This is a genomic window from Sphingopyxis macrogoltabida, from assembly GCF_001314325.1.
Lineage (GTDB): Bacteria > Pseudomonadota > Alphaproteobacteria > Sphingomonadales > Sphingomonadaceae > Sphingopyxis > Sphingopyxis macrogoltabida.
In genome coordinates, this window is record NZ_CP009429.1 from 4,514,304 (window position 1) to 4,571,974 (window position 57,671).

Sequence of the window (57,671 nt, forward strand, 5' to 3'; positions counted from 1 at the left end):
GCCGACCACCGTGTCGCTGAAGGAATATGTGCTGGTGAACCTCAACGCGAACTACAAGCTGACCGACGCCATCTCGGTCTTCGCCCGCGTCGAAAATCTCGCGAACGAGGATTATGAGGAGGTCTTCAGCTATCGTACGCAAGGCCGCGCGGCCTATGGCGGCGTGCGCGTCAGCTTCTGATGCGATCGGCGGCGGCTCTCGCAATGTTGGCGGTCCTGACAGGCTGCCAGCAGCGCGCGCCGCTGCCCGAACGCCGCGGCGTCGTCAGCATCGATTTCTGCGCCGACCAGATGGTGCTGGGATTGCTGCCGCGCGAGCGGGTGCGCGCCGTGTCGTTCGAGGCGGAAAGCGACGCGAGCTTCGCGGCGCCCCGCGCTCGCGGTCTCCCGCGGCTGCGCCCGCAAATCGAGGATATCGCCGCACTTCGCCCCGCAATCGTCGTTCGTTCCTTTCGCGGCGACGCCCGGCTCGACCGACAGCTACGCTCGATGGGAATCCGCGTCGTCCAGCTCGGCTATGCCGGAACGCTCGGCGACGTCGCGGGCGACATGCGGCGCGTCGCCGCCGAACTGGACGCGGAGACAAAGGCGACGGCGTTGCTTGCCGGCTATGATGCAGAGCTGGCGGCGGCGCGCGGCACGGCGGCGCCGGCACAGAGCGCACTCTATGTGACGCCCGGCGATGTCACCACCGGCCCGGGTTCGTTCGTCGCAGATGTCATCGCCGCCGCGGGACTGAAGCCCTATCGCGAACAGCCCGGGTGGGGCACGCTGCCGCTCGAGGAGATGGTTCGCCGTCCGCCCGATGTGGTCTTCCGCGCCTTCTACGACAGCGCCCGTTACCGGCAGGATCGCTGGTCATCGTCCCTCCATCCCGTCGTCGCCCAAGCGTCGCGTCGGGCAAAAGAGGTCGAAGTGCCGGGAAGCTGGCTCGCCTGCGGCAACTGGCTTGCGGGCCATGCCGTCGCAAGGCTTTCCGAAGCGCGAAAGGAAGGCTGATGCGGCGCACCAACATCCTGCTCGCGGTTCTGCTCGTCTTCATCGCCGTGGCGGCGCTGATGACCGGCGCCGATGGCGTTGCGCCGCGTCTGCTGTTCGACTGGGCGACGGGAAGCGACCCGGCAGCAGCAACCATCGTCGCCGACATCCGCCTGCCCCGCGTGCTGAGCGCGGCGATCGTCGGAGCGGCCCTGGCGGTTTGCGGCGCGGCTCTCCAAGCACTGACGCGCAATCCGCTCGCCGAACCCGGCATCCTCGGCGTATCGTCGGGCGCGACGCTCGGCGCGACGCTGACGCTCTATTTCGGCCTGTCGGCGCTCTGGTCATGGGCGCTGCCGGTTGGCGCGATCGTCGGCGCCGGGCTGGTTACCGCGCTACTCGCTTCGGCGGCGGTGCGGACGCGCGGCATGGCGACACTGATCCTGATCGGCGTCGGCCTGTCGAGCCTGACCGGGGCACTGATGGCGCTGATCCTCAATTTCGCGCCCAACCCCTTTTCGCTGTCCGACCTCGTCACCTGGACGCTCGGGTCAGTCGCCAACCGCTCGCTGTCCGATCTCGGGCTCACGGTGCCGTTCATGGCGGCCGGGATGGCGCTGCTCCTGACCCAGCGCCGGCAACTCTCGCTGCTTTCGATCGGCGAGGAAGCCGCGATCGCACACGGTCTCGACTTTCGCCGCACGCAGCTCATCGTCGTCATCGCCACCGGCCTCGCGACGGGAGCGTCGGTCGCGCTTGCCGGGTCGGTCGGCTTCGTCGGGATCGTCGCTCCGCATCTCGTGCGGCCATGGGCCGGACACGATCCCGGCCGGACGCTCGTCCCGGCGGCGCTGGCCGGCGCAATCATGCTGATCGCCGCCGATATGCTGGTCCGGCTGCTCCCGACCGACACCGAATTGCGGCTCGGCGTGGTTGCCGCGCTGGCCGGCGCGCCGATCTTCCTGCTCATCGTGCTGCGACGGGGGAATGTGCGCCATGACTGAACTTGCCGCGCGGAACGTCGCGATCGCCGACCGGCTCGGCAACACCGACTTTACCCTGTCACCGGGGGAACTGGTCGCCATCGTCGGCCCCAACGGTTCGGGGAAGAGCAGCCTGCTTCGCATTCTCGCGGGCCTGCTGCGTCCCGACAGCGGGACGGTTTCGCTCGATAATCTGGCCCTCGACAGCCTCGATCCACTGACGCGCGCACGCGCGCTCGCCTATCTGCCCCAGCGCGCCGAGGTGGCGTGGCCGATCCTCGTCGCCGATATGGTCGCACTCGGACGTTATGTCTTCGGCGCGGAAGACATGAAGCGGAATATTCCGGCGGGGCGCTGGCTGGAGGAGGTCGGCTGCGAGGCCTTGGAAGGCCGCTCTACCGCGACGCTTTCGGGGGGCGAGCTGGCGCTGGTCGCGCTCGCCCGTACATTCGCTGCCGAAACGCCGCTGCTGCTGCTGGACGAGCCGACCGCCGCACTCGACCCCAAACGCCAGATCGACACGATGGCGCGACTTGCGAAGCGGAGCCGCGAGGGCCGCGGAATCGCCGTTGTGCTCCACGATCTCAACCTCGCCGCGCAGTTCGCCGATCGGATCGTCTGGATGATGGGCGGCCGCATCGAGGCCGAAACGCCCCCCGAGCCCGCGGCGCTGACGGCCAATGCGGCAGCTATATTCGGCGTCGAAGTGCACGTCGAAGTCGACGACGACGAACGCGTCCGCTCTGTCGCGATCTGCGGCGGCCCCCGGAACGACTGAGCTTATAGCCCCTTCAAATAAACCGGCCGGCTGTGCACGAGATCACAGCAGCGAAGCATTCACCGTCTCATGACGATTCGACGAAACGAGGATCGGGCAGGAATTATTTCGCGACAACACCGCGGGAACGGGATCGTTTTCCCCCGTCACGAGTTGTACGTGCCGCAGAAGGCGATTGAGATGCGGGGGCAAGGTTTACCCTTATTGAGTTATGTTACCGTGCCGTTTATGGCACGGGCATTGTTCGTCGTGAACTTGTCTCGATTTAACGCAGGGTCGCCGCAGGGAAATATGCCTGCAATCTGCTGTACTCTATCTCGCGCCTTCCGGCAGGGATCCATAGAAAGCGGTTGGCGATAGATGATTTCGGCAAAAGACGATCGGTGGCGCGACTGGCGCGCGAAGATGCTGGCCTTCGTTGTCGACCGGCCGCGTATCCAGCGCCAGATGGCCGCCGTCGCCATCGACGGATCGCTTTGCATCGCGGCAGTATGGATCGCCTTTTCGCTCCGGCTCGGCGTCTGGGAGCTGTTTTCCCAACCGATCCTGTCCTTCGCAGCGATCGCATTGCTGTTCTGGTATCCCATTGCCTGGAAAACAGGCGTCTACCGCTCGCTGATCCGTTTTTCCGGCGCGCGAACGATCACCGACCTGGCGATCGCCTGCGCGGCGCTGGCGGTGCCGCTGTTCATCGTCTGCGTCGTCTTCCGCCTTCCCTTCGTGCCGCGCACGCTCTCGATGCTGCACCCGATCATTTTCCTGCTTCTGCTGGGTGCCAGCCGCATCGCCATACGTTTCGTGCTTCTCGACCTGTTCAAGGTTGTGTCGGTCAATGCCCGCCGCGTGCTCGTTTACGGAGCGGGCCGCGCCGGACAGCAATTGGCGCTTTCGCTTCGCCATGAATCGCAGGTCCATCTCGTCGGCTTCGTCGACGACGACCTGCGGCTCGACGGCCAGCGCCTCGACGGCGTGCCGGTATTTGGCGCCAACCGTCTGAAAGAACTGCTCGAAGATACCGATATCGACGAGGTGCTGCTCGCCATCCCCAGCGCTTCGCGCGCACGCCGCCGCGAGATCATCGACACGCTGAAGAATGAAGAGGTCTATGTCCGCTCGCTGCCCAATCTGACCGGCGTCATCGAGGGGTCGGTGACGGTCAATGATTTGCGCGAAATCCAGATCGAGGAGCTTCTCGGCCGAGAAACCGTCGCAGCGAACCAGTTGCTCATGAGCCGCACGACGGCCGGAAAGATCGTTCTCGTGTCGGGTGCCGGGGGCTCGATCGGCAGCGAGCTATGCCGCCAGATCCTGCGGTGCCGGCCGGCGCGCCTCGTGCTGCTCGAACAATCCGAATATGCCCTGTATGCGATCGAGCAGGAATTGACCGAACTGATGCGCGAACTGGCGATCGACGTACCGCTCGTGCTCGAACTCGCAAACGCCTCCGAACGCTCGTCGATGTCCCGCATCTACAACTATCATAAGCCCGAAACCGTGTTTCACGCCGCCGCCTACAAGCATGTCCCGCTGGTCGAGGCGAACCCGATCTCGGGGCTGCGCAACAATATCATGGGGACGTTGCACAGCGTGGCTGCGGCCGAGGCGGTCGGTGTCGCCAACTTCATCCTGATCAGCACCGACAAGGCGGTGCGGCCGACCAACATCATGGGTGCCTCGAAGCGCGTCTGCGAACTGATCCTGCAGGCCCGTGCCGAGCGGCCCGACGTCAAGACGGTGTTCAGCATGGTCCGATTCGGCAATGTGCTGGGATCGAGCGGTTCGGTCGTCCCGCGCTTCAAGGCCCAGATCGAGGCCGGCGGCCCCGTCACGCTGACGCACAGGGAAATCACGCGCTATTTCATGACTATTCCGGAAGCCGCGCAACTCGTCTTGCAGGCGAGCGCCATGGCCAAGGGCGGCGAGGTGTTCGTGCTGGACATGGGTCAGCCGGTGAAGATTTTCGACCTCGCGACCAGCATGATCCACCTGTCGGGGCTGAGCGTGCGCTCGGCCGACAATCCCGATGGTGACATCCAGATCGTCGAAACGGGACTTCGGCCCGGCGAGAAACTCTATGAAGAGCTGTTGATCGGCGACAATCCTGAAAAGACCAAGCATCCGCGCATCATGCGCGCCCGCGAAAGGTTATGGCATTGGGACGATTTAGAGCGCGAATTGCAGAAGCTCGACCAGGTGATCCGTGCTAGGCCGTAAACTCATAAACTGACTTGCGCGGCGCGGGCGCGGTTGATTCAAGGCTTCGGGAAGGAGCTTTGGATGACGCGTCGTAGATTTGAACTGACCGATGATGAGTGGCTGGTGATCGAGCCGTTGTTGCCGAACAAGCCTCGCGGGGTTCCGCGTGTGGATGACCGGCGGGTCATCGACGGGATATTGTGGCGCTTTCGCACGGGCAGTCCTTGGGCTGATATTCCCGAGCGCTATGGCCCACATACCACCTGCTACAACCGTTTCGTGCGCTGGCGCAAAGCCGGTGTGTGGGACCGCCTTCTCGAAGCGGTGAGCCAAGCCTTCGACGGCGAGTTGGTCATGATCGACAGTTCTTCCATCCGGGTCCACCAGCACGGTGCGACCCTAAAAAGGGGGACCCAAATCGCTGCATGGGACGTTCCCGGGGCGGTTTGACAACCAAGATCCATGCCCTGGTTGATGGTCGCGGCCTGCCGATCCAACTGCATCTGTCCGAAGGCCAGGCGAGCGATTGCCGTGAGGCCGAGAGGCTGCTGGCCGCCGTGCCGAACGCCACCACCTTTCTCGCCGATAAGGCTTATGACAGCGATGCCATTCGCAGTCAGATCACCGCGCAGGGTGGCTTCGCCAACATCCCAGCCAAGCGCAATCGTCGCAAAGGCTTCGCGTTCAGCAGCTTCCTGTATCGCTACCGTAATCTGGTCGAGCGTTTCTTCGGGAAACTCAAAAACGCCAGAGGCTTGGCCACCAGATACGACAAACGAAGCGATAACTTCCTCGCTGCCATCAAGCTCTTCTGCACACGCCTATGGATCGCCGCTAATGAGTCTACGCCCTAGCGGCCACAGCGCTGCCGCGGTGCAGATCGTCAGCCACTTGGTTCCCGAGTTCATCCCCGACGCAGCGTGGGTCGAGCGACTGAACGCGAATGTCGGCTGACACATGGGTGTAAGATACAGAAAATACGTTGACAGCATCACCATGGGCTGGTTGCCCCACCGCGATCCGAACCATTCATCCCACGGCACGCTTGAAAAGCTTTCATGATCCCGGAAACACTTAATCGCTACGATTTCATCATCACTGGCGCGTCGGGCAACATTGGCCGTCATTTGCTTCCCATTCTCGCGGAGCGCGGCAGCCGGATCTTGGCGGTGGGTCGCAACGCTGCCGCTCTGCGTACGCTCTATGACAGCTTCGAACTCATCGATGCCACCGACTATGATGGCCTCGCCGATCAGCAGGAATGCGACACGCTGATCCACCTTGCCGTGCGGAACAATAACCAAACGGGGTCGCTCGACGATTTCACTCGCGTCAATGTCGATTTTTCAGTGAGGGTGTGCGAGCATTTCAACCGGATGGAGGGCCGGCGCTTGGTCAATATAGCGTCGGTACAATCACTCGATGACGACAATATATCGCCCTATGCTGTCAGCAAAGATTTGGCACGTAAGCGTATGGTCGGGGTCATAGGGAATCGCCTCGACAATGTGTATATCGGCTATTTCCATGATAGCCAGTATTTCGGAGAGAAGTTGAGTTTCCTCGCCCGGGCGGGCAGCTTAGGCGGCCTGCTGTTCGGACTGTTCAAGACACTTAAGCCAGTGACGTCGGCGCAGAGCCTCGCCGATTATGTCTGCGGCCCTGCAATGGAACTTGCAGTCCCGACAATCCTGACGGACGATCAGTCGCGGTCGTGGATCTATCGTACCGTGACCCGCATGCTCGATCTCCTCGTCGCGGTCGGCATTCTTTTGGTATTGCTTCCTATATTCGCCGTGCTGTGGGCGCTGATCCGTTTTGACAGCCCAGGACCCGCGATCTTTGCGCAAACGCGTGTCGGGCGAGGACAGGCGCCATTCACGCTGTACAAATTCCGCACCATGAAGAGCGGCACCGCGGCCGCTGGCACGCATGAAGTCAGCGTGAGCGCGGTCACGAAAATTGGCAAATTCCTGCGCGGTACCAAACTCGATGAACTACCGCAGGCGATCAACCTCCTGCTGGGCCAGATGACGCTTGTCGGTCCGCGTCCCTGCCTGCCGGTACAGGAAGAGTTAGTTAACGCACGACAAGCATTGGGCGTTTACCGGATAAAGCCGGGCATCACCGGCTTTGCCCAGATTCGCGAAATCGACATGAGCCGCCCGCACGAACTAGCCGAAGCCGATCATGTCTATATGAAACTTCAATCGGTGCTGCTCAATTTCAAGATCATCCTGCTGACAGCATTCGGCCGTGGTGGCGGCGACCGGGTCGCTTCGGCGTAAAAATCATAAAGGACAGCGGCGCGCCATGCAGGTCAGCGACAAAAGCATCCTCTTTTTCGTCGGCGATGCACCGTTTTTTGTATCGCACCGGCTGAATCTGGTGAGCGGCGCGGTGGCCCATGGCTATCGCGTTACTGTTGCTTGTCCAAACCATCCCGCCGCCATCGAAACAATCCGCGCGAACGGCGCGGACTGGGCCGAGTGGCAGGTCAACCGCGGCGGAACCTCCATCTTCGGCGAAGCGGTATCTCTTCTCCGCGCCTTCTACATCATCCGTCGCATCCGTCCGACACTGATCCATGCAATCGCGATCAAATGCATCCTTCACGCCGGCATCGCATCAAAGTTCCTCGACGTTCCCATCGTCGGCGCAGTGTCGGGGCTTGGATATGTCTACACGGGCAGCGGTGGCGGGGTGAAGGGGGTATTGCGGCGCGCGATCAATAAGTTCATGAATTTCGGCCTCAACCGCCGCAACGCCAGCTTCATTTTTCAGAATGGCGATGATGCGCGAATGGTGGAATACGCGGGTCTCGATCGCGTGTCGGTTTACCGGATCGGCGGCTCGGGCGTCGATCTTGGCAAAATTACAATGCGACCTCATCCCACAGGTGCCGCAACAATTGTTGGCCTGCCTGCACGGCTGCTCCGCGACAAGGGCGTTTATGAGTACATCGAAGCAGCGCGCATCTTGCATCGCCGAGGCCGCGATGCGCGCTTCCTGTTAATCGGCGATCCCGACAGGACCAATCCCACGTCGGTCAAACCGATCGAGCTCGACGCGTGGGTTGCGGAAGGCGTCGTCGAATGGATACCGTACACCGCCGACATTGCCTCGGCATTGGCCGCGCTGCACGTCGTGGCCCTACCTTCGTATCGCGAGGGATTCCCAAAGACATTGATCGATGCCGCTGCCGCAGGCCGTGCATCCGTAACGAGCGATGTTCCCGGCTGCCGCGACGCCATAATCGAAGACGTGACTGGTCTGCTCTGCCCAGCGAAAAACAGCGATGCGCTTGCTGATGCGATCGACCAATTGATCCGCGATCGCGCATTGTGCATAAGCATGGGCATCGCAGCGCGCGCGCACGCAGAGAATAATTTCGACCTCGACAGAGTAACGCGCCGTCACCTGGAAATCTACCAAGAACGCATCAAGGCTTACTGAAGGCCTCGCGCAACCCCCAGCAGGCGATCAGGCATTCTAGCTTAGAAAATCCTTTCCCGGCCAATAAAAAACGAGATATTCATGCGGCATATTGACGGTGGCCGGGTCTATAAGATTTGGCTGTACGACGCAATTGGCAGGGACGATCGACTTGCGCGCATTCTGTCGGACGGTCTCCGCGCAAATGAGTCGGAATGGGACCACCCCGCCCGTATCGTCCGGCGCGATCCAGTCCACAAAACCCCGTTTCACCTTCACTAATGTTTCCAATGGCCACCGAGTTGCGCTATTGGCCGCCTCGCGATTCTGAGAAAGGTATATCAACCGAATAATCCGATCCGATATCTCGCGCAGCATGACACTGACCGCCCGCCGGGCGGCGACACACAATCTCCCGCTTCAGCAATGGATTCACATATGACCACGGAGCAAGTCAGCCCTAGGCCTACGAACAGGCGCGTGCTCGTCACGGGCACTGCAGGCTTTATCGGATTTCACTTGGCATCGCTTCTGCTGGCCGAAGGCTTTGAAGTTCATGGCTATGATGGATTGAGCGATTATTATGACGTCAACCTGAAACGCCGACGCCATCAGACGCTGCTCCAGAATCCTCGCTTCACCGCTACCGAAGCGCAGCTTGAAGACGAAGAAACCCTGTCGCGCGTTGCCGAGGAATTCTCGCCCGACGTCATCGTCCATCTCGCGGCGCAGGCGGGTGTCCGCTATAGCCTTGAAAATCCGCGCGCTTATATCGACAGCAATGTCGTCGGCACGCTCAATGTCCTTGAGATCGCCCGCACGCTCAAGGTGGAGCATCTACTGATGGCGTCGACGTCGTCGGTATATGGCGCGAATGAGGAGATGCCTTTTACCGAGACGGAAAAGGCGGACACTCAGCTTACGATCTACGCCGCCACCAAGAAGGCGAATGAGAGCATGGGGCATTCCTATGCCCATCTCTGGGATCTGCCGATCACCATGTTTCGTTTCTTCACCGTCTACGGACCATGGGGCCGGCCCGATCTGGCGCTCTATAAATTCGTCGACGCGATGCTGGATGGCCGCCCGATCGACATTTACAACAATGGCGACATGTACCGCGACTTTACCTATGTCGATGATCTGGTGCGTGCCATTCGCCTCCTGATCGATGCCGTCCCGGTTCGCCCGGCCAGCGCCGATGACATCGAGGAAGGCGACAGCCTTTCGCCAGTCGCGCCCTTCCGGGTTGTCAACATCGGCAATTCCGACAAGGTGCGGCTGCTGGATTTCGTCGATGCCATCGAGGCCGAACTGGGGATCGAGGCGATCCGCAATTACATGCCGATGCAAATGGGCGATGTCCCGGCGACATGGGCCGACGCATCGCTGCTGCAGCGTTTGACGGGGTATCGCCCGCAAACCGATTTCAGAGATGGAATTGCGAGATTTGTCGCTTGGTTCCGCGATTATTATCGAAAGTGACACACATGGCTGCGACATCGGATTGGATGGTCAACGTGAAAATTGCCGTTATCGGGCTGGGATATGTCGGGCTACCACTGGCGGTGGAGTTCGGGAAGAAGTTCCCGGTTACGGGCTTTGATATCAATCGCAGCCGCATTGCGGCGTTGCGCGACGGGCGTGACGACACGCTGGAAACCGACCGCGAGGAACTCGAAGCGGCAAAGTTGCTGACCTTGTCCAACAACTCGGACGATCTGCGCGACTGCAACATCTTCATCGTCACCGTCCCTACCCCGATCGATCAACACAAGCGGCCCGATCTTCGTCCCTTGATCTCGGCGTCGGAAACGGTCGGCGCGGTCCTGAAGGCGGGCGACATCGTCATTTATGAATCGACTGTCTATCCGGGCTGCACGGAAGAGGATTGCGTGCCGATCCTGGAACGACGGTCGGGGCTGGTCTTCAATCGCGATTTCACCGTCGGCTATTCCCCTGAACGGATCAATCCGGGCGACAAGGAACATCGCCTGCCGACCATCCGCAAGATCACGTCGGGCTCAACGGCAGATACCGCCGAGCGGGTCGATGCGCTATATGCGAGCATCATCACCGCGGGCACCTATCTTGCTGAAAATATTCGCGTCGCCGAAGCCGCAAAAGTGATTGAGAACACGCAGCGCGACCTTAACATCGCGCTGATCAACGAACTTGCGATCATCTTCAACAAGATGGGGATCGATACACAGGCCGTGTTGGAAGCTGCTGGCAGCAAGTGGAATTTCCTTCCCTTCCGGCCCGGCCTGGTTGGTGGGCATTGCATCGGCGTCGACCCCTATTATCTGACGCACAAGGCCGCCATGATCGGCTATCATCCGGAAATCATTCTGGCCGGACGCCGGCTCAACGACAATATGCCGTCTTATGTCGCGAGCCAGATGGTAAAGGTTATGTTGAAGCGTCGGATCCAGATCGAAGGCGCCCGCGTGCTGGTTCTCGGCTTGTCCTTCAAGGAAAATTGCCCCGACCTTCGAAACAGCAAAGTGGTCGATTTGGTCCGCGAATTGACCGAATTCGGCATCAACGTCGACGTCTTCGATCCGCTGGTCGATCCGGATGAGGCATTTGAAGAATATGGCATCCGGCCAATCGATACGCCGAAGCCGGCATCTTACGACGGCATGATCGTCGCCGTCGCCCATTCGGACTACAAGTCGGTCAAATTGGATGACCTGCGTTCGCTGGGTAAGGATAATTGCATCGTCTATGACCTGAAATATGCCCTGGGTCGGCACGAGGCCGATGCACGTCTTTGAGAAAATCTGCGCCGACACGGCCGCTACCTCTTTCTATCGAAGCGCTCCGGACCAGCGCGTGAAGAGCGGCACGCAATACATTAGGCATGGCATAAGGCGCTCCTGTTCCGCAGTGACTGCGGCTGGACGCTGCGAATGACCACTCCAGCGCGGGCGCTGTTCATATTCCTCACCGACGAGATGGGCGGAGCGGAGCGTCTGACGCGGCTCATGGCCGTCGAGGCAGCGAGGTCGGGACAGGTCGGACAAGTCCATTGCCTCATTCTCGGCGGTGCTCGCAGCGGCAGCCTCGACGATCTGGAACAGGCGGAAGGGATCGTGCTGCATTACCGTATGGCGGCAGGGCGCCTTCGGAGCCTGGCGGCGCTGTCCCTTTTTCTCCGCGGCACCTCCTATCGACTGGTTTTCAGTTCCCTTCTCCACGTCAATGCCTTGTCCAGCTTGCTGCGGCAGTTGAAATGGTTTCGTACCGACCTGCTGGTCGCCCGCGAATCGACGACTATATTCGATCGTCGCTTTGGCAGGTGGGACGGGCTTATCCGTCGTCTCTATTGGTTGTATGGCGCACAGGACTCGATCATTTGCCAGACTGAAACGATGCGAGATTCGCTATCACGCAATCTGGCCGGCAAACTCGATCATCTGACCACCGTCATTCCCAACCCCGTCGATCTCGAACGCGCACGCGCGGGCCGCGACGCTCCCCTTCCTGCCCTGCCTCGGAATATCGGCGAGCGGGCAACAAGGCTGATATGGTGCGGGCGCTTTGCCCGGGTGAAGAACCCGCTTCTTGCCGTGAAGTTGATTGCCTGTCTCCGCGCCGGCGGGCGCAGCGACGTGCATCTGATCATGGTGGGCGACGGGCCCGAGCGGTTCGCGGTCGAAGAAGAAATCGCGAAATCGGGTTTGAACGACCATATCACCCTCACGGGCTATTGCGACAACCCGACGGCGTTAATGGCACAGGCTGACGTCGGCTTGATCACGTCCGAGATCGAAGGTTTTCCCAACGTCGCGCTCGAGATGCTGGCGTCGGGCATCCGGTCGGTAATTTCCACCCCCTGCACAGCCGAATTGGTCACCATCCCGGGCCTGCGCCTGTCCGATGATCATCAACCCGCTTCCCTGACCGCGATACTTCTCCCAATGCTGGACGGATACCCACGTGACCAGACGATCGATGCGTTTTTGGCCGAACGCGGTCCACAAGCCTATTTCGCTGCCCTTCTAAAATCCACCCGGCCCGAATATCGTCGCCCGGTGTCGAAGAACGCGTCCCCGCCCCCCAACGGTCATGGATGATCCGCGATATGTCGCCCCTGCTCAGCATCTGCATTCCCACATTCAATCGCCGCGACAAGATCGCGCGTCTCGTTGCGGAAATGCTTCGGACGCCGGGGCCGTTCGAAATTTGCGTCCATGTCGACGGGTCAACTGACGGCAGCTTTGAAACGCTGCGTCAGTCGGACGATCCACGGCTGCGTGTCACCTATTCGGAAAACGCCGGACGCGCCCGATCACTGATGATCGCAATGGAAGCGGCTACCGGCAAGTTCATCATGCCGTTCGACGATGATGACTGGTTATACGCTGCCGGCTTGCAAAATATTCTCGATGATTGCGCCTCGCCTCTTCCGCCGACTGCTACCGGCTATATCTACCATCTAGACGACGAGGACGGAAACCGGGTCGGCACCGCCTTCCCCGACGGCAGGAATAATTTTCTTTCCTTGCGCTGCGACCATGACGTACGCGGCGACAAGAAAGAGGTCGTTTTGACCGGCGACTTGCGCGCTGTCGCCTATCCGTCCAATACGCCTCATCGGCGCATTCCCACCTCCTATCTGTGGTCCCGGCTGGCACTGACAAAGGATGTCGTTGCCCGAAACATCAGTGTAGGCCGCAAACATTACTTACCCGGCGGGATGTCGGAAAACATTGCCTCCCTGAAGATAAAAAACGCGTCCCCGATGGCGGAATTGCAAAAAGTTCACATTCAAGGATATTTTAAGAAGAGATACAGGAGCAAAACCCACTTCGTGAGATGTGTAACACTATATTTTTCTTATATTATTGCTTCATTTTTAAATAGAAAATAGACATGATAAAGTCCCAGATAGAAGCAATATTCTTAAGAGCTGCCCCCGGCCTTATAAACATATTTGTCCTTTTTCTGTTAGGTAACCTGCTGTCGACGGTGGGCTATGGCTTTTTCTCTCTGGCGGTTTCGGTAACCAGCTTCGTTTCCATTCTGCTATTCGGTCCGTTGCAATTTTCCGCGGTATCGCAATTTGCCAAGGAAACTGCGGCCGGGCGCAAGGAGGAATATGAGGCCTCCTATATCGGCTTGGCGCTCCTCCTTGCATTGGCGGCCGTTTTGATCGGACTGATCCTGACGATGTTCGGGCTGATCGGCACGGCCCACATCTTCGCCGCCATATCTTTCGGACTATATAGCGTCCTGATCGAGCTGTTGCGTGCGAGGCTGAAGATATGGACATATGGGATAGTGTCCCTTCTTCAATCCATTCTGTATTTGGGGTTGGTTTTTGCCTTCGTCGGTCAGAAGGCATCCCACATCATTGCCTTGAACAGCTATTCCGCCAGCTATGGAATTGCGGCACTGATTTGCCTTTTCCTGATCGGGGTCCCGAAGTTGCGTATGTTCAGGATTTCCAGCCTTCACGATTCCTTGAAGATCGGTGGCGGCTACATCGTAAGCAACATGGCCGAGCAGCTTCTTTACCTTGGTACGCGTTATATCGTTCTTCTATTTGGCACGCCTCATTTGTTGGGCGTTTTTTCCTTCTGTGTTGACCTGGCACAACGCACGGTGGGCTTCCTGATTAATGCCGCCAGCTTTGTTTTCGTCCCGCTGGCCTTTCATCAACTCGCCGCGGGAGAAAGCGGCCAGTTCGGAAAGACGCTGAAAAAGGGTGCCTATACTTCGTTCGGCTTGAGCATCCTCGCCTTCATCGCCATCCTGATTGCGCAACGCTCCGGCGTCTTGCCCTTTCTGAACAATGATTTGTTTGACGAGATTACATTTGCCATCGTCTCGATGGCGGTCGTTTTGAACCGGCTCAAAAAGTTGACCGTCGATCCATTTGCGATGCGGGCGAACATGCCCGCTGCACTGGCAATCGGCTATATTATCGGAGCGCCGCCTGCGCTCATATTAACCGCAATCGCCTATCGAGCCGAATTGCCTTATTGGGGGGCGCTGGGCTATGCCAGCGGCTATCTGGTGGCGATCTGGCTGACGGTGCTCTATCTGAAGAAAAAGCAGATACTCATGGTTTCGAGGCGATCATTGGGTTGGCGCAACCCGAGCGACACGGGCAAGAGCCGGCCCAGCGACGGGACCAAAAATTCATAGTCCGGCGCCGGGCTTTCGAACTCGTCAAATGCGGCCCCTTGGATTGCGGTCACCACGGACGAACCTATCGCGATCGTTCCGACTACCGGCGCGACAAGGCGCCGCCGCGCAGCGATAAGAGTCACCACCTCGACGAGAAGGCGAGCCACCTCCGGCAGGCGCCAAAAACATTAGCTGCGGCGCACCGTTCCTTCAGATATTCGGGACGCGCAATGCCCCACCTATGCGTTAGTCGCGGCCGGGGCGAAATCTCGCTGATCGCTGCGCATCACACCGCTATATCCCAAAATCAGGACAGCCCAAGGCAGGCCCAGCAGAAAATAGAACGGTGTTTTGAACGCCGCCGCAATAAGCGCACAATAAAGCAAAAAGGGCAGAATTCTGAATGAGTTGCGCAGGGCAGGTACAAAAAGGCCAAAGAAGGCGGTGATGAGCGATATTGCGAAGAACAGAAAGCCCACAAAGCCCAGCTCGATCAGCGAGGAGAACAGTATGTTGTGGGGCCTCACGCCAAGGTCGAGCACATCCAGCGACACCGACGGCCCGACGCCGAAGAAACTCGGGTTGGCTATGAAGAAGTCCAGCGCGGCATCGTTGAGATAGCCGCGAGAACTCTCGAATTCTCCGGTAAAGCCTGCGCCCTCGCTCAACAGGATAGAACTAAGAAACCCGCCTATGCGAGCTACGCCGCCACTCTCGGACGCCGTCATCGTGGCCAGAAACTTGGCCAATACTTCGGTATCAACCGCCAGAAGCGCGACCGAGGCTGTTAGCCCCAGAATCGCCACGACGGAAAACCGCTTCACCGACGCGATCGAGATAAAGGCAATATACATAAAGAAAATCAATACGACAGAGACAAGCGACCCGCGGGATCCCGATACGAATATAAAAAGGATGGAGCTGACTATCACCAATAGCGGGACGATATTTTTCCTATAGTGGAAATTATACAGTGCAAAAGCAAAGGCGAAAGCCTGGAATACAGCCGCGCCGTTCGATTGATCGAACAACCCCGAGAACCGGTCGGAGCCCGTGAAGCCAATGCCGGTGACGAACAGGACCGTCTGTATCACATTCAGCGCCAAGAAACCCCAGCAGGCGGACGAACTCCCCCACAGCTTCTTCTTGCTCATTGCATCGACGATCGCCAGGCCCTTTAGGATCGACAGCGCGAGCCCGCCGATCAGAATGAAATTCTCATTGTTTTCGACAGCATTGGCGATCCCCGAGACAGCGACGATCACCGACAAAGTTACGAACAAAAAGACTGCGATCGCAAAGGGTCGGATTAACACTTGTCCGCTGATCAGGCGCGGCAGCAGATAAGCCGCTGCCACGACATCAAAAGGCGTGACAATCCAGACAATCCTCATGAAATCCAAAGGGAGGAGAAACATGACGGCGGACGGAGGCAGCATCGCTTATCGCTCTTTACCGTAATTCCAGCAGAATGCGGCCACGCTTCTGCATGAATGATGTTGCGGCATCGCAGGGATCGATATCCGTAACTCGACCTGCGACGGCCTGCACCGATTCCGTTTATCCAAGTTTATCTGCCCCGACCAGACAGGGAAACATTACGGCGGTCACGGGACCCTCTCCAGAACCAGGTTGTGGAGTGTGTAATCAATCCCTCCGACGTCGTCAGGCACCGCAATCAGGAGGGAAAACCAATACCAGCGGCACGAACTCTGTCCGATTACCATTTCGGCGATTTGTCTTCCCGACTTCATTTCCGACGGAGAAGGCTTTGGTCCCAAATCGGCTCTCTCGGCGCAGTTGATATCGATGGTCAAAGGTGACGCCGCCGCTTCCGTATTGGCCGACATTGCCCATCGCGCGACATATTTCCCGGGCGAAAGACGGACAAGTTGGCGTGCGGCCACTCCGTTCGCGCCTCCCAAGGCAGAGATTGTAAGCGTTCGATTTGCGGTATCGATGGACGATCCCAAATTACCCGATGCAGCAAGTTGCCAATCGAACGGCGGCAGCAGTGGCTGGCGAGCAAAATTGGCGTTGACCAGCGGAAGCCTCCCGACCTCTCGAGTCAGTCCGGGCTGACCCAGCCTTACAGCCAGCTCGCGGGCCAGATTGAATTCTTCATTCTCCACCAGGCGGCGCACGAGTTTGCTGTCGGTCTGCTTGATGCGAAATTGCTTCCAGGGCGCGCCCATGATCGCCATGCGAATCCGACCAGCATTAGCTATGCTCGCAGGTTTGTCGAGGATCGTGCGCCAATAGTAAGGTGCCCAGTCCGGGTCGGGACCAAGCACCGGGATCAACGTGCGAACGGCATCGTCACGGCTCGTTGCATCGACCATGGCACCGATATAGACTGCCCGCGCGCGCGTGTCGGTAACGGCCGCTCGCGTCAGCCACCTAAAGAATTTCGCGTCGTCTTGGCGCTTGGCAGCCGCCTTGATTAGATATTGGCTGACAAGATTACTGCGGCGGCTGAGCAGCCCGGCCTGCTCGAAGATCGCTTCCTGCTCTGACAAATCCTTGCTGTGACGCCCCAAAGCAAGGAGGCCTACGGCGGTCACCGATAACGGATCATTCCGATAAGCGTCCTCTGCCAACAGAAGTTCCTGCCTGCTGAGTTGAGCACGCGGGTCCTTTTGCAACCGCTGCGCAAAGGTCGAGTAAGCGAGCGTGGCTCCGGCCGCACTATAAGCCGGAAGACCGAACGCCAAGCTCGCGGCCGGATTTCGATACTGCTCGCCAATTGTTCTGCTCCATAGCGCCACCCCGATCGCAGCAACGACCGCGACAAGCCAGCCCATGCCTTTGAAAAGGGTCACGACCGTATTTCCGATGCAGAAAATGCGCAGTATTCAACGATCATTTTGCTTCCGACGTCGCGCCGTAACCGTAGCCATAGCCATAGCCATAGCCATAGCCATAAGCCTGGTTCCGTAGCCCCACCTTCGTTACCACCGCACCGAACAGCTTGGCTCCCGACATCCGCAACCGGCTGAGCGCCAGCGAGATAGCGCGGCCCTTCGTCGAATTGGCCTCGATGACGAACAAGACACCTTCGACGCAGCGCGCAACGATCGGCGCGTCAGCCAAACCGAGCAGCGGAGCCGTATCGATCAGCACATGATCAAAGCGAGCCGAAAGAAGTTCGACAAGTTGGTCCAGCCGTTCGCTGCCAAGCAACTCGGCCGCATTGGGCGGCACCTTTCCTGCCGTGATCACCGAAAAACCCTTGTCCGGAAGCTCGACGATCATGGCATCGAGATTGTCATCACCGGCCAAATAATGAGTGAGTCCCAACTGGTTGGGAAGGCTCAAATAATGGTCCTGCGACGGGTTCCGGATATCGGCATCGATGAGGATCACGCTTTTTCCGGTGGCCGCGAGCACGGTCGCCAAGCTGAGCGAAGAGTTGCTCTTCCCCTCGCGAGGTTGCGACGACGTCAACATGAGCGTCCGCGGTGCCCCGTGGGTGGTCAGGAAACCCAGATTGGTCATCGCAGAGAAATAAGCCTCGTAAATGGCCGACTTTTTGTCGCTAATCGCTTCCGCGACCGGCTGGGAAGATTCCGGAATAGCGCCAAGGAGCGGCAAGCCGAACCGGTCCGCAACTTCCTGCGGATCCCGGACCGAGCTATCGATCTTTTCGAGGACAAAAATCGTCGCAGCGGCGGCCATGAGCCCGATGAACAGGGCGAGAGCGAGGTTTAGCAGAAGAATCGGGCTGGACGGGCTGCTGGAAACCATCGCGCGATCAACGATCGAGATATTGTTCGTCCCGACGCCCGAAACGCCGATTTCCTTGTACCGCTGCAGCAGCCCTTCGTACAATTGCCGGTTCGAATCAACTTCTCGCTGAAGGATTGCCATTTCGATCGATTCGCGCTGCTGCTGATTATATTGGCCTGTCAGCTTTTCCAGTTCGGCGCGCAATTCATCTTCCCGGCGGCTAGCCGCATTGAACGCTTCACGATTGCTTTGCGTCGAACGTGCTGTTTCGGCCACGATGCTTCGATCGAGACTGGCGAGTTGCGTTCGAAGCGAGACAATACGAGGATAGTCTTCCGCAAAGATCGTCCGCTGCTGAGCGAGCTCGGCTTCGAGCTCCGCTCGCTTCTGGCGAAGGTTCGCGATCGAAGGAGCATTGATCGCCGCGCTACCCGTCATCGTGTTCGCCAATTCGGCTTGGGCCGCAACGCGCAATTCCTTAGCCTTTGAAAGCGCCGAACTGATTGCTTCGATGTCTGCGCCGACCAGCGTCCGGGCTTGTGTTCGACCATTGGCGTCGGTCTGGGCAGCGATCGTCACAATACCCTTGCTGGTCCCGTAATTTATCAGTGCCCTTTCCGAGGCTTCCAGACCTTGCCGCAGGGCTTCAAGACGTTGCTCGAGATATCTTCTTGCATCGGAAGTCGCAGAGAAACGTCGGTCTATGGTCGCCTGCAAAAATTGTTGCGCCCACAGATTCGCCAACTTCGCCGACAGCTTGGCAGAAGGCGTGGAAAAGCTGACATCGACGAGGCTCGAATTACGAACCGGCGTCACATTCACATTTTTCAAAAGAATGGCAGCAATCGATTTACTGAGCTTTTGCCTTTCGCCGCTGCCAAGCGAAGCGTCGGCGCCTTCCAGCTTATACGCTTCGAGAAAATCCTTGTCGGCAGCCAAATTGCCTGCACGCGCGACGCGCTCGGCCAAGGATTCAGACTTCAGCAATGAATATTGCGTGTTGTAGAATGAAAGTTCGTTAAGCAACGCCTTCTCGCGCTGCCCCTCGACCGATGTTGCGACGGGCGCGTCGGGCAGGATTTCGATCCGCGTCTCTGACGAATATTGCGGCGTCGCAAGAAAAGTCGCAACAAGGCCAAGTAGCAAGGCACTCATAATGATGCCCAGCGCCAAGGTCCGGCGACTCCAGACGGCCGCCCAGATCCGGGCGAAGATCAGCGCTCCGGTCTCCTGAAAGTCCTTCGCGCCAATCTTGCGTTGACCGGCAAGATCGGCTTCCCATGCCAGAGCTTCGCTGGCTTCATTCTGTTTCATGTGAGCGGGGCCCTTATCAAAGCTCGCGAACTAGGAGGATAAGCGGCGAAAGGAATGCAGGAACCACCTGAAGAATGTCCTTGAATTGGCGACGCGCAGGCGAATCGCCTACAATAACGACATCATTCGGAAAGATTTCGGGGTCGGAATAATTCCCCCGCCGGATTGCCTGCAGATTATAGATGCCGACATATTGCTTCGCGCCGACATTGCGAAAAACCACGACATCCTCAAGCTTGGCGAATTCATTGACGCCGCCAGCCAATGCGACAGCGCGCATAAGCGTAACACGCCCAACGACGGGATAGGCGCCCGCCCGGTTTACCTGCCCATCGACCGTCACCGCCAAGGACTGGACGGCAAGCGGATTGGTCGAGGATTTAAAGTTCACCGTGACCTGCGGATCCCGAATATAGCGCCCTGCCAGTCTGGCACGTATGTCTTCTGAAACATCGTTGAGCGTCTTGCCCGCTGCCGCCACCGTACCGACGAGAGGGAATGAGAAATTACCTTCGCCGTCGGTCATGACGTCGCGCTGCATGTCGGGAACACCGAAAACTTCCACGCGCAGTTCGCTGAACGGCCCGACAAACGCCAGCCGGGTCGACCGGACCACATCGCCGGCCTCTGGGCGAGGCAGCGCCTCCAGGGCTGTCACCGGACTATTGGGGGCACTGCCTACCGGCGGCGGGTCTCCCGCACACCCTGCAAGCAGGGCGAGCGCCGAAGAGAGAAGAACGCGACGTAGATACATGAAGACCTTCGATTCCGAATGACGGCGATGAGGCCGGCTATAGAGAGTCCCCATTGGGCTTCAAGCTCAAATGTCGCCGAAACGCCCGAGAACTCGGGCAAAATACCAGCAAAACTAAGGCGATCGCCATCGCCTGCATCGAGGGGACACGGAGCGGATAATCCACGACGCTGGAACCGGCCAGAAGAAATATGACGACCAGCGCCATCAGCCGGTAATCGCCCCGACGGCCAGACAGGAGAGTCCGTATGCCCTGGCCTACGACCTGCCGCACCAGCCAAAGTAACGTCAGCAACAGGATGAGCGCAAACGGCAAGCCGCCGGTCAGTAGAACCTCCACCCAGTCATTATGTGCATGATTGAAATAGCCGGGGGCCAGCAAGTTGTCTGGCTCGAAAATCTTGTAAACATCCGGGAAGGATCCAAATCCGCTTCCCCAAATCCAAAAGGTCTCAAGCATGCTGGAAACCGTCGGCCAAGCGCGAACTCGCAGGTCAGCCGCCATATCCTGATCGGCCAGCCGGCTGAGCGCTGTCGTGCGATCCGCCCACAAGGCGGCGTTGAGCGTCAGGAACAAAAGAAGCGCAGGTAGGGCGAGAATGGCCAGTTGCGCCCAGCCCCCGAAGCGCTTCTTTTCTGTCGGCGAAACCTCCACTCGAGTTCCTCGCAGCGTAAAGGCCAACGTCAAATAGACGATCAGGATTACGCAGATCCCACCGATGAGCCCCGCCCGGGAGCCGATGAAAATTGTCAAAGAGGCGAACATGACCGCGGCGATCAGGAGAGCGAATTTTGTCGCGCCGCGCTGACGGCGGGCGAGAAATTCGTCGCGCAACAATGTTCCCGCGATCATCAGGGCGCAAGCCATGAAGATGGCGTGATGATTTCGATTGGCAAACAGCCCCACCATGGCATCGGCGTTGGTGATCCGGTACAGATAGGCGCCGCTCGCTCCGTCCGACAGGAGTTGAACGAAGCCCAGCAGAGCACTAACGCATGCTATTCCCACAAATGCGAAGAGAATGTAGGAAATATCTTCTACGCGCACCCTTGCCGCGAGCAAGAGCGTTGCAAAGGGCACCGTCATTGCCAACAGGCTGTTCAGGGTCTGCGATGGCGCCAACGAAAGCGGCCGCCAGAGATCATCCTCTCCAAGCAGGCGCCCCGTATCGGCAACAATTTCGCGGCCAGGCAACGCCTGCCATGCTTCCGGAGGCAGCGGAACCAGTTGCAGTGCCATCCAGACACTCGCCGCCACGAGCAATCCAAGCGGCACGGCGATCCGCACCCAATCCTCTTTGCGCATTTGGGTCGCGGCCCAGAAAGCAAAAAGAAGACTGCCGCCTCTCAGCAAGGGAACCGACGCTATGTCGCTTCGACTTGCGCCTCCCAGTAGAAAGACAAAACACAGGAAAAATATAAGCGGCAATGCCGATTTCAGGCTGTACCGGCTCGCTTGCGCCAAATTTCGGCGGCCGTTCCGCTTCTTCATCTTTTCCAACATCCCAAAAAGCCCTGTGGCGACCGGCTATCGACCGCTGTTCGATCCGCAAAAAAGGCCGCACCCAACCGGACCGACGGCTTCATGCGACCGTCCCTGCAAGGTCGCGCGATCGCTCTCATGGGCAGCGGCGCCGACCCGCGACAATTGCAGCCGAGACGCGTCCGGCGCTACAACCACATGCCTCGACCGACGGCAAGCCCAAAGATTTGTCTTGTAGCTTGCGACATGTATCGGCAGGAACATTTCGGTCGCGTCCGTCAAGGTGGTGTAATTTCGGCTGTGGCCGTGGGCCATCGTCAGGCGGCTTTGGCGGTGATGTGTAGGGGCTGATTTTCCTCCTCGATCATGGGTTGGTTGAGTTCGGCCATGCCTTCGATCTGCATGTATCGGTGCTGGAGCTGCCACTCGTCGTTCTGCTCCATCAGCACAGCCCCGACGAGGCGGATGATGCTGTCTTCGTTCGGGAAGATTCCGACGACGTCGGCGCGGCGCTTGACCTCCTTGTTGAGCCGCTCGAGCGGATTGGTTGAGTGTAACTTCGTGCGGTGCTGGGTGGGAAAGCCGGTGTAGGCGAGCACGTCGGTTTCGGCCTCGTCCATGCAGGCGCCGAGCTTGGGCCAACGGGTGCGCAACTGGTCGGCGACCTGTCGCCAGACCTGCGTTGCGCTTTTCTGATCGGGCTGCAGGAAGACCTGGCGGATCGCGGCGGCGACGACAGTGTTCTGGCCCTTGGGCACATAGGACAGGGCATTGCGCATGAAGTGCACCCGGCAGCGCTGCCAGGTGGCGCCCATGACGCGGGTGATCGCGCCCTTGAGGCCCTCGTGAGCATCGGAGATGACCAGCTTCACGCCGGTAAGACCGCGCCGAACAAGGTCCTTCAGGAAGTCGGACCAGAAGACCTCCGCTTCCGAGGGGCCGATATGCAGGCCGACGATCTCGCGCCGGCCCTCGGTGTTGACGGCCATGGCGATTATTGCGGCAACGCTGATGATCCGCCCGCCTTCGCGTACCTTGAGATAGGTGGCATCGAGCCAGAGATACGGCCATTCGCCGGTGAGCGGGCGTTTCAGAAAGGCATGGACGCGCTCGTCAATGTCCTTGCAAAGCTTGGAGACGGTGGACTTGGAGATGCCGGTCATGCCCATGGCCTGGACGAGTTCATCGACCCGCCGGGTGCTGACCCCGCCGATCCACGCTTCCTGGATCACCGCAACCAGCGCTTTCTCGACCATCTTGCGGGGCTCAAGGAAGCCCGGAAAGTAGGACCCAGCACGCAGCTTGGGGATTTTCAGGTTCAGCGTGCCTACCCGGGTATCCAGCGAACGGTCGCGATAGCCGTTGCGCCAGGTCGCGCGCTCGCTGCTGCGTTCGTGGCGACCCGCGCCGATCAGGCCATCAACGTCGGCCTCCATGATCAGCTGCAGCACGTTCTCGGCGATGGTGCGCAAAAAATCCGGTTGGCCGCCCTTCGCAGCAAGCTCTTCGATCAGTAATCTGTCCTCGGTCATCGGGAACTCCTCTTCGTCACGGTTGAAGTGTGCAAACTCCACCATAACGATGAACCCGGTGGCCACCAGCGACGCCGCATTCCGGGGTGGGGCATGCCCCACCCCGGAATACACCATCGCCTACACCGGAAATTACACCACGAGCGCGGACGCTAACAACATTTCGCGATGAACGGGACCATCCGGTCCGTAATTGCGACAGAATGGGCGCGGATATTTTTGACCTTCCTGTCCGCCAACCCGGTCGGCTGCCACTTTGCACAGGGAAAAATAATGGGTGAATATCGTGGGGATATTCAGATATTCCGGGCGCTTGCCGTCACACTGGTGCTTCTTTTTCACCTGGGAATAGCCGGCCTGCCTTCCGGTTTTCTGGGGGTTGATATCTTTTTTGTGATCAGCGGGTATCTGATGCAGAAGCTGCATCGAAACGATCATTCTGCGGTGAGCTTTTATCAACGACGCGCGCGACGCCTGCTGCCCGCCTATTTCGCTACGATATTCTTCACGTTGATCGCCGCGTATTGGGTTACATTGCCGATCGACTTCGCTCAAACCGCGCACCAGGCTGCGTTTGCGTCGATTTTTTCCTCCAACATCGGATATTGGCTACAAAATTCATATTTTTCCAAGGACAATTTCAACCCTCTGCTCCACCTTTGGTCGCTGGCGGTCGAAGTTCAATTCTATATCGCTTTTCCGCTCATTGCCTGGCTTTGCCGGGACCGGCGCTGGCTGCTTGTCGGCATCGCCTTGGCATCGTTCGCGCTTTGCTTGGTCGTTCTCACGGTAAGCCCCAAAACTGCCTTCTTCATGGTCCCCACACGCCTGTGGCAATTTGCCATTGGCATGTTTGCGGCAACTTGGTCGGGGCCTGCCGACAAGCGCGTAGGCGCCGCCTCCCTCGCTGCCATGACCGTCATTCCTCTTATCGCGCTGGGTGTCGACGCGCGCGATATATTATATGGACATCCCGGCGCTGCCGCGCTCGCGATATCCGGAGCCACCGCCGTCGCGCTGGCCAATCCGCTCGATCGTCGCTTTGTCGAATCGGCAATCGGCCGCGCCTTGCAACGCCTCGGAAATATTTCCTATTCGCTATATCTGGCGCATTGGCCCGTGCTCGTTCTGTTGCATTATCGACCCTTTGGAGGAACGATCACCGGCGGAGGCAGCGTCGCGCTTTTCCTGGTTTCGCTCGTTTTGATCGGAGCGGCCGCATTGGCGCTTTACGGGTGTTTCGAACGACCGGGCCCAAAAATCTATACTGCCAAGCGCGCCGTCCTGGTCGCGACCACCCTGGCCGGCACGGCCATTCTGGCTCCCTCGCTTCAACAAACGCGGTTTTCGGGCGAGCAGCGGCAGATATTCGCCGGCGCCACCGACCGGTCGACCTATCGGTGCGGGAAGATGTTCCGAATAGAATCGCCAGGTGAAAGCCTTTGCGCGATCGGAAAGGGCGAAAAGACCGTTTTATTGATCGGCGACAGCCATTCGGATTCGATCAAACAGACGTTCGCCAAAACGGCTTCCCAAAACGGATTTGCCACATATTTTTCGGTCGATAACACGCCGTTGATCTCCGGCGGCAACGACGCCGATTGGCTGGTCCACGAAGCGGAACGGAAGAATGCCGACCGGGTATATCTTCATTTCGCGCCGAAGAACCTGAATCCCGCAATAATCCTGGACGCGGCGCACCGCTTGCGGTCGGCGGGAGTCCAGACCGTTCTGATCGCCCCTGTCCCGATTTATTCGGGCAATGTGCTGGTGAGCCTTTATGATCACGACGCCCATGGCAAACCCCTGCCCCGGCAAACGCTCGTTGAATATGACAAGCTCAATCGCGCCAAACTCGACGCGATTGGCAATGGCGGCGTACCGATCATCGAGGTCGCGGCGACGATGTGCGATCCTGTGTGCCGCCTTACCGATGCCAACGGCGATCCAGCCTATTTTGACGACACCCATTTGACGCTGTCCGGCGCCCGCATGATCGAACGCCTCCTGAATCAGGATTTCGAAGCGCGGCGATAACCGCATCGTGCCCGCTTTGGCAGGATCGAATGGGGGACCGGACCATTACCGAAGGGCTTCATTGCACGGCCGGAGGGCGGCCGCGGCAAAAATGGCCGGCAGCGCGAGCCTAGGCCGCGCTCTTTCGAAATGCGTAGCTACCGCCATTGCGGCCAATCTCGGCAAAGCCTTTTTCTGCCAGAAACGCCAGCAGCTTTTCGATCGGTTGATCGCCCACGAGCTTGCGGTGCGTCTCTATCACGATCTTCTCGAAAAGCAGAAAATGATCGAGAGGGATCGCCGCTTCTCCACCCTCGATATCCATCACCAACGCAGTGGGCGGCACTGCCATGGCTTTCGCCAGCGAGGGCAGCGAGCGTGATGGAACCGAAACGCGTCGCTCGCCCTTTCGAGACGTCGTGCTGGACGACCAGAAGTCGCGGTTGATGCCGAACGATATCGTGCCGTCTACCGCTGCGACTGCCGCGTGTGTAAGTTTCGGGCTCGCAAGACCATTGAGTTCGAAATTCCGGTGGATCACTGGGATCATCTCTTCATTGGCTTCAACCATGTCATATGATCTGACGCCAATATTCTTCAGGCAATGTATCGCCAGAAAACCTGTGGCAGAGCCTGCTTCCAGCACCACGTCATTTTCGTCGAGGACGGCAGACGCGAGTTCGGCATCCTCCGTCTCATAGCCCTTGTGCATCACATAGCGCATCCGGGGAGACGCATTGTCGAGCGTAAGCGTGATGCCCGCGACATCGACGACCGAATTCCGGTGGGTGGCGGCGAATAGAGCATCTCTGACTTTTCTTGCAAACTCGATCATTCAAAATCCCCAATAACGCGTCAGCGGTCGTCGTGCAAAATCCGCACCGCCCGACGTGGCAGAATGTTTGCATAGCAAAATAACTGACGTTTAGTTTCAATTCGTCCAGCAAGCGATCTCTATTTCAGCAGGTCGACGGCGAAGGCGCGGACGTCGGCCGCCATGTCGGGCCGCGTGAGCGCGACGGCCAGATTGGCCTGAATATAGCCCGCCTTCGACCCGCAGTCATAGCGCGTGCCGTCGAAGGTCACGGCGTGGAAGGGCTGCTTGCCGATCATCGTCGCCATCGCGTCGGTGAGCTGGATTTCGCCGCCGGCGCCCTTTTCCTGCCGTTCGAGCACGCGCATCACTTCGGGCTGGAGGATATAGCGGCCCGAGATGATGAGGTTCGACGGCGCGTCGGCGACTGCGGGCTTTTCGACGAGTCCGGTGACTTCGGTCAGCGCGCCGTCGGCCTTGCCGGGGGCGATGACGCCGTAGCTCGAGACTTGCGCGCGCGGCACTTCGAGCACCGAGATCAGGTTGCCGCCGACGCGATGGTAGGCGTCGACCATCTGTTTCATGCAGCCGGGCGAGCCGTGCATGAATTCGTCGGGCAGAAAGATCGCAAAGGGTTCGTCGCCGACGATGTCGCGCGCGCACCAGATGGCATGGCCGAGCCCCATCGGTTCCTGTTGCCGGACATAGGCGCAATTGCCGGGGCCGAGGCGGGTCGGTTCGAGCACCGACAGATCCTTGCCGCGTTCGGACATCGTCTTTTCGAGTTCGAACGCGATATCGAAATGATCCTCGATCGCGCTCTTGCCGCGGCCGGTGACGAAGATCATCTGCTCGATCCCCGCCTCGCGCGCTTCGTCGACCGCATATTGGATCAGCGGCCGGTCGACGACGGGCAGCATTTCCTTCGGGATCGCCTTGGTCGCGGGCAGGAATCGCGTGCCGAGACCGGCGACGGGAAAGACGGCTTTGCGGATCGGCTTCATCGGCGCCGCCTATCGGCAATTAATGTCGAAAGAAAGACAATATAGCCCATTCAACGACTGAACGCGGCGAATGCATTGGGGCGCAGGGCCGAAGGGAGCGCAAGTTTCGCCGCACCCAAAAATCAAACCCCAACCCCCTTTCCGGCTTCCCGATTTATCCCTACTGACGCGCCCGGTTAGCGTCGATGAAACGCATCATGATAAAGGAGTCTTGCATGAAAATCGCCATGATCGGAACCGGCTATGTCGGGCTGGTATCGGGGGCGTGCTTTTCCGATTTCGGCCATGACGTCGTCTGTGTCGACAAGGATGCCGGCAAGATCGAGGCGCTGAACGCGGGGCGGATGCCGATTTACGAGCCCGGCCTCGATTCGCTGGTGGCCAAGAATGTCGCGGCGGGCCGCCTGTCCTTCACCACCGATCTTGCGCCTGCGGTTGCCGGGGCCGACGCGGTGTTCATCGCGGTCGGGACGCCGTCGCGCCGCGGCGATGGCCATGCCGATCTTTCCTATGTCTTCGGCGCCGCCGAGGAACTGGCGGCGACGCTCGACCATGATTGCGTGATCGTCACCAAATCGACCGTCCCGGTCGGCACCGGCGACGAGGTCGAGCGTATCCTGCGCGAGGGCGCACCGGGGCGCGCGCACAGCGTTGCCTCGAATCCCGAATTCTTGCGCGAAGGTGCCGCGATCGGCGATTTCAAGCGCCCCGACCGCATCGTGATCGGTGCCGAAGACGCGCACGGCGAGTCCGTCCTCCGCGAAGTTTACCGGCCGCTCTTCCTCAACGAAGCCCCGATCCTCGTCACGCGCCGGCGCACCGCCGAAATGATCAAATATGCCGCCAACGCCTTCCTCGCGACCAAGATCACCTTCATCAACGAGATCGCCGATCTCTGCGAGGCCGTCGGCGCCGAGGTGCAGGACGTCGCGCGCGGCATCGGCCTCGACAATCGGATCGGCGCGAAATTCCTCCACGCCGGTCCCGGCTATGGCGGCAGTTGCTTCCCTAAGGACACGCTTGCGCTGCTGAAAACCGCGCAGGACAATGAAGTGCCGCTACGCCTCGTCGAGGCGACAGTGCAGGCCAACGACCTGCGCAAGCGCGCGATGGGCCGCAAGATCATCGCGGCGATGGGCGGCAACGCGCGCGGCAAGACGGTCGCGCTGCTCGGGCTGACGTTCAAGCCGAACACCGACGACATGCGCGATTCGCCGAGCCTCGCGATCGTCCAGACGCTGCTCGACGCCGGCGCGCGCGTCACCGCTTATGATCCCGAAGGGATGGAGATCGCGGCGCCGATGATGCCCGAGGTCGAAATGAAGGCGAGCGCCTATGCCGCAGCCGAAGGCGCCGACGCGGTGGCGATCATCACCGAATGGGACGCCTTCCGCGCGCTCGATCTCGCGCGGCTTGGCGGCAGCATGGCCGACAAATTGCTCGTTGACCTCCGCAACATCTATCGCCGCGACGAAGTCCTCCGGCATGGCTTTCGCCACATCGCTATTGGAACCCGCGCCGAATAAGGGCTGGCGCGGCCCGCAGTTTTGCCGGATGGATCAAGCTATGAGCTGTAGTTCGGTTTCGCGCGCAAACAGGTAGCGCCTGGCTTCACCCTCAAGACAGATTGCGGCGAGTATCCCGCTCCGAAAAGCGCCGGTATCGATCCCGATCCGGTTCATCTGCTCGTCGGGTTCGGCCGAAATGCTATGGCCGTGTATGATCATTTTGCCATGTTCGCTCATGTCGTCGAGGAATTCATCCCGTATCCAGCGTAAGTCCGTCATTGACTGCTTTTCCAACGGCACGCCGGGCCGGATGCCAGCATGGACGAAGGCATAGTCACCGATTTCGATTACATCCTCGCCCATTCCGAGAAACCGGACATGTTCAGCGGGCACCAGATCGGGTAGCCGCTCGGCCACTTCCTCGAAGCTTGCGGCATCGAGGCTTCCGTCGTCGTTCCAATAGCTGCGTACCGTCGCATCGCCGCCGATCCGCATAAAATAGCGCAGGCGCCGCACGTCGCCGGTCAAGGCAGCCAGAAAACATTCCTCATGGTTGCCGATCAGCAGGCGGGTGTCCGGAAACTCTTCGCGCAGGCGAATCGCGCGCTCCACCACGGCCGCCGATGCAGGACCGCGGTCGATGAGATCGCCGAGCAGGACAATCGTAAGGTCGGCGGGACCCCGCCGTGCGTGGTCGGCGCGGATCAGGTCCATCATCTGGGCGAACAGATCGTCGCGGCCATGAATATCACCGATCGCATAAACACGACGACCTTCCGGAATGGCGTGGTTGCCACGAGCCACCCCGACTGGTTTGCTATTTCGTTTCCAGAACATGAAAAGTCCAACCGATCTGCCGTCCATACGCCATTGGCGGCCGCAGCCATCCGCTCTCGCGACGACACCTGCCCCCCTAGGCGCTAAAATCCCAAGTGACAATATACGCCGAAACGAAGCAATTGTTGCAATAACCGCCGCAGCACTACCAAATGCGTTGTTGAAAATCGTTCAACTTAAGAGCGCTGCAAGATTTTGAGCCTAAACTCTCATCAACGAAACTCGGGGCGTTGCCGCTGATGTCGCCAGCCCGCAGGAGTCCTGCTGTATGAAGGTCATGACGGTTTTCGGGACGCGACCGGAAGCAATCAAAATGTTTCCGGTCGTGCATGCCCTGCAGCGTCAGCCGGACATTGACGTCCGCGTCTGCGTAACTGCGCAGCATCGTGCGATGCTCGACCAAGTCCTCGATATCGCGCGAATCGTTCCCGACATCGACCTTGACGTCATGGAACCGAACCAAACACTCGATGGCTTGCTTGCGCGCTTGGTAACGGGCCTGGGCGAAACCTTCGACGCTGAAAAACCCGATCGAATCCTCGTCCATGGCGACACGCTGACGACCATGGCAGCCACGCTGTCAGCTTATTTCCGGAAGATTCCGGTGGGCCATGTCGAAGCCGGGCTGCGCAGCGGAAACATTTACCACCCATGGCCCGAAGAGGTAAATCGCAAGGTCACGGGCGCGGTCGCCGATTTGCATTTCGCGCCGACCGAGACCGCCGCTGCCGCGCTCCGCGCAGAAAATGTTGCCGCGGATCGCATTCATATTACCGGCAATACGGTAATCGACGCCCTGCTCGCCACCAAGGCACGAATTGACACGGAGCCCACCCTCGCAACGGCACTCGATCCGCTCGTTCGCCGTTTTACCGGCAAGCGCATCGTCGCCGTTACCTCGCATCGTCGCGAGAATTTCGGCGAAGGCATGAAGGCGATCGCGGAGGCGATCGCGGCAATCGCGGCCCGCCCGGATGTCGCCGTCGTGTTTCCGGTCCATCCCAACCCGCAGGTGCGCAGCGCGATGGAGCCGATCCTTGGCAATCTGGCGAACGTCGCGCTGATCGACCCGCTCGATTATCCCCATTTCGTCCGCCTGCTCAGCGTCAGCGAGCTGATCCTGACCGACAGCGGCGGGGTGCAGGAAGAAGCGCCCTCGCTCGGCAAGCCAGTGCTCGTGATGCGCGAAACAACCGAGCGCCCTGAGGGCATTGCCGCGGGCACGGCGCGACTGGTAGGCACCGACCGCGACCGCATCGTTACCGAAATTTTCAGCCTTTTAGACGATGAGGATGCTTATGCCGCCATGGCCCGCGCCCACAATCCTTTCGGCGACGGCTCGGCGGGAGCCCAGATTGCGGAGATTGTCGCGCGTGCCGGTTGATATCGAACATAAAGTTACCGTGGTCGGGCTGGGATATATCGGCCTGCCCACTGCAGCGCTCATCGCCCGTTCGGGCTGCAAGGTTACGGGCATCGACGTCAGCGCGCATGTCGTCGAAACGGTCAACAGCGGCCGCGTCCATATCGAGGAAGTCGATCTCGACGGCCTCGTCCAGGGTGTCGTGTCGCGCGGCGCACTCGTCGCCTCGACCGAAACCGTCGCGGCTGACACCTATGTCATTGCCGTCCCGACACCACACGACGAAGCGCATCGTCCCGACGTCACCTACGTGCTCGATGCCGCGCGCAAGATCACGAAGGTGCTGGAACCCGGAAACCTCGTCATTCTCGAATCGACCTCGCCCGTCGGCACGACCGAGAAGGTGGCGGAACTGCTCGCCGCCGAGCGCCCCGACCTCAAGATTCCCGGACGCTGCTCGGGCACCCCCGACATCTTTCTCGCTTATTGTCCCGAGCGCGTGCTGCCGGGGCGCATCCTCGTCGAACTGGTTGACAACGACCGTTGTATCGGCGGCATCACGCCGCGCTGCGCGCGCCGTGCGATGACCTTTTATAGACGGTTCGTCCGCGGCGCCTGCGTGACCACCACGGCGCGTGCCGCCGAAATGGTCAAGCTGGTCGAAAACAGCTACCGCGATGTCAACATCGCCTTCGCCAACGAATTGTCGATGATCGCCGACAAGATGGGCGTCGATGTGTGGGACGTGATCCGCCTCGCCAACCGCCACCCGCGTGTCAATATCCTGCAGCCAGGTCCTGGCGTCGGCGGCCATTGCATCGCGGTCGATCCCTGGTTCCTCGTCCACGGCGCTCCCGACGAAAGTCGGCTGATCCGCACCGCGCGAGAAGTGAACCTCGCGAAAACTTCGCATGTCATCGCCGCCACGTCCGCGCTGATCGCGCGCTTTCCTGACGTCCGGGTCGGCGTCCTCGGTCTCGCCTTCAAACCGAATATAGATGATTTTCGCGAGAGCCCTGCGGTTGAGATCGCCGCAGCGCTCGTCCGCGAGTTTGGCGCGCGTATTCAGCTTGTCGAGCCCTATGCGAAAACTCTGCCGGATGAATTGTCTGGCACCGGAGCTAAACTGGTCGAACTCGACGACGCACTTTCCGAATGCGAAATTCTGATTGTTCTTGTCGATCATGACGTGTTCAAATCGGTGCCGCTTGAGGAACGCTTGGACAAGACCGTATATGACACGCGCGGGCTGTGGCCTGATCAGCCGGAAGGTGAAAATCTCGGTCGCGTTCATCAACTGGCTTAGGGTAGAAGACTGGCCGATGGAACATCCAGAGCAGAAGAATCTGCGTGATCAATGACGGGCGCTGCAAGAGTTTAAGATGGGCAATTGCCCTGTCCTTTGGGCTCGCGCTTGCCACGCCAGCGCAAGCCCAATCTGCCGCCGAATGGGAGATCGGTCCGATAATCCGGGGTACAAACTACTCCGTCGGATTACCGAGCCACCCGACGCCACAGGGTAAAGGCTGGTTCTTCGATTTCCCTTACCCCTCTGAAACGCAAGGCCACGTGCACTATGTGACCGTTCGGCGTGGTCCGTTGGCCGGAAAATCAAAGATCGTGGTCCGTTATCGAATTGATGCCGCACCCGAAGTGAAATTCATTCCGCGCCAATTTCCTCACCGGACGGCAGCTATAACATTATATTTCCAGAGGAAAAACGACAGTTGGACGGCCAAGGGAAGATATGACTTCTTTCGCTGGTTTGCTGCCACTTCGACTATGCAGCCCCTTGCGCCCGGGCTTTACGAACTGACGGTTCGCCTCGACGCTCCAAACTGGGGCTCAGTAATGGGCCAGCAGTCCGGCTTGCATCCGGCAGAGTTTCGGGCGGCGCTTTCCGAAGCGGACCGTGTTGGCCTGTTGTTCGGTTCTCGCGGCGGGAGAGGGCATGGCGTCTTTGCTACGGGTCCGGCCCGCTTCACCATGCTCTCGTTCAACGTTCTGTGAAGATGGGTACGGTGCCTTAGCAATTCCAGCAAGATCCAGGACTATGTCGCCCGTAGAGCCGTACGGCAGTTTAATGCATCAGGTGCGCGGAGAACCCTTTTGTAGAAAGTCACTCTCGCGTCTATTCTCGCCGAATTGCGACCGCCTTTCTAAATCGGGCGAGCGCACGCATCATGTGATACTCAATGCACTTTTCCCCAACACCGATATGATCGGCGATCACTCGATAGGACATGCCCTTCAGCCGGTGCATCAGGAACACTCGTCGGGTTCGTCTCGGCAGATCTAGTAGCATTCGACGATAGGCTGCTCGAATCTCCCGCCCCTCAATCTTCCATTCCTGTTCCGGAGCGAGCGGAGCATCGCGGGCCTCGTCCAATGGATGGAGCATGCAACCTTTTCGATGCCAAGTCCGCGCCCGGTCGATTATCAGATTGCGAGCCGTCCGCGTCAAATAGCCATTGGGATTTTCGAGCCTATCGAAAGTCCCGCTTCGCAGCACACAGGTAAATGCCTCCTGGACGAGGTCCGGAGCTTCATCACGCCCAACTTTCCTCCGGAAGAAGTGGAATATCCGATCATGCTCCGCCCGGTAGAATGCTTCGAACGTGGGGTAGGGTCCCGCAGCGGTCATGGCTGGTCTCCCCCGCGCTCACCGATGGGCAGCGACGCATCTCGCGACGCGCGGTAGAGGGTGATCCCGCCCTCGATCCGATCGAGAATGAAGGTGTCGCCCTCGGCCCTTGCCGCGCGGATGTCGGACTTCGAGTAAATCTCGACATCGACCGCACAGCGATTGCCCAATTCGCGGTCAATCGTCGCGCACGCGCGCCGCCAACAACGCTCGTCGGTGAAGAGCGGATGATTGACGACGACCCAGAATTCATAATCGGAAAATTCGATCGTCCGGCTGTCTTCGTACCAGGATCGCCGCGCGTAGGGACCGATAAGGATGATCCGCTTGATCTGTCCCGGCTCGGGCGCCTGAACCTGCGAGGGGGCGAACAGGCCGCGCAGGATGCGGGTGATACGCTCGATTTCGTGCTGCTTGCGCCGGATGAGGTGGCCGACGCGCGCCATCACGACTTCGCGCGCGTAAACGTCGGTTATTGGGGGTATCATTTGCAGCTCGCACCGCGGCGGTCCGCGCGATTGCGCGCGGATAGGCAAGCGGTGTTCGCTGTGGTGCCGCCTGAGCGGCTATCAGCAACCGTCCGACACGCGGCCGGACCTACATGATGCCTGGCAGGATAATCCCCGGGATGGCCGCCAGTCGTCCCATTCCGTGAGACGGATTATGTCAGAATCCGGGAGTCCCGGCAAGCGGATCCGGGTCAAGCGCCTATCAGCGCGCCGCCGCCTCAAGCTCGGCGATCTTGTCCGAACAGACCTGATGGACCACGCGACCAAGTTCCTCCACTCGCTCGCCGAGCCAGGTGAGTTCCTCTTCGCTTATCCGGTAATGTTTTGAGTACCTTGCCTTCGTGTAAGCTTCTTTCAGCTTTTGGAACATCGACCTCTCGCGATGGGTCCCCTCCGGCCAGATACCAAAAAGGCGACGGTCGAGCCCCTCTGCGAGCGAACGCAGGAAGGCGATGTTGTGGTTGTACGGTGTGTACAATGTCAGGGTGAGCAGCAGTCCTTGGTACAGTCGTTCCGTCGCTTGATGGAGATCAAAGGCAGCGTATTTAAGCTGATTGTCACCGACGCTCTTTCGCGCGCGTTCGAGAGAATATTGAGCCGCCGGCATGTACTCGTCGAAATAATCTTTTGCCGCGGCCAACGCTTGGCTCGGTGTTTTCGGCTTCGGGTTGGCCAACTCGCTATCGTCAGCTTCGTAAACCGCGATCCCGTCCTTCGCGACCTCCATGAAGAAAACGCGGCCATGCGAGAGCCCGTCATTCACCTCGTGCAGGCTGTGGATGATGAAGTTGACCGGCGTGTGGATGGTCTTTTCGATCGTGTAGGCGCGAATGAGCCGTTCCTCGGCGGTCGCCCAATAGGCGGCGCGGTCGGTCATCTCCTTCTGGCTGACGATGACGAGGATGTCATAGTCGGATTTATACTGATTCGCCGAGAGCGGCGCATCGACCCAGTCGCCTCGCGCGTGGCTACCGAACAAGATAATCTTGAGGATGCGGGCGCCCTTGCGGGGTCCCGTCGCGTTCTCGGTCGCGCCGCGGAACTCGTCGAATATCGTCTCGACGATCCGTTCGAGCTCGCGCTGCTTGGCGGCGGGAAGATGGGTGAGATCGTTACGCATGTAGCGGAATCTTCGGGAAGATCGGCCGCTTTGGCAAGAGCTAAAGCCCCATGCCGGGCAACGAGGCCGAGGCTTGCGAGACCGCCGCGCTGATCGCTTGGTTGGCAGCGGGCGCAGCGATGGCTGCTTGCGCCATGGCGGCCCCCGCCGCGGGTGCCTGTGAAAGCGCAGTCTGGACGACCCCGGCGCGCTCGTTGATCGCCGATGTCAGTCTCGCGCGATCATCGGTGACGATCGTCGCCGACTCCTTCGCGCGCGAGATACCGACATAGAAGCTTTTCTGGTCGACCAGATTGGCGGCGCGGCTGTCGGCGTGGATGATGACATGCTCGGCAGTGCGTCCCTGCGCGGCGAAGGCGGTATCGACATATGCGTGGGAAATATGTCGATCGCGCGCCGCGTCGAGGTCTAGGGTCTGCGTCTGCCCCCGCGCGCCAACTACCGTCGCGGTTCGCGCCTGCTCGTCGATCGCGGTAATTTCGCCGCGCGCACCGTTGATCCGCCCGGCGTCACGATCGTTGCGGGTGAAGCGGATGCTGTCGCCGGTCCTTAGATCCATATACTGGGGCGCGAACACCTGCACCTTGCCGGCGCCCCATTGGCGAGGTCGCCAGTCGACCTCGCGCCCATCCTCGGATTTGAGGGCAATCGTAGCCTTCGCCGGATCGACCGCCTCGACGCGATAGGCCTCGCCCCGCGCGACGCCCTTGTCGGCATAGTCGCGGGCGAAGCGCACGACATCGCCCCTGTCGTAGCTTAGGGGGTCACGCGCCTCGGCGCGGGTGAGCCCCTTGTTGACAAGGCTTTCGACGGCGACGGTAGGACCGGAAAGCGCGCCGGACCTGACGAGCGCCGCCCTTATGTCTGCTGTCAGCGCATCACGTCCCTCGCGCGAGGGCTCGATGACAAGAGTTCGCGTCCGCGCCGCCTTGTCGAGCCCGGCATAGCGCTCGGCGATAGCGGCGAAGCGGCCGATGCGATCGGCACGTTCGACAATCTGGCCGCCACCGCGATCAAGCGCCGCGAGCGCCTCCTTCGCGTCGCCCTCGATCGAGGCGAGCACGGCCTCCTTGGTCGCCGCGTTGCTCTGCCGGACGATCTCACCGAGCTTGGCGGTTTCCATGCCAGCGCCTTGGAGCTGGGCGAACGCCGCGCCAGCCTCGACCGATCCGAGCTGTTTCACGTCGCCGACCAGAATGATCCGTGCTTCATGCTGCTCGGCCAACTCGAACAGCTGCGCGGTATCGCGCGCCGACAGCAGCGACGCCTCGTCGACGATCCATGCGACCGGCTGGCTGGGTGCAGAACCTTCCGGCACAAGCAAATGGCGGGCGACGGTATCGCTGCGCGTGCCGAGTGCCTCGCCGAGTGTCATCGCCGCCGATGCCGTCGGCGCCAGGGCGACCACCGACACGCCCCGCGCTTCGGCCTCCCGCGCGAAGGTCGCAAGCACCGTCGTGGTCTTGGCGGTCCCGGCATAGCCTTGGACCGCGGTGATGCGGTTGCGACTGGTAAGAAGCTGCTCGGTTGCCGCTTTCTGGTCGGCATTCCAGCCAAAGCCGGACCGCTCCGCCTTCGCCGCCGCACCGGCGACAGCCTTGGCGGCGGCGAGGGGAGGTGCGATTGGCGCGAGCGCACCACGCCCGCGCGCTTCGACATGCAGCAACGTCTTCTCGGACGCGATATTCTGGCGGGTCGTGAACCCAGAGAACGCCGCGCCGCGCCGATCGACGAAGGTACGGTCAATGAGCTCGCCCTCCTTCGTCGCCCGCCCGATCGCGTCGTCGATCTCGGCATAGCCGACCTTTCCAAGTCCAACCCGCCCCGCCTCCTCATGCAGCGCCGCGACCGAGAACACCGACTGCCGCTCGCCAAGCTTGTCGGCGGCATGGGCGACGGTGCGATCGGCGATCGATGGATCGGGAGAGTGAAGGCCGCTCGCGGCCCTCGCTTCGGCCTCACGCACCAAGGCCAGCCGGGCCTCGGCATTGAACCCGGCCCGGTCGGCGGTCTCGCGCCAGTCAGCGACAAGCGCGCCATGGTCGGCCGCCCCCTTCGCCTGCCGCGTATCGAGCGCGGCGACCTGCTTTTCGGCAGCGCTTGCCTCCTCGCGCGAAGTTCCGCGCTCGCCGAGCGCCGCCTCGATCTCGGCGCTACGGGTGCTGAACGCCGCCATCACGTCGGCCGAGACGCCTTTGATCTCGAACATCGACTCCTTGCCCGGCGCAATCTCATAGCCGAGCTCGCGGACCTTCAAGGCCAGCTCTTGCCGGTAGATGGCGCCGATCTGCTTCTGGAGCTGATAGATCGCGCGCGGCTCCAGGCTGCGCCACGAGCCAGCCTTGCCCTGCGTGGCATTCATGATGACATTGTGGGTGTGGAGTTGCGGGTCCTGCGCGCGGCTCGTCCCATGCTGAAAGCTCGCGACAATCAAATTGCCGGTGGCCTCGCGCGTCACGCTGCCGCCATGCCGAACACGGGTCGCGGCCATATGCGCCTCGACATGCGCGAGCGCCGTCTTCACCGCCTGCCCATGTGCCTCAATCAACCGCCGGTCGCCCGCGACCTCCGCCATGATCGACACCGACTTGGGCGCACTCATGGTCACATCCCAGCCGGGGCGATGTTCGAGCTGGCCGTCGCGAACCGTGCCGAGCTGTTGACCCGCGACCTTGCCGTCGAGCAACTCGCGGAAGGCGTCGCGATCGACGTCACCCGACAGCCCAAGCTCCTCGGCTCCCTTCCCATGCCATTCGGACGGCGACAGCCCGCCATCGGCGTAATAATCGTCGGCTTCATAATAGCTGCTCGCCTGCGCCGAGCTGGTCAGCGCCGATACCGACGCGACCATCAGATCGGTCCACCATCGTCAGCCGGCGGGGGTGCCGGCGGCTTCTTCCCTGCTTTCGGCTTTTCGACGACCTGCTTCTCGACCGGGGGCGGAACAGCGCTGTCTGGCTCTTCTTTGGGCGCCGCCTCCAGCGGCCGGTGCCAGAGGGTCGTATCCGGGTTTGCGGCGACAAAGGCGGGCTGACGCGGCTCGCCCCGTTTCTCGATATGGTCGGCGGTGAGTGCGATGCGCGCGACCGGGAGCCCGTCGGGGAACAGCAAATAGCCTTGGTAGCGTGCGAGGCGGAGTTCGCTTTCGAACACGGCGGGTCGGGTTTTGCGCTGGCGGCCGAGCGTCATCCGCGGCTTGTCGTCGCCGTCGCCAAGCGCGCCGGTCATGGTCTGGACTTCGACTTCGCAGGTGCCGATCGTGTCGCTCGCCCAGCGTCGGGACTCGCCATCGCCCATCTGCAAGAACAGCTTGGTGTTGCAGCAACCGAGCATGGATTCGGCAAGGTCGTCGCCATAGCGGTGCCGCATCTGCCCGACGCCCTGAAAGGTCAGCACGACCGCCGCCCCGAACTTGCGGCCCTCGGGCAGAAGGCGGGTCAGATTGTCGACGCGGGGCAGGTCGGCAAGTTCGTCGAGCAGGAACCAGACGCGCCGGTCGGATGACGGAGCAAGGCCCAACATGGCGCTCGCGGCGCATTCGAGCCAACAGGCGAGCAGCGGCTTCAATGCCGCAAATTGTTCTTCCTTCCGCGGGACGAAGATCCAGGGCTTCGCGCCCTTCGTCTCGTCGAGCCCGGCGATGAACTCCCGGAACGAAAAGACCTTCTCGCCTTCCTCTGGCATGCGAAGGAACTGGATCAGGTTCGCGGCCTTCGCGAGCATGAAGAGCACGCTGCCGGTGGCCCGATCGGCGTCGTCGGAGAAGGTGCGCGCCGACGACGTGTCCTTGAGCCAGGTCTTGAGCTTGTCCTTGTCCATTTTCTGCAGCGCCTCAAGCAGATCGGTCAGCGTGCATTTCTTCTCCCTCCACAGTTCCCGGATCATGTTGGCAACGAGTATGCGGCTGGTCTCCAGCCAGACATCCTTGTCCTTATCACTGGTCTCCGTGACGAGTTGGTGCGCGATGCGATCGGCGTCGGCGGGATGGGCGATCTCGGCGAAGGGCGACCAATAGACACAGCGGGCATCGAAGGGGTTGAGGATGATGTCGCCGCACTCGGGTCGGAAGTAGTGGGCGATGAACTCGCCACTGGTGTCGTAGACCAGCGCGGCTTCGCCGCGCGCGGCGATCCCGTCGAGCATCTGGCGCAGCACCGTGGTCTTGCCGCTGCCGGTCGTGCCGACCATCGCCATGTGGCGGGTTTCGAGGCGGCGGGGAAAGGGGACGGGACCGATCGCCAGCGGATGCGAACCGGCTTCGGCTCGCGCCAGCTTCACAAGCGCCTTCTCGCTCGTCACCTTGGTGCCGTCGATCACGCGATCGCGTAGCGCGCGTTCGCGCCTGCGCGCGGCGACATCGCGGAGCAGGAACAGGCACGACAGCCATGCGACAAACCCCAGCATGGCGCCGCGCATGACAAACGACTTGGCAATGCTCGCCCGGCTGACAAAATAGGGATCGGTCGCGACCGTGCGAGCAGGGTTCAGATAGTCTCTCCCCTCGTAACGGATGACGATCCCGGGATCGCCGCCGTCGCCTGCAAACCATGACAGCATCTTCGCGTGATAATGGGTGCCGGTGTCCCGAAGGATGCTCGGGTCGAGCATCAGATAGGGCGCCGCCAAACCGCCGAGCGCGATCGACGAAACCATGATCGCGAACTGTCGTTTGAACCGCCGTGTCTGACTGTAGCGAAGATGACGCCGCAGCGTCTCGGCATGAAGCCGGAGATCGTGAGGCTCGCTCATGGCCGTTCCGCCATCGCGGCACGCTGCCGGTCATAAGCCCGGTTCGTCTCGGCGGTGATGATCTCATCGCTCTTGCCGCCGCCCATCGCCGCGCTACGCGCATAGCAATAAGCGGCGCAGGCCGTGTGCAAGGTGCGGGCGAGCAGGCGTTCGACATCGGCGAGACGCGTGCTCATCGACGCCACTTCGGCGACAAGTTCGCGATCGTCTGAGCTGCTGAAGGTGGGATTGGCCTGCCCGTCGATCCCTATCTTCACGCAGCGGCGAAGCATCGCGTAAACCGTCTTGCCCTGCCGGTCGGCGAGCGCGCGAAGCGCGGTATCGAGCGCCGCGGGCAGGCGGATGGAATGTTGGACGGTCTTCATCGCGCCGCCTCCCTGAGGGTGCGGATCGCACCCTCGAACTTTGGCGGAAAAGCGCCGCTTCGGCAAAGCGACGGCGAAGCGCACTCTGATCGCACCCTCGAAAACTGGCGGAAAAGCTCGATGCACCCGTGCGTGAGGTGTGTATTCAAATTACGGGTCCGATGCGTAGCATCGCGGCCCCGCGACCTTCCGTCAAAGGCGACCGGTTCAGACATGATCTGGGCCCTCCGCAGTATGCCGCATAGCTTCCCTGCGAGCGACCCAGTCCGCGATCATCGCCTTGGCTTCCCGGCCGGCTGTTTCGCGATCTTGAGGATTTCTTGCCGGTGGAGATTTGCGACGGCCATTGTCCGCAAGCCAGGCGAGAATAGCGCGCTCGATAGCGGCCCGCATATGGTCGCGAAGGTCGTTCGCTTCGAAGGGATCGAGATCAGTCGTGACGCCGCGGCTGAAGATTTCTCCGCCCAAGGGAAGATCAAAATCGCCTGCCATTTGAAGCGGACCATCGATGTGACAGTTGCTCCCATCGCCATCATAGGTGGCTAGCGGCGGTCGCTCGGCGTAGCGCCAGAAATTGACTGCGGCGCGGTATGTGTCGCCATCCTCGCCATGGGCGAGCAACTTTTCGATGATCGGCCACATGTAGATGGCGGTCTGAACATCGGCGTCGATGTGCATGTCGGGCTTGGGCTTCGAAGAAAAGAAGCGGGGGAGAGCGTTGCGAACAACGGACATGTCTTGTCCTCCTGAATCGAGAGGTGATCGAAATGCGCGGGCGGCAATTCGCCGCGTCGGTATCAAGTCTCGGGGCGACCCTCGGTGAGCCGCGCGATGGATGCGGTCGTGATCAGCGTTCGCGTGCCGATCTTCAGCGCATCGACCTGGCCGGTCTTTATGAGCTTGTAGACTGTGCTCCGGCCGACGCCGAGCGCCTTGGCCGTGCGGTTAATCGAGTATGCGAGTTCATCCATTGTCGCCTCCGTTGGAGTGCCGCGATGCGGCGGGCGACAGGATCATTTGCAGCTAATCGTCGGCAGTTCCAACGGCATGCGGATGTACCGGAAATCCGCCGTTCGCGGCTGTTCCCCGGTAATTGCCGTCGAACAAACGCACGGAAATGCGTCGTTCCTCGGTAATTCAGCGCCAGATTAAGACGAGCGATTTTTCGCGATCGTCTCCAAAATTTGATTTGCGTACGGTGCAAGCTGCGTCTGGCTGGGGACCTTTAAGCGCCTGCCGCGATACCAATCCTCCATCAGCTCGATGATTTCCCTCTGATTGCCGCGCTTCTTCGAGGTATCGAGCGCCCGCACCTGAGGATGCTCAATCAGCGCGATGATTGCATTGGTGTGATCGTACTGCTTCGGCGCTCCCTTGCGACTCGGGTGAGCCTTGGCGTCCGCAATGAGCTTGTCGACGTCCGCTTCGAGGAAGAGCTCGCGGCCGAACCAGAAGCCGACTGGGCCGACGAGCGCGCTGCGAATCGCTCCTTCCCGCGCCACATGGGCAGCCCGAAGTTTGCCGAAGAAATAGCGGTGATCGACATACCGCCGCACCCCGCTCTTCTTCAGGTAGAACGCGCGTAGAGTCGACTCGCGTTGGAGCAGAGCAAATAGTCGTTCCAGGTTCCGCGCTGCGGACTCCTCAGGATTGGCATAAGCGGCGTCCTGCGGAGCGGACGCCTTGATCCCCCCATATTGAAAGGCGCGCCACGACGCGACCACGGCCATTGTCAGGATGAAGCAGGCTAGCCCGATGATCAGCATGGTATCGGCGCCGGGCGCTCCGTTGATAGTCCACACGGTTCCCAAGATTAGCATCAGAGTCGCCGAGATGGCGGTCGCGACTAGCGCCAACCACAGCGCTAAATAGCGGTTCTGGACAAGACGGGAGGAATCCGCCGCGATGCGGTCTAGTTCGGCGAGGCCAGCCTGTTCGTCATTGTCCACGAAGCGCGCCGCGACGATGCGTAGCGGCAATACTTCCTTCCGTTCCTCCACCGTTTTCTCCTAGCGAGCGAAGGCCACATTGCCTCCATCTCGGAGCAGATACAAATGCTTGCCCAACCGTTGGCAAGCGGCGGCGAATGCGGACGATGAATCTTTTCGGTGGTAGCCCGGTGGTAGCCCGGAGAAATAGGCGTCTTCAGGCGCCAACCCGAAATTTCTCAAGCTATTGAAAATGCTAGGGAAACTGGAGCGGGCGAAGGGATTCGAACCCTCGACCCCAACCTTGGCAAGGTTGTGCTCTACCCCTGAGCTACGCCCGCTCTGGCGGCTGGAAACGGGTGGCTCCCAGCGGGTGAGGCGGGCGATTAGCACCGGCTTTCGGAGTCGGCAACCCCCTTCATGCTTTTCCCGCAACATGACGGCCGAGGGGTTGGCATATCGCCCGCAAATCCCACATAAGCGGGTGCGAGTCTTTTCCGGCCGATGCCGGACCCGCAGATTTTAAGGAGCATCCCCACGTGGCCACTTTGGGTCTGAACCCGCAAGAGAAGGAAGCCGTCGAAGCTTTCCGCCGCGACGTCGTCGAACCCTCGATGACGAGCCTCGTCATTCTCGATTTCTGGGCCGAATGGTGCGGACCATGCAAGCAGCTCGCCCCGACGCTCGAAAAGGTCGCCGCCGATTATGCCGACAAGGGCGTCGTGCTCGCGAAAGTCGATGTCGACGCCAATCCGTTCATCGCCGGCCAGTTCCAGGTCCAGTCGATCCCGACCGTCTATGCGATCTTCCAAGGGCAGCCGGTCGCAAACCTGACCAACGCGCGCTCCGAAAGCCAGCTCAAGGCGATTCTCGACCAGTTGCTCGCCCAGCTGCCGATCGAGAGCGCGGCAAGCGCCCGGGCGGTCGAGATCGCGCCGCTGATCGAGATGGGCGAAAATATCCTCGCCGAAGGCGACGGACCGCGCGCCGCGAGCATCTTTGCCCAGATCCTCGACATGGCGCCCGACAATGCCGCCGCACATGGCGGGATGATTCGCGCCCTGCTGCTCGCGGGCGATATCGACAGCGCGCAGGCCGCGCTCGACGCGGTTCCCGCCGAAATCGCCGCGGACCCCGCCGTCGCGCAGGCGAAGAGCGCGCTGGCGCTCGCTGCCGACGCCCCCGACGCGGGCGAGCTTGCCGGCTTCGAGGCCGCAGTCGCCGCCAATCCCGACGACCATCAGGCGCGCTTCGACCTCGCCACGGCGCAGATCGGCGCGGGGCAGCGCGATGCCGCCGCCGACAACCTGCTCCACATCGCCGCCGCCGACCGCGAATGGCAGGACGGTGCCGCGCGGGCCAAATTGCTGTCGCTGTTCGAAGCGGTCGGGCTCGAGGATCCGTGGGTCGCGGCGCAGCGCCGCCGCCTGTCGCTGATCCTGTTCGGTTGATGAACGCTGACGCGCCCCTGACCGTCCAGCGGATCGCGATCTTTCCGCTGCCCGGCGCGGTGCTGTTTCCGGGGCTGCATCTGCCGCTGCATATCTTCGAGCCGCGCTATTCGGCGATGGTGCAGGAGGTGCTCGCGCGCGACCGGCAGATCGGGATGATCCAGCCGCGCCAGCTTCCCGGCGAAGAGCATCGCGAACCGCCCGCGCTGTACGATATCGGCTGCGTCGGCCGCATTATCGACGTCGAGGCGCTCGACGAGGGGCGCTTCAACCTCGTGCTCGAAGGCGTCGCGCGCTTTCGCGTTCGCCGCGAGCTCGACGTGACGACACCCTTCCGCCAGGTCGAGGCCGAAATCGAGATCGAGGCCGAGGACGACGCGGTGCTGTCGAGCATCGAACGCGCCAGCCTCGAGCGCGAAGCCAAGCGCTTCGCGGCGCGGCAGGGCTATGTCGTCGACTGGGATTCGGTCGGCCAGCTCGACGATGCGACGCTGGTCAACGGCATCGCGCAGGTCGCGCCGTTCGACGCAGCGGCAAAACAGGCGCTGCTCGAAGCGACACCGATCGACGCGCGCGCCGAACTGGTTGTCCAGATGATGCAATTCTTCGGTCGCTTCGACGGCGACGACGGACGCGCGACGCTGCAATAGCCATTCAGTGCGGTTCGGCGGCGTGGCGGACGATGTCCGCCAGCGCACGGCGGACAACATGGCGCTCGCTCTCATTGAGGCGATCGGACGCTTCGCTAGCAGTCAATTGGCGGCGAACCAGCGTCCGTTCACGCTCGCCGTTGCGGCTGCGGCGCCGTTCGGCCCAATCGGCAACAAGGCGGTCGGCAACAAGGCCGGCAAGGCAGTCGGCCGCGCCGCGTTCGGCAGCCTCCTCGGCCAGCGGGTCGGCGAGCCACATATCGGCGCTCACGTCGACCAACGCGTCGAGCGAGAGCGTTGCGGCCCCGTTCCCCCCGCCGCAACGCGGGTTGCCACGCAGGCGGAGGCGAAGCGCCTGCAATTCGGCGCGGAGCTGCCAGGTCACATAGGTGGTGAAGCGCGCCCGCGCGGGATCGTAGCGTTCGGCAGCGCGGTGGATCGCGATCGCGCACGCCTGCTGCGCCTCCTCGGCGTCGGCCCAAAGGCCATAGGCGCGCGTAAAATAGCGGATCCGCGGCGCAAGCAGCGCGGCGACCCGCGCGAAGGCTTGATCGACCCCGGCCCGCGCCCGTCCGCCGGGTGCGGTATCGAGCGCGGTGCGCGCCTCGATCAACGCCGTTACCGCCTGTTCGAGTGCCTCGCTTGTTGCCGACATGATCCCGTCCCCCGACCCGCGCGGCACGATTGCCGCAAAGACAGGGTTAGATTGTCGTGGTTAGCGGCGGCATGCCGGCCGCCTACGCAATATTACCTAGATTTCGGCTCCGGTGAGCAGGCGCGGCAGGTCGCCCGCCTCGCCCCGCGCTTCCTCCATGAAGAAGCGCTTGAGCAACGGCAGCCGCTGCACCGCGCCGAGCCCGGTGCGGCGCACCGCCGCAGCGGTCCGGCCGGGGATGCCGAACAACCGCGTCAGTCCGTCGGTCGCAAGGCTGACCATCAGGCTGTCGAGCCCGCGCCAGCGCTGGTAGCGCGCGAGCAGCGCCGCATCGCCAAGGTCGAGGCCGAGGCGGGCACCTTCGACGAGCACTTCGGTGAGCGCCGCCACGTCGCGGAGACCAAGGTTGAGCCCCTGCCCCGCGATCGGATGGATGCCGTGCGCGGCGTCGCCGACGAGCACCAGCCGCTCCGCGACGATCGACGCGCTGTGGTGGAAGCCAAGCGGATAGGTCATCCGCGGCGCGACCAGCTCCATCGCGCCGAGCAGGCCGCCGGCGCGCCGTTCGAGTTCGGCGGTGAAGCCCCGCTCGCCGAGCTTGGCGAAACCGGGTCCATCCTTTTCGGAGACGGTCCACACGAAGGCCGAGCGATGCCGGCCCTGTTCGTCGTCGACGAGCGGCAGCAGCGCGAACGGCCCGGCGGGATAGAAGATTTCGTGCGCGACATTGCCGTGCGGGCGTTCGTGGGCAACCGCACCGATCATCGCATGATGATGATAGGACCAGTTCGCGATGCTGAACCCCGCCGCGTCGCGCGTCGGCGAGCGGCGGCCCTCGGCGACGATCAGCAGCGGCGCGGCAAGCTGCGTCCCGTCGGCGAGCGTCAACGTCACGCCATGGGCGTCGATGTCGCGCGCCGACACCCGCGCCGGCATGTGCAACCGGACGAGCGGCGCGTCGGCAAGCGCTGCGGCCAAGGCCAGCCGCAACCGGCGATTTTCGATCATCGTACCGAGCGGCGCGCTGTCTTCGGCGGTGACGAAATCGAGTTCGCCGCCGCGCCCCTGTCCCGGGGCGCCATCGCCGACCTTGATGGCGCGGATCGGGCAGCCGTGACCGGCGATACGATCGGCGAGGCCAAGCACTTCGAACATCTGCCAGGTCGCGCTGGCGATCGCCGAGGCGCGGCCGTCGAAGCCCGGCGCGATCGTCGCCACCGGATCGGCGGGGTCGACGATCTGCGACGACAGGCCATGATGCGCCAGCGCCAGTGCCAGCGCCTGGCCGACGAGGCCGCCGCCCGAAATCAGGACATCGCTGCGCAGGGTTTCGCTCATGCCGCTGCCCTAGCGCGGGCCACGATCATTGGAAAGGCTGTGCGCAACCGGCGGGGCCCTGCTTGACGGCGAGTCCGGCCCATGCGCATATCGCCGTGGTTAACTGACAGGGACCCGAACTCAGCATGGCAAGCCGCAAGGCCATTACCGCAAAGGCCGACTGGCGCACCGTTTTCCGCCAGAGCATCGCACGATCGCTGGTGATTGCCGCCGCGGTCGCGCTTGGCATCTTCACGCTGTTCCTGACCCTCGCGCTCCTTACCTACGACGGCACCGACGCCGCGATCCACACCGCGGCCGGCGGCAACCCGTCGAACTGGATGGGCGGCGCGGGTGCATGGTTCGCCGACCTGATGCTGTTCGTCGGCGGCGCCGCCATCGTCCTGCTGTTGCCGCTGTTCGGCATCGTCGCATGGCGGCTGTGGGCGGTGACGCCGCAGCCCTATTGGAAGCGCCAGCTCGCCCTGGCCTTCGTCGCGATCCTGCTCGTCGGGCTGGGGCTGCAGCTCTGGGCGCCCGACAGCAACGCGCCGCTTCCCGCCGGCTGGGGCGGGATTATCGCGCTGATCGTCGGCAGCGCGGTCGACCCCTTGTTCGAACGCGCGGGCGATCCCGCGGCGGCACTGATCCGCTTCGCCACGATCCTTCTGCTCGTCGGTGTCGGCCTGTGGCTCGGCTGGCGTGCCTTGCGGCTCGAAAAGGGATGGGCATCGCGGTTCCGGTTGCCTGCGGCCGACGGCGGCCGCGTCGCCATGCCGGCGAGGGCGGCCGAAGCCGACCCGAAGATCGTCGATCCGGCCGAGCGCGTCGTCAAGCCGCGTCCGCTCGCCGAACCCAGCGACCGTGCCCCGCCCGAGATCGCCGATCCCGCGCAGCGCAGCGCGCCCTCGAAACCGCGGCCGAAACCGCAGACCGAGCTGTTCACCAATTACCAGCTCCCCTCAATCGACCTGCTCGCGCCGCCGCCGCCTGGACCGACCGGGCAGATCGACAAGGCGGGACTGGAGCGCAACGCCAGATTGCTCGAATCGGTGCTCGAGGATTTTCAGGTCAAGGGCGTCGTCACCGCGGTGCGCCCCGGACCGGTCGTCACCATGTACGAACTCGAGCCCGCGCCGGGCACCAAGGCAAGCCGCGTGTCGAACCTCGCCGACGACATCGCGCGCAACATGTCGGCGCTGTCGGCGCGCATCGCGCCGATCCCCGGCCGCACCGTGATCGGTATCGAACTGCCCAACGCGCATCGCGAATCGGTCGTCCTGCACGAAATCATCGGCAGCGCGCTGTTTCAGGACCAGACCGGCGCACTGCCGATCATCCTCGGCAAGAATATCAGCGGCGACGCGATGATCGCCGACTTGGCGCCGATGCCGCACCTGCTGATCGCGGGTACGACCGGATCGGGTAAATCGGTCGGCCTCAATGCGATGATCCTCTCTTTGCTCTACCGCCTCGGTCCCGATCAGGTGAAGATGATCATGATCGATCCCAAGATGCTGGAACTCAGCGTCTACGACGACATTCCGCACCTCCTCGCCCCGGTGGTCACCGAGCCCAAGAAGGCGATCCGCGCCCTCAAATGGGCGGTCGAGCAGATGGAGGATCGCTACCGGATGATGTCGTCGCTGTCGGTGCGCAACCTCGCCTCCTACAACGACAAGGTCCGCGGCGCGCTCGCCAAGGGCAAGTCGCTGGGGCGGCGGGTCCAGACCGGCTACGACCCCGACACCGGCCAGCCGGTCTATGAGGAAGAGACGCTCGACTACGCGCCGCTGCCGCAGATCGTCGTCGTCGTCGACGAACTCGCCGACCTGATGATGACCGCGGGCAAGGAGGTCGAATTCCTGATCCAGCGGCTCGCCCAGAAAGCTCGCGCGGCGGGCATCCACCTGATCCTCGCGACGCAGCGCCCGTCGGTCGACGTCATCACCGGCGTCATCAAGGCGAACCTGCCGACGCGGATCAGCTTCAACGTCACCAGCAAGATCGACAGCCGCACCATCCTTGGCGAAGCGGGCGCCGAGCAATTGCTCGGCAAGGGCGACATGCTGTACGTCCCCGGCGGCAAGCAGATCACGCGCATCCACGGACCTTTCGTATCGGACGACGAGGTGCGCGCGGTTGCCGATCACTGGAAGGGGCAAGGCCGCCCCGACTATATCGAGAGCGTCACCGAAGATCCCGAGGACGGCGGTTTCGCCATGGAAGGCGCCCCGGCGGGCGGCGACAGCGCCGAGGACCGCATGTATGCCAAGGCCTGCCAGATCGTCGTCGAAAGCCAGAAGGCGTCGACGAGCTGGCTGCAGCGGCAGCTCCGCATCGGCTACAACAGCGCCGCACGCCTGATCGAGCGGATGGAGGAGGAAGGGCTGGTCAGCCCGCCCAACCATGTCGGCCGCCGCGACGTGCTCACCGACCAATATGGCCAGCAGCGCTGACCCGGTTCGGAACCATCGCCGCGCCCGCGACTTGAACAGCATCTAACCGGCGGGTTCAGGGCATGTTCAATGCCCGGACGCCATGAACCGGCCGGAACAAACAGAATGAGAGCCCGATGACCCTGAACAATCCCCTCACCCGCGCCGCCGCTTTCATGCTCGCTCCTGTCGCTGCCGCCGGCCTTGCGCTGGCCCTGCCTGCGGTGGCGCAGTCGTCGAACGCGCTCGCTTCGGTGCAGGCCCATCTCAAATCGACCAGCTCGATGACCGCCGACTTCACCCAGACCGACCGCAACGGCCAGCGGCTGACCGGCAAGCTGACCCTGAAGCGCCCCGGCAAGATCCGCTTCCAGTATCAGAAGGGTGTGCCGCTGCTGATCGTCGGCGACGGCAGTTCGCTGACCATGATCGATTATGAGGTGAAGCAGGTGCAGCGCTGGCCGGTGAAGAATTCGCCGCTCGGCGCGCTGCTCGACCCCGACCGCGACCTCAGCAAATATGCGAAGGTGCTGCCGACCGGCAACGACGGCGTCCTCAGCGTCGAAGTCAAGGATCCGAAACGCCCCGAATATGGCACGATCACCATGGTGTTCATCCGCGACGGCGCGTCGCCCGGCGGCCTCCGGCTGCGCGGCTGGGTGGCGCTCGATTCGCAGAACAACCGGACGCGAATCGATCTCGCCAACCAGAAATTCAACGTCGCGGTCGCCGATTCGACCTTCAAATGGACCGACCCGCGCCCCAAACAGCGCGGCCGCGCCGGCTGAGCTACCCTTCTTTGCGAAGCTGTTGAGACGGCGCCGGTTTCACGAACGAAACCGGCGCCGTTTTTCCGCCCAACCGCCGCCCAGTATCGACGAACTGCAATGACGCGCCCAAAACCGTTCATTTTCGTTCAGCTTGGCGACAGGGAGGAGCGGCTATTCCAACCCTCGAAGGCGCCAACACGGCACCCGGACTTGGGTTTCCCCCTGTTGCCCCATCCGGAACGCCCGGTGCCTTCATTCAAGAGCGTGACGAACGCTGACCTTGAACCCCCGTTCCACCGCCCCTGGGACGGGGGTTTAATTTGTCCGGTGTTTGCGTTTTGCCGCTGACGCGGCAGGCGGCACCGGCCCGCTCCCCCACCCAGCCTCCCAACAGTCTATCCTGAAATGGGAGGCCGGGTGGGAGAGCGCGCCCCGGTGCCGCAAAGCAAGAAAGCCACCGTTGCACCGGTCCGCCTGCGCCGATAGAGCCACCGCATGACAAGCATCGCATCCTGGAACATCAACAGCGTCCGTGCCCGCATCGGCATCGTCGAAAAATTCCTGCGCGAAGAAGCTCCCGACATCCTGTGCCTGCAGGAAACCAAGGTCGAGTGCGGCACCTTTCCCAAGGATATGTTCCGCTCGCTCGGTTACGAGCATATCGAGACCCACGGCCAGCGCATGCACCACGGGGTCGCGATCGTCAGCAAGGTGCCGCTGATCGACGTGCGCAAATATGACTGGCAGGCAAATGGCGAGGCTCGCCACGTCGGCGTGACGCTGCCGTCGGGCGTCCGGCTCGACAATGTCTATATCCCTGCCGGCGGCGATATCGCCGACCGCGACCTCAATCCGAAATTCGGGCAAAAGCTCGATTTCTTCGGCCGGATGACCGAATGGGCCGGCGCGCTCGACCAGCCGACGGTGCTGACCGGCGACTTCAATGTCGCGCCGCTCGAAAGCGACGTCTGGAACCACAAGGCGCTGCTCGACGTCGTCAGCCACACGCCGATCGAGGTCGAAACCCTCGGCAGGCTGCAGGCCGCATCGAACTGGGTCGACCTCGGCCGCCATTTCATCGCCGCCCCGGCGCCGCTCTACACCTGGTGGAGCTACCGCGCGAAGGATTGGGAAGCGTCGAACCGCGGCCGCCGGCTCGACCATATGTGGATTACCCCCGACCTGCTGCCGCAGGCGCTGTCGCACCGGATCGTCCAGCCGGCGCGGAGCTGGGAACGCCCGTCCGACCATATCCCGCTCGTCACGGAGTTCGCTTTTTGACCGACGACGCGAGCGATGCCGGCGCCCGCCGGGCGGCGCGCGCCATCGACGCGCTGCGCCGCGGCTGGCCGTTCCGGGTAACCGGGCCCGACGGGGCGCTCGACCTGCTGGCGGTCGAAAGCGCGCGCGACGACGCGCTCGCCGAATTCGGCAGCAGCGACGTGCTGATTTCGGGCGAGCGCGCGGTGACGCTGAAACTCACCAACCAACGCGTCGCGGCAACGCCGGGGCCAGTGCGGCTCGCCGGCGCGGCCGACCGGGTTGCGGCGGCGCTGGCAATCGCCGACCCCGCACTCGACCTTGCCCATCCGCTCAAGGGCCCCTTCCGCACTATCGCCACCGGCGGCGAGACCGCCGCGTCGGCCGCGATGACGATGGCGCGCCACGCCGGACTGCTCCCCGCCTTTTTCGTTCGCGAAGCCACCGGCGCGACCGAGACCGCCTGTTCGGCGGACGACGTCGCACTGCTGCTCGACCCCGCCCGGCTGCAGGTCGCGGCGCGCGCGCGCCTGCCGGTCGAAGCGAGCGAAAGCGCCGAGATCGTCGCCTTTCGTTCGCCCGAAGAGGCCTCGGATCATGTCGCGCTCGTCATCGGCAAGCGCGACGGCAATCCGCCCGTCGTCCGGTTGCACAGCGAATGCCTGACCGGCGACGTGCTCGGCAGCCTCAAATGCGATTGCGGACCGCAGCTTCACGCCGCGCTCCACGCAATGGCCGACGCACCATGGGGGGTGTTGCTCTACCTCCGGCAGGAAGGCCGCGGCATCGGGCTCGTCAACAAGCTGCGCGCCTATGCGCTGCAGGATCAGGGCTATGACACGGTCGACGCCAATCTGCGGCTCGGCTTCCCGGTCGAGGCGCGCGACTTCGCGATTGCCGGGCGGATGCTCGAACTGCTGAACATCCCGCGCATCCGGTTGATGACCAACAATCCGGAGAAGGTTGCGCGGCTAGAAAAAGAGGGTGTCGAGGTCGTCGAGCGCTTGCCGCTGGCGCTGCCCACGAACAAATATAACGAGCAATATCTCGCGACCAAGCGGGATCGCACGGGGCACCAGCTTTGAAGAAAAAGGCGCCGGGACGATCCCGGCGCCTTGATCAAATCAATGCACGAACCTTGCCACGACGTCGCGGTAGCTGCGGCTCACCTTCACCTGCGCGCCCGATCCGAGCACGAGGAAGCATTCGCCGTTGGTGTGCGGCTTGACCTGTTTGACCTGGCTGAGGTTGACGATCGTCGAGCGGTGGACGCGCTGGAAGTTGCGCGGGTCGAGACGCTTTTCGAGATCCTTCATCGTCTCGCGCAGGATCAGGCTGTTGTCGGCGGTATAGATGCACATATAGTCGCCCGCGGCATCGATCCGCTCGATGCTGTCGACGTCGACGCGGAAAATCTGGCCGCGATCCTTGATGTTGATCATCTTTTCATAGCGGTCGGCAGCATGCGCGTCGGGCTGGACCTCGGCGCCATATTCCTCGACCGCTTCGGGGGCGACTTCGGCGAGCACCGTCTTAAGCCTTTCGACCTCGGCCACGCCGCGCTTCTCGGCAAGGCGCTGGCGGACGCGGTCAAGCGCGTCGGCGAGCCGCTCGGGCTCGACCGGTTTGACCAGATAATCGACCGCCTGCGCTTCGAACGCGCGGATCGCATGGTCCGAATAGGCAGTGACGAAAACGACCAGCGGCGGTTCGACCTCCATCAGCCCCTGAATGACCGAAAAGCCGTCGAACCCCGGCATCTGGATGTCGAGGAAGACGAGGTCGGGCTTGTGGGTCTTGATCTTTCTGATGGCCTCGCGGCCGTTGAGCGCGGTGTCGACCACTTCGACATCGGCATGGGCTTCGAGCCGCAGTTGCAGGCCTTGGGTGGCCAGTTTTTCATCATCCACCAGGATGGTTCTGATCGTCATGTGCGTTCGGTTCCAATCGTCATTTGCCCGTCAGGCTGGAACGGAAACTCGATAACCACCGTGAACCCGCCCTCAGCGTCCGTCTGGACGTCGAACCGGTGCTGGTCGCCAAAAGCCTGCGCCAACCGGTCCCTGATGTTGGCTAAACCCACACCGGTCGATTCCGTTGCAAAGCCAGTGGTGGGGTCCGTACCGTCGGCTGACAATCCCGACCCGGTGTCGGACACGGTGATCCGGACATTTTGACCGGCAAGCTGTGCGGAAATGGTGATATCGGCGCCGTCTTCCTGCGGCGTCACCGCATATTTGATCGCATTTTCGATCAGCGGCTGGAGCAGGAGCGAGGGCAATCGCGCCCGCGCAACGGCCGGATCGATCGCGAAATGCGGGCGCAAACGCTCTTCGAAGCGCATCTTCTCGATATCGAGATACAGCTTCAGCGTCTCGATCTCCTGCGCCAGCGTCACCTGCGCGGTCGGCTCGTTGGCGAGCGTGTAGCGGAGGAAAGCCGACAGGCGCGACAGCATCGCATTGGCAGGCTCGGCCTGTTTGAGCAGCACGAGGGTCGAAATGCTGTTCAGCGTGTTGAACAGGAAATGCGGGTTGAGCTGATAACGCAGCATCGCGAGCTGTGCCGACGCCGCCTGCGCCTCGAGCCGCAGCATGCGGTCCTGCTGCTCCTCGAGCTGGAGGAAATAGTTGATCGCGAAATAGAGCGCCGACCAGGCACCGAGCGAGGTCGCATCGATATAGACCGCGCCGAGCAACAGGCTGGTGAACCCCGCCTCGCTCGCCGGGTTCTGGATTTGCGCGACCCACGCGTCGATAAACGCCCAGAGCGCGGTCGCCACCCCCGCGAGCCCGAAGCTGACACCCCACATGAGCAGCGGACGGCGGTTGATCAGGGCACGATAGCAGACAGACAGGATCAGCGAGAGCGAGAAGCCGGTGATCGCCGAGATCATCTGCGGAATCAGGAAGGAAAAGCTCTGTCCGTTGGCGAGCCCTGATACGCCGCGCAGGCCGAGCCAAGCGGTCCAGCCCAATATCTGGAGATTCCAGAAGGCGCGCACCTTGTTGCCGAAAAAGGGGCCCGGCGAGGACAGTCCGAACAGCGACATGGCGGCCTATGTGATCAGTGCTGGGCGCGTCGCAGCGAGGCGATCATTCCGCCGCGACCGGGGCCATCCGCGCCCGTGCCTGCCCCAGCGGCTGGAGCTCGGAGCGATGCATCCACACCAGTTCCTTGTACCCGAGCGGCCGGCCGTCATGCGCCGTGATCGTCACCGGCCCGATCGGCTGTTCGTCGCGCGTGTCGACGAGCACCGGGGTCGACGGCACGCCCGCGCCCCATTTTTCGCCCCATTGGCGCAGCGCGATCATCGCCGGGAGCAGCTCGACGCCCTTTTCGGTGAGTTCGTACCGCACCTTGCGCCGGTCCTCGGCCATCACCTCGCGCGCCATGATGCCATGGTCGACGAGCCGCGACAGGCGGTTCGACAGGATGTTGCGCGCAATATTGAGTTCCTGCTGAAACTCCTCGAAATGATGAACGCCGTTGAAGGCGGCGCGCAGGATCATGAACGACCATCGCTCGCCCATCGCCTCGAGTGCGAGCGGCAGGGCGCAATTGTCCCCGTAAAGAATGTTCAGCGGTTCGCGTAATTTTCCCATGGGTCGAGCACTATCCGATAATATGCGTCAGCGCCAAAAAAAATTATGGCACCGGCAAGCTTGCCCTAAAGGAAATGGCGCGGCGCCAGCAATCTACAACCCCTGCTGTGCGCCGGGCTCCGCGGCGGAACCACGCATCAGGAGACGAGCATCGCCTCCAGCCGGTCTTCCAGAATGCGAAGCTGGTGCGCCCGTTCGAGAGCGGCGGGAACCGCGGTCTTGCTCGCCATGCCGTCGGCGGCGAGGCGCGCGAGGAAATCGGCGATCGCGTCTTCCTGCGTCGTCGCGATGCCCAGTTCATAACCGGCGATGACCTTGCCCGAATCCGATCCCGGGTTCGCCAGCGCGATGATCGGACGGCCCGAGCCGATATATTCGAAAAGCTTGCCGGGCAGCAGCGTATCTTCCCACGGCGCCGTGCCGACGACCATGATCAGGGCATCGGCAGCGCATTGCGCGCGCAGCGCTTCGGCGCGCGGCACCTTGCCCCGGTCGACGATCGCGACATCCGGAAAATCGGCGGCCAGTTGCGCGACGATCTCCGGCTCCGATCCGTAGAAATCGATGCCGACCTTCGATCGCAGCCGCTGCGCCGCGCGCAGCAGCGGGGTCACGTCGCGGCGTTCGCCATAGAGGATGCCCGTGTAGACAAGGCGAAGACGCGCCGGATCGCGGACATGGTCATCGCATTCGTCGATCCCCGCATCGACGCCGTTCATCACCGTGATCACCTTGTCGGCCAGCGCGGGATAGGTCGCCCGGTAATAGTCGCTCATCCCCTCGCTCACCGCGACGACAAGGTCCGCCGAGGCGAGCATCTGGCGTTCATAGCTGCTGTCGAGCGACTGATAGAAAGGCGCCGTCAGCTTGTAGGGATTGCGGGCCCAGATGTCGCGATTGTCGGCGACGAACAGCGCGCCGCATTGCCGCGCGGTATCGCGGGCGGCGGCGTGGACCGAAAAGGGCAGCGCGGTCGACAACACGACATCGGGTGCCGGGAGTTGGCGGAGGAGGTCGCGGGCCCGCCGCTTCATCGCCTGCGCGACCGGACGGATATGGTCGGGCCACGAGAGCAGGCGCAGCGCCGTACTGAGGCGATGCGCGATACTGCCCCGGCCCGGCTTGAAACTCGACGAGCGGGTCAGCCAGCTATCGGGTACATAGTGAACGTCGAAACCCGACAGGTCGGTGACGAAGGTCTGCGGAACCGCCTCCGATGCGCCGGCGATGACCGTAACCTGCCAGCCGCGCGCGGTGAAATAACGCGCCATCGCGACGGCGCGCGACGAGCCGACTTCATTGACCGGCGGAAACCAGTAGCTGAAGATCCAGAGACGCTTCGCGGCGGGAGATTGCTCCGCAGCGGATGACGTCGAATCAAGAATATGGGTCCCCATCGTGCCGGTCCTAGTGCGCAGGGCCGGTGCTTCCAACCGCCTTTACCAAGTTGCGGGAGGTTTGTGAGGATGTGCAAGCAATTTTCGCATTGCAATTGCCGCGCCGGGGACGACATTGGGACCGATGCTGAGGCAATATGAACTCGTCGAGCGTGTACGCGCCTATGATCCCGACGTCGACGAGGCGTTGCTCAACCGCGCTTATGTCTTCACCGTCCAGAAGCATGGCAGCCAGAAACGCGCGTCGGGCGACCCCTATTTCAGCCATCCGGTTGAAGTCGCGGGAATTTTGACCGATCTGCACCTCGACAGCGAGACGATCGTCACCGCGCTGCTCCACGACACGCTCGAAGACACGCTGACGACGCCCGAGGAGATCGAGCGCCTGTTCGGGCGCGACGTCGGACGGCTGGTCGACGGCGTGACGAAATTGAGCAAGATCGAGGCGCAGACCGAGAATGAGCGCGCTGCCGAAAATCTGCGCAAGTTCCTGCTCGCCATGTCGGACGACATCCGGGTGCTGCTCGTCAAGCTCGCCGACCGGCTGCACAATATGCGGACGCTCCACTTCATCCAGAGCCCCGAAAAGCGCCGCCGCATTGCCAAGGAGACGATGGATATCTATGCGCCGCTCGCCGAGCGGATCGGCATGTACGAGTATATGCGCGAGATGCAGCTTCTTGCGTTCCGCGAGCTTGAGCCCGAGGCCTATGCGACGATCACCGGCCGCCTCGCCAAGCTGACCGCCGGCGGCAAGGACAAGGTCGCGGCGATCAGCCGCGAGTTCAAGGAACTGCTCGCCAAAAACGGCATCGAGGCCGAGGTGTCGGGGCGCGAGAAGCATCCCTATTCGATCTGGCGCAAGATGCAGGAGCGGCACGTCAGCTTCGAACAGGTCACCGACATCATCGCCTTTCGCGTCATCACCCCGACCGACGCCGATTGCTATGCCGCGCTGGGCCTGTTCCACCGCAAGTGGAAAATGGTCCCCGGCCGGTTCAAGGATTATATCTCGACCCCGAAGCGCAACGGCTACAAGTCGCTGCACACGACGATCATGCACCAGCAGAATATGCGGATCGAAATCCAGATCCGCAGCCTCGGCATGCACCAGCAGTCCGAATTCGGGCTCGCCGCACACTGGGCGTACAAGCAGGGCGGCAGCACGCCCGACGGGCAGGCCGGGTGGATACGCGACCTCATCGAAATCCTCGAACAGACGCACGATCCGGAAGAGTTTCTCGAGAACACCCGGATCGCGATGTACCAGGATCGCATCTTCGCCTTCACCCCGAAAGGCAGCCTGCACCAGCTCCCCAAGGGCGCGACCCCGGTCGATTTCGCCTACGCCGTGCACACCGGCCTCGGCGACCGCACCGTCGGCGCCAAGGTCAACGGCCGCCTCGTACCGCTACGCACCCAGCTGGCCAATGGCGACACCGTCGAGATTCTTTCGTCGGACAAGCAGACGCCCCAGCCCGCCTGGCTCGGCTTCGCGGTTACCGGCAAGGCGCGCGCCGCGATCCGCCGCCACGTCCGCTCGAAGGAAAAGGTCGAGCTCGCCGCGCTGGGCCGCAAGATGTACGACGAGATCGTCGCGCGCCTGCCGAACAAGGTCGGCGACAAGGCGCGCGCCGCGGCGCTGACCCGGCTCAAGCTCGACGACGACAGCGCGCTCTACGTCGCGATCGCCAAGCAACGCCTGACCGACAATGCGGTGCTCGAGGCGCTCGTCCCCGGCATTACCGCCGAGATGAAGACCAAGCCCGGCAAGCTCGCGCAGGGGGCCGCGGTATCGATCGCCGGGCTCACACCGGGCGTCGCCTACCAGCTTGCCGATTGCTGCCACCCCGTCCCCGGCGACCGCATCGTCGGGCTCGCGCGGCCGGGCGAAGGGATCGAGGTCCATGTCATCGACTGCCCCAGCCTTGCCGACGGGGTCGATGCC

At 61.9% G+C, this 57,671-nt stretch carries 49 protein-coding genes and 1 tRNA gene (2 of these 50 cut by a window edge); 25 read left to right on the forward strand and 25 right to left on the reverse strand.

From position 1 onward, the window contains the following. The 13 genes from LH19_RS21860 to LH19_RS21930 form a co-directional block, all read left to right on the forward strand. On the forward strand, positions 1 to 181 hold the 3' portion of the coding sequence (locus tag LH19_RS21860; protein WP_054731833.1) for a TonB-dependent receptor plug domain-containing protein. Its footprint begins 1,772 nt before the window's first position; only the last 181 of its 1,953 coding nucleotides appear in the window; its start codon lies off the left edge, out of view; its stop codon occupies positions 179 to 181. Positions 182 to 204: 23 nt separating this feature from the next. Further along, the gene (locus tag LH19_RS21865) at positions 205 to 999 is read left to right on the forward strand and encodes an ABC transporter substrate-binding protein (protein WP_054731834.1); all 795 of its coding nucleotides are present in this window, start codon (positions 205 to 207) and stop codon (positions 997 to 999) included. Then, positions 999 to 1,982 (forward strand): FecCD family ABC transporter permease, encoded by a 984-nt coding sequence (locus tag LH19_RS21870; protein WP_054731835.1) that lies wholly within the window; start codon positions 999 to 1,001, stop codon positions 1,980 to 1,982. The genes LH19_RS21865 and LH19_RS21870 overlap by 1 nt, the downstream gene beginning before the upstream one ends. Next, the gene (locus tag LH19_RS21875; protein WP_054731836.1) at positions 1,975 to 2,739 is read left to right on the forward strand and encodes an ABC transporter ATP-binding protein; all 765 of its coding nucleotides are present in this window, start codon (positions 1,975 to 1,977) and stop codon (positions 2,737 to 2,739) included. The genes LH19_RS21870 and LH19_RS21875 overlap by 8 nt, the downstream gene beginning before the upstream one ends. A 360-nt stretch (positions 2,740 to 3,099) precedes the next feature. After that, a complete protein-coding gene (locus LH19_RS21880; protein WP_082396031.1) occupies positions 3,100 to 4,953 on the forward strand; it encodes a polysaccharide biosynthesis protein in 1,854 nt (617 codons plus the stop codon). A gap of 63 nt (positions 4,954 to 5,016) precedes the next feature. Further along, positions 5,017 to 5,789 (forward strand): IS5 family transposase gene (locus tag LH19_RS28190; protein ID WP_145923346.1). Its coding sequence is split into 2 segments (ribosomal slippage): positions 5,017 to 5,335 and positions 5,335 to 5,789, totalling 774 coding nucleotides; the frame shifts between segments, so codons are not numbered across the junction. A gap of 204 nt (positions 5,790 to 5,993) precedes the next feature. Then, on the forward strand, positions 5,994 to 7,223 hold the full coding sequence (locus tag LH19_RS28195) for a sugar transferase (RefSeq protein ID WP_082396034.1): 1,230 nt from the start codon (positions 5,994 to 5,996) through the stop codon (positions 7,221 to 7,223). Positions 7,224 to 7,248: 25 nt separating this feature from the next. After that, complete coding sequence (locus LH19_RS21900) at positions 7,249 to 8,391, forward strand: glycosyltransferase family 4 protein (RefSeq protein ID WP_145923565.1); 1,143 nt, start codon at positions 7,249 to 7,251, stop codon at positions 8,389 to 8,391. Positions 8,392 to 8,808: 417 nt separating this feature from the next. Next, the gene (locus tag LH19_RS21910) at positions 8,809 to 9,855 is read left to right on the forward strand and encodes an NAD-dependent epimerase/dehydratase family protein (RefSeq protein WP_054731839.1); all 1,047 of its coding nucleotides are present in this window, start codon (positions 8,809 to 8,811) and stop codon (positions 9,853 to 9,855) included. 5 nt (positions 9,856 to 9,860) lie between these two features. Then, complete coding sequence (tviB, locus tag LH19_RS21915) at positions 9,861 to 11,150, forward strand: Vi polysaccharide biosynthesis UDP-N-acetylglucosamine C-6 dehydrogenase TviB (RefSeq protein ID WP_234715999.1); 1,290 nt, start codon at positions 9,861 to 9,863, stop codon at positions 11,148 to 11,150. 135 nt (positions 11,151 to 11,285) lie between these two features. After that, on the forward strand, positions 11,286 to 12,452 hold the full coding sequence (locus LH19_RS21920) for a glycosyltransferase (protein WP_054731840.1): 1,167 nt from the start codon (positions 11,286 to 11,288) through the stop codon (positions 12,450 to 12,452). Continuing rightward, the gene (locus tag LH19_RS21925) at positions 12,449 to 13,249 is read left to right on the forward strand and encodes a glycosyltransferase family 2 protein (protein WP_054731841.1); all 801 of its coding nucleotides are present in this window, start codon (positions 12,449 to 12,451) and stop codon (positions 13,247 to 13,249) included. Before LH19_RS21920 ends, LH19_RS21925 begins: the two co-directional genes overlap by 4 nt. A gap of 2 nt (positions 13,250 to 13,251) precedes the next feature. Continuing rightward, on the forward strand, positions 13,252 to 14,529 hold the full coding sequence (locus tag LH19_RS21930; protein WP_145923566.1) for a lipopolysaccharide biosynthesis protein: 1,278 nt from the start codon (positions 13,252 to 13,254) through the stop codon (positions 14,527 to 14,529). A 221-nt stretch (positions 14,530 to 14,750) separates the two neighbouring features. On the opposite strand, the gene LH19_RS21935 is transcribed toward LH19_RS21930, so the two are convergent. From LH19_RS21935 to LH19_RS21960, 6 genes are all read right to left on the reverse strand, one after another. Next, positions 14,751 to 15,950, reverse strand: a complete 1,200-nt coding sequence (locus LH19_RS21935; RefSeq protein ID WP_054731843.1) for an O-antigen ligase family protein — start codon at positions 15,948 to 15,950, stop codon at positions 14,751 to 14,753. Positions 15,951 to 16,118: 168 nt separating this feature from the next. Beyond that, positions 16,119 to 17,333, reverse strand: a complete 1,215-nt coding sequence (locus LH19_RS21940; protein WP_054731844.1) for a hypothetical protein — start codon at positions 17,331 to 17,333, stop codon at positions 16,119 to 16,121. Between the two features lie 40 nt (positions 17,334 to 17,373). Further along, entirely contained in the window at positions 17,374 to 19,554 is a 2,181-nt protein-coding gene (locus tag LH19_RS21945) for a GumC family protein (RefSeq protein WP_054731845.1), read from the reverse strand. 16 nt (positions 19,555 to 19,570) lie between these two features. Further along, a complete protein-coding gene (locus LH19_RS21950) occupies positions 19,571 to 20,308 on the reverse strand; it encodes a polysaccharide biosynthesis/export family protein (protein ID WP_082396036.1) in 738 nt (245 codons plus the stop codon). 37 nt (positions 20,309 to 20,345) lie between these two features. Beyond that, complete coding sequence (locus LH19_RS21955) at positions 20,346 to 21,812, reverse strand: O-antigen ligase family protein (protein ID WP_054731846.1); 1,467 nt, start codon at positions 21,810 to 21,812, stop codon at positions 20,346 to 20,348. Between the two features lie 296 nt (positions 21,813 to 22,108). After that, complete coding sequence (locus LH19_RS21960; protein WP_006954973.1) at positions 22,109 to 23,323, reverse strand: IS256-like element ISSpma2 family transposase; 1,215 nt, start codon at positions 23,321 to 23,323, stop codon at positions 22,109 to 22,111. Positions 23,324 to 23,491: 168 nt separating this feature from the next. Between LH19_RS21960 and LH19_RS21965 the strand changes: the two genes are divergently transcribed. Continuing rightward, positions 23,492 to 25,360 (forward strand): acyltransferase family protein, encoded by a 1,869-nt coding sequence (locus LH19_RS21965; protein ID WP_082396038.1) that lies wholly within the window; start codon positions 23,492 to 23,494, stop codon positions 25,358 to 25,360. A 109-nt stretch (positions 25,361 to 25,469) separates the two neighbouring features. On the opposite strand, the gene LH19_RS21970 is transcribed toward LH19_RS21965, so the two are convergent. Together LH19_RS21970 and galU are read right to left on the reverse strand one after the other, a co-directional pair. Next, entirely contained in the window at positions 25,470 to 26,174 is a 705-nt protein-coding gene (locus LH19_RS21970; protein ID WP_054731848.1) for an FkbM family methyltransferase, read from the reverse strand. A 119-nt stretch (positions 26,175 to 26,293) separates the two neighbouring features. Further along, the gene (gene galU / locus LH19_RS21975) at positions 26,294 to 27,157 is read right to left on the reverse strand and encodes a UTP--glucose-1-phosphate uridylyltransferase GalU (RefSeq protein ID WP_054731849.1); all 864 of its coding nucleotides are present in this window, start codon (positions 27,155 to 27,157) and stop codon (positions 26,294 to 26,296) included. Positions 27,158 to 27,372: 215 nt separating this feature from the next. On the opposite strand from galU, the gene LH19_RS21980 reads away from it, so the two are divergent. Beyond that, positions 27,373 to 28,683, forward strand: coding sequence for a UDP-glucose dehydrogenase family protein (locus LH19_RS21980; RefSeq protein ID WP_054731850.1), 1,311 nt, complete (start codon positions 27,373 to 27,375; stop codon positions 28,681 to 28,683). A 33-nt stretch (positions 28,684 to 28,716) separates the two neighbouring features. Here the strand turns inward: LH19_RS21980 and LH19_RS21985 are convergent, their stop codons facing one another. Beyond that, positions 28,717 to 29,502, reverse strand: a complete 786-nt coding sequence (locus LH19_RS21985) for a metallophosphoesterase (protein ID WP_054731851.1) — start codon at positions 29,500 to 29,502, stop codon at positions 28,717 to 28,719. Between the two features lie 268 nt (positions 29,503 to 29,770). Here LH19_RS21985 and wecB point away from each other — a divergent pair, with 268 nt between their 5' ends. Genes wecB through LH19_RS28865 form a run of 3 tightly spaced genes read left to right on the forward strand, consistent with a single transcriptional unit; the run spans position 29,771 to position 32,875 of the window. Continuing rightward, entirely contained in the window at positions 29,771 to 30,886 is a 1,116-nt protein-coding gene (gene wecB, locus LH19_RS21990) for a non-hydrolyzing UDP-N-acetylglucosamine 2-epimerase (protein WP_054731852.1), read from the forward strand. Continuing rightward, positions 30,876 to 32,171, forward strand: coding sequence for a UDP-N-acetyl-D-mannosamine dehydrogenase (wecC, locus tag LH19_RS21995; RefSeq protein WP_054734131.1), 1,296 nt, complete (start codon positions 30,876 to 30,878; stop codon positions 32,169 to 32,171). Before wecB ends, wecC begins: the two co-directional genes overlap by 11 nt. Before the next feature lie 44 nt (positions 32,172 to 32,215). Continuing rightward, complete coding sequence (locus tag LH19_RS28865; RefSeq protein WP_145923567.1) at positions 32,216 to 32,875, forward strand: hypothetical protein; 660 nt, start codon at positions 32,216 to 32,218, stop codon at positions 32,873 to 32,875. A gap of 121 nt (positions 32,876 to 32,996) precedes the next feature. Here the strand turns inward: LH19_RS28865 and LH19_RS22005 are convergent, their stop codons facing one another. The 10 genes from LH19_RS22005 to LH19_RS22050 form a co-directional block, all read right to left on the reverse strand. Beyond that, complete coding sequence (locus LH19_RS22005) at positions 32,997 to 33,509, reverse strand: RNA polymerase sigma factor (RefSeq protein WP_054731854.1); 513 nt, start codon at positions 33,507 to 33,509, stop codon at positions 32,997 to 32,999. Continuing rightward, positions 33,506 to 33,997 carry a hypothetical protein gene (locus tag LH19_RS22010; RefSeq protein ID WP_234716000.1) on the reverse strand — a complete coding sequence of 164 codons (492 nt, stop codon included), beginning with the start codon at positions 33,995 to 33,997 and terminating at the stop codon, positions 33,506 to 33,508. Before LH19_RS22010 ends, LH19_RS22005 begins: the two co-directional genes overlap by 4 nt. A 223-nt stretch (positions 33,998 to 34,220) precedes the next feature. Next, a complete protein-coding gene (locus LH19_RS22015; protein ID WP_054731856.1) occupies positions 34,221 to 35,138 on the reverse strand; it encodes a HEPN domain-containing protein in 918 nt (305 codons plus the stop codon). 40 nt (positions 35,139 to 35,178) lie between these two features. After that, positions 35,179 to 37,989 carry a MobF family relaxase gene (gene mobF / locus LH19_RS22020; protein ID WP_054731857.1) on the reverse strand — a complete coding sequence of 937 codons (2,811 nt, stop codon included), beginning with the start codon at positions 37,987 to 37,989 and terminating at the stop codon, positions 35,179 to 35,181. After that, positions 37,989 to 39,887: a type IV secretion system DNA-binding domain-containing protein gene (locus tag LH19_RS22025; RefSeq protein ID WP_054731858.1), complete on the reverse strand. Its 1,899-nt coding sequence runs from the start codon at positions 39,885 to 39,887 to the stop codon at positions 37,989 to 37,991. Before LH19_RS22025 ends, mobF begins: the two co-directional genes overlap by 1 nt. Beyond that, a complete protein-coding gene (locus LH19_RS22030; RefSeq protein WP_054731859.1) occupies positions 39,884 to 40,252 on the reverse strand; it encodes a hypothetical protein in 369 nt (122 codons plus the stop codon). Before LH19_RS22030 ends, LH19_RS22025 begins: the two co-directional genes overlap by 4 nt. 207 nt (positions 40,253 to 40,459) lie before the next feature. Beyond that, positions 40,460 to 40,987: a hypothetical protein gene (locus tag LH19_RS22035; protein ID WP_054731860.1), complete on the reverse strand. Its 528-nt coding sequence runs from the start codon at positions 40,985 to 40,987 to the stop codon at positions 40,460 to 40,462. 62 nt (positions 40,988 to 41,049) lie between these two features. Continuing rightward, the gene (locus LH19_RS22040) at positions 41,050 to 41,223 is read right to left on the reverse strand and encodes a helix-turn-helix domain-containing protein (RefSeq protein WP_054731861.1); all 174 of its coding nucleotides are present in this window, start codon (positions 41,221 to 41,223) and stop codon (positions 41,050 to 41,052) included. Positions 41,224 to 41,400: 177 nt separating this feature from the next. Continuing rightward, on the reverse strand, positions 41,401 to 42,252 hold the full coding sequence (locus LH19_RS22045) for a hypothetical protein (protein WP_054731862.1): 852 nt from the start codon (positions 42,250 to 42,252) through the stop codon (positions 41,401 to 41,403). Between the two features lie 194 nt (positions 42,253 to 42,446). Next, a tRNA-Gly gene (locus LH19_RS22050) sits at positions 42,447 to 42,521 on the reverse strand. A 198-nt stretch (positions 42,522 to 42,719) separates the two neighbouring features. Here LH19_RS22050 and LH19_RS22055 point away from each other — a divergent pair. Together LH19_RS22055 and LH19_RS22060 are read left to right on the forward strand one after the other, a co-directional pair. Then, complete coding sequence (locus LH19_RS22055; protein WP_054731863.1) at positions 42,720 to 43,631, forward strand: tetratricopeptide repeat protein; 912 nt, start codon at positions 42,720 to 42,722, stop codon at positions 43,629 to 43,631. Beyond that, positions 43,631 to 44,281: an LON peptidase substrate-binding domain-containing protein gene (locus tag LH19_RS22060; protein WP_054731864.1), complete on the forward strand. Its 651-nt coding sequence runs from the start codon at positions 43,631 to 43,633 to the stop codon at positions 44,279 to 44,281. Before LH19_RS22055 ends, LH19_RS22060 begins: the two co-directional genes overlap by 1 nt. A gap of 4 nt (positions 44,282 to 44,285) precedes the next feature. On the opposite strand, the gene LH19_RS22065 is transcribed toward LH19_RS22060, so the two are convergent. Then, a complete protein-coding gene (locus LH19_RS22065) occupies positions 44,286 to 44,936 on the reverse strand; it encodes a sigma factor (RefSeq protein ID WP_054731865.1) in 651 nt (216 codons plus the stop codon). A gap of 96 nt (positions 44,937 to 45,032) precedes the next feature. Beyond that, positions 45,033 to 46,274, reverse strand: coding sequence for an FAD-dependent monooxygenase (locus LH19_RS22070; protein ID WP_054731866.1), 1,242 nt, complete (start codon positions 46,272 to 46,274; stop codon positions 45,033 to 45,035). A 125-nt stretch (positions 46,275 to 46,399) separates the two neighbouring features. On the opposite strand from LH19_RS22070, the gene LH19_RS22075 reads away from it, so the two are divergent. From LH19_RS22075 to ribA, 4 genes are all read left to right on the forward strand, one after another. Next, positions 46,400 to 48,712: an FtsK/SpoIIIE family DNA translocase gene (locus tag LH19_RS22075; RefSeq protein WP_054731867.1), complete on the forward strand. Its 2,313-nt coding sequence runs from the start codon at positions 46,400 to 46,402 to the stop codon at positions 48,710 to 48,712. 155 nt (positions 48,713 to 48,867) lie between these two features. Continuing rightward, positions 48,868 to 49,479: a LolA family protein gene (locus LH19_RS22080; protein WP_054734134.1), complete on the forward strand. Its 612-nt coding sequence runs from the start codon at positions 48,868 to 48,870 to the stop codon at positions 49,477 to 49,479. A gap of 477 nt (positions 49,480 to 49,956) precedes the next feature. Next, complete coding sequence (locus tag LH19_RS22085) at positions 49,957 to 50,742, forward strand: exodeoxyribonuclease III (protein WP_054731868.1); 786 nt, start codon at positions 49,957 to 49,959, stop codon at positions 50,740 to 50,742. Further along, the gene (gene ribA, locus LH19_RS22090) at positions 50,739 to 51,806 is read left to right on the forward strand and encodes a GTP cyclohydrolase II (protein WP_054731869.1); all 1,068 of its coding nucleotides are present in this window, start codon (positions 50,739 to 50,741) and stop codon (positions 51,804 to 51,806) included. Before LH19_RS22085 ends, ribA begins: the two co-directional genes overlap by 4 nt. A 39-nt stretch (positions 51,807 to 51,845) precedes the next feature. On the opposite strand, the gene LH19_RS22095 is transcribed toward ribA, so the two are convergent. The 4 genes from LH19_RS22095 to LH19_RS22110 form a co-directional block, all read right to left on the reverse strand. Further along, complete coding sequence (locus LH19_RS22095) at positions 51,846 to 52,652, reverse strand: LytR/AlgR family response regulator transcription factor (protein WP_054589375.1); 807 nt, start codon at positions 52,650 to 52,652, stop codon at positions 51,846 to 51,848. Then, positions 52,649 to 53,773 carry a sensor histidine kinase gene (locus LH19_RS22100; RefSeq protein WP_054731870.1) on the reverse strand — a complete coding sequence of 375 codons (1,125 nt, stop codon included), beginning with the start codon at positions 53,771 to 53,773 and terminating at the stop codon, positions 52,649 to 52,651. Before LH19_RS22100 ends, LH19_RS22095 begins: the two co-directional genes overlap by 4 nt. A gap of 43 nt (positions 53,774 to 53,816) precedes the next feature. After that, complete coding sequence (locus LH19_RS22105) at positions 53,817 to 54,326, reverse strand: winged helix-turn-helix transcriptional regulator (RefSeq protein WP_054589377.1); 510 nt, start codon at positions 54,324 to 54,326, stop codon at positions 53,817 to 53,819. 137 nt (positions 54,327 to 54,463) lie between these two features. Then, on the reverse strand, positions 54,464 to 55,723 hold the full coding sequence (locus LH19_RS22110) for a glycosyltransferase (protein WP_054731871.1): 1,260 nt from the start codon (positions 55,721 to 55,723) through the stop codon (positions 54,464 to 54,466). A gap of 124 nt (positions 55,724 to 55,847) precedes the next feature. Here LH19_RS22110 and LH19_RS22115 point away from each other — a divergent pair, with 124 nt between their 5' ends. Next, positions 55,848 to 57,671: the 5' portion of a RelA/SpoT family protein gene (locus LH19_RS22115; RefSeq protein WP_054731872.1), read on the forward strand. Its footprint extends 270 nt past the window's final position; the window shows 1,824 of its 2,094 coding nt (coding positions 1–1,824); its start codon is at positions 55,848 to 55,850; the stop codon falls past the right edge of the window.

What these genes read in the sequence shown, in the direction of transcription:
- LH19_RS21865 (WP_054731834.1), top strand. Translation starts at nt 205, where the DNA reads ATGTTGGCGGTCCTGACAGGCTGCCAGCAGCGCGCGCCGCTGCCCGAA.
- LH19_RS21870 (WP_054731835.1), top strand. Translation starts at nt 999, where the DNA reads ATGCGGCGCACCAACATCCTGCTCGCGGTTCTGCTCGTCTTCATCGCC.
- LH19_RS21875 (WP_054731836.1), top strand. Translation starts at nt 1,975, where the DNA reads ATGACTGAACTTGCCGCGCGGAACGTCGCGATCGCCGACCGGCTCGGC.
- LH19_RS21880 (WP_082396031.1), top strand. Translation starts at nt 3,100, where the DNA reads ATGATTTCGGCAAAAGACGATCGGTGGCGCGACTGGCGCGCGAAGATG.
- LH19_RS28195 (WP_082396034.1), top strand. Translation starts at nt 5,994, where the DNA reads ATGATCCCGGAAACACTTAATCGCTACGATTTCATCATCACTGGCGCG.
- LH19_RS21900 (WP_145923565.1), top strand. Translation starts at nt 7,249, where the DNA reads ATGCAGGTCAGCGACAAAAGCATCCTCTTTTTCGTCGGCGATGCACCG.
- LH19_RS21910 (WP_054731839.1), top strand. Translation starts at nt 8,809, where the DNA reads ATGACCACGGAGCAAGTCAGCCCTAGGCCTACGAACAGGCGCGTGCTC.
- tviB (WP_234715999.1), top strand. Translation starts at nt 9,861, where the DNA reads ATGGCTGCGACATCGGATTGGATGGTCAACGTGAAAATTGCCGTTATC.
- LH19_RS21920 (WP_054731840.1), top strand. Translation starts at nt 11,286, where the DNA reads ATGACCACTCCAGCGCGGGCGCTGTTCATATTCCTCACCGACGAGATG.
- LH19_RS21925 (WP_054731841.1), top strand. Translation starts at nt 12,449, where the DNA reads ATGATCCGCGATATGTCGCCCCTGCTCAGCATCTGCATTCCCACATTC.
- LH19_RS21930 (WP_145923566.1), top strand. Translation starts at nt 13,252, where the DNA reads ATGATAAAGTCCCAGATAGAAGCAATATTCTTAAGAGCTGCCCCCGGC.
- LH19_RS21935 (WP_054731843.1), bottom strand. Translation starts at nt 15,950, where the DNA reads ATGCTGCCTCCGTCCGCCGTCATGTTTCTCCTCCCTTTGGATTTCATG.
- LH19_RS21945 (WP_054731845.1), bottom strand. Translation starts at nt 19,554, where the DNA reads ATGAAACAGAATGAAGCCAGCGAAGCTCTGGCATGGGAAGCCGATCTT.
- LH19_RS21950 (WP_082396036.1), bottom strand. Translation starts at nt 20,308, where the DNA reads ATGTATCTACGTCGCGTTCTTCTCTCTTCGGCGCTCGCCCTGCTTGCA.
- LH19_RS21955 (WP_054731846.1), bottom strand. Translation starts at nt 21,812, where the DNA reads ATGTTGGAAAAGATGAAGAAGCGGAACGGCCGCCGAAATTTGGCGCAA.
- LH19_RS21960 (WP_006954973.1), bottom strand. Translation starts at nt 23,323, where the DNA reads ATGACCGAGGACAGATTACTGATCGAAGAGCTTGCTGCGAAGGGCGGC.
- LH19_RS21965 (WP_082396038.1), top strand. Translation starts at nt 23,492, where the DNA reads ATGAACGGGACCATCCGGTCCGTAATTGCGACAGAATGGGCGCGGATA.
- LH19_RS21970 (WP_054731848.1), bottom strand. Translation starts at nt 26,174, where the DNA reads ATGATCGAGTTTGCAAGAAAAGTCAGAGATGCTCTATTCGCCGCCACC.
- galU (WP_054731849.1), bottom strand. Translation starts at nt 27,157, where the DNA reads ATGAAGCCGATCCGCAAAGCCGTCTTTCCCGTCGCCGGTCTCGGCACG.
- LH19_RS21980 (WP_054731850.1), top strand. Translation starts at nt 27,373, where the DNA reads ATGAAAATCGCCATGATCGGAACCGGCTATGTCGGGCTGGTATCGGGG.
- LH19_RS21985 (WP_054731851.1), bottom strand. Translation starts at nt 29,502, where the DNA reads ATGTTCTGGAAACGAAATAGCAAACCAGTCGGGGTGGCTCGTGGCAAC.
- wecB (WP_054731852.1), top strand. Translation starts at nt 29,771, where the DNA reads ATGAAGGTCATGACGGTTTTCGGGACGCGACCGGAAGCAATCAAAATG.
- LH19_RS22005 (WP_054731854.1), bottom strand. Translation starts at nt 33,509, where the DNA reads ATGACCGCTGCGGGACCCTACCCCACGTTCGAAGCATTCTACCGGGCG.
- LH19_RS22010 (WP_234716000.1), bottom strand. Translation starts at nt 33,997, where the DNA reads ATGATACCCCCAATAACCGACGTTTACGCGCGCGAAGTCGTGATGGCG.
- LH19_RS22015 (WP_054731856.1), bottom strand. Translation starts at nt 35,138, where the DNA reads ATGCGTAACGATCTCACCCATCTTCCCGCCGCCAAGCAGCGCGAGCTC.
- mobF (WP_054731857.1), bottom strand. Translation starts at nt 37,989, where the DNA reads ATGGTCGCGTCGGTATCGGCGCTGACCAGCTCGGCGCAGGCGAGCAGC.
- LH19_RS22025 (WP_054731858.1), bottom strand. Translation starts at nt 39,887, where the DNA reads ATGAGCGAGCCTCACGATCTCCGGCTTCATGCCGAGACGCTGCGGCGT.
- LH19_RS22030 (WP_054731859.1), bottom strand. Translation starts at nt 40,252, where the DNA reads ATGAAGACCGTCCAACATTCCATCCGCCTGCCCGCGGCGCTCGATACC.
- LH19_RS22035 (WP_054731860.1), bottom strand. Translation starts at nt 40,987, where the DNA reads ATGTCCGTTGTTCGCAACGCTCTCCCCCGCTTCTTTTCTTCGAAGCCC.
- LH19_RS22040 (WP_054731861.1), bottom strand. Translation starts at nt 41,223, where the DNA reads ATGGATGAACTCGCATACTCGATTAACCGCACGGCCAAGGCGCTCGGC.
- LH19_RS22060 (WP_054731864.1), top strand. Translation starts at nt 43,631, where the DNA reads ATGAACGCTGACGCGCCCCTGACCGTCCAGCGGATCGCGATCTTTCCG.
- LH19_RS22065 (WP_054731865.1), bottom strand. Translation starts at nt 44,936, where the DNA reads ATGTCGGCAACAAGCGAGGCACTCGAACAGGCGGTAACGGCGTTGATC.
- LH19_RS22070 (WP_054731866.1), bottom strand. Translation starts at nt 46,274, where the DNA reads ATGAGCGAAACCCTGCGCAGCGATGTCCTGATTTCGGGCGGCGGCCTC.
- LH19_RS22075 (WP_054731867.1), top strand. Translation starts at nt 46,400, where the DNA reads ATGGCAAGCCGCAAGGCCATTACCGCAAAGGCCGACTGGCGCACCGTT.
- LH19_RS22080 (WP_054734134.1), top strand. Translation starts at nt 48,868, where the DNA reads ATGCTCGCTCCTGTCGCTGCCGCCGGCCTTGCGCTGGCCCTGCCTGCG.
- LH19_RS22085 (WP_054731868.1), top strand. Translation starts at nt 49,957, where the DNA reads ATGACAAGCATCGCATCCTGGAACATCAACAGCGTCCGTGCCCGCATC.
- LH19_RS22095 (WP_054589375.1), bottom strand. Translation starts at nt 52,652, where the DNA reads ATGACGATCAGAACCATCCTGGTGGATGATGAAAAACTGGCCACCCAA.
- LH19_RS22100 (WP_054731870.1), bottom strand. Translation starts at nt 53,773, where the DNA reads ATGTCGCTGTTCGGACTGTCCTCGCCGGGCCCCTTTTTCGGCAACAAG.
- LH19_RS22105 (WP_054589377.1), bottom strand. Translation starts at nt 54,326, where the DNA reads ATGGGAAAATTACGCGAACCGCTGAACATTCTTTACGGGGACAATTGC.
- LH19_RS22110 (WP_054731871.1), bottom strand. Translation starts at nt 55,723, where the DNA reads ATGGGGACCCATATTCTTGATTCGACGTCATCCGCTGCGGAGCAATCT.